The organism is Spirillospora sp. NPDC048824, from assembly GCF_043198455.1.
Taxonomy (GTDB): Bacteria; Actinomycetota; Actinomycetes; order Streptosporangiales; family Streptosporangiaceae; genus Spirillospora.
On record NZ_JBICUS010000003.1, the window covers coordinates 55486 to 110657 of the forward strand.

Genomic DNA, 55172 nt, shown 5'->3' on the forward strand with positions numbered 1-55172 from the left:
GAGCCCGTTGCGCCAGACGTCCGACATCGGTTGGCCGTCCATCGTTGCCCCCTCTAGGCGTCTCAGCCTCCCCGAAGGAAGGCCGCGATCTCGCCCCACCCCACACAATGGTACGAGATGCACGTGCATTCGTTCTTGCATTCGTTCATGCAGACGGTCTTGCATCTGCACGACTTGGGGAGCAAGATAGCGAACGCTCGCCGGTGACCGACCCCGCACGCCTCTGAGGTTTGACCATGACCGTTGACCAGGCAGACGAAGTCGCAGCTCCCGCCGCCATGGGAGGCGGCAGGCCGCGGCACGCCGCGGCCCTTCATCCCTGGCCGGACGCGCCTCCGGCGCCTGACGGCCCCGACGTCCCGCACGGCCCCGCGAACGGGCCCGCGACCGTCCCGGTGGTCGCACCGGGCCTGGCCGGGCTCTGGCCCGCGCCGCACGCCGGCACCCCGCGCATGGCGCGGCGCGTGTTCCCGGCGGAGATCACCACGCCCCGGTCGGCGCGTGAGTTCACCGAGGCCACGCTCGGCGGCTGGGGTCTGACCGGGGGCGTCGAGGACGTCGTGATCACGGTCTCGGAACTGGCCACGAACGCGCTCCGGCACGGCATGGAGGGACTCCCACAGCCACTGCCCCTGTGCCCGATCCAGCTCGTCCTCATCGGGCACCCCAGGCGCCTGGTCGTCTCGGTGACCGACCCGGGCGGACGGCCTCCCGAGGCCCTCCCGAGCGACCCGGACCGCTTCATCGAGGGCGGCCGCGGCCTCCTCGTCGTCGGCGCGGTCAGCGACGCGTGGGGCTGGGCGCGGCTCGCCACCGGCGGCAAGGCCGTCTGGGCGGCCTTCGACCGGCGGGTCAGCCCTCCGTCGCCGCGGGAACCGGCCGAACCTGGACCTGGCGCTCCGGACGCTCCAGCTCGCTGAGGAACGCGTGGGCCCAGCGGTCCACGTCGTTCTCGATCACGCGGCGGCGCATCGAGCGCATCCGCCGCGCCTGCTCGGCGGGCTCGGCGGCCAGCGCGGACAGCAGCGTGCCCTTCAGTCCGTCGATGTCGTAGGGGTTGACCTGGAACGCGCCCCGCTTGAGCTCTGCCGCGGCACCGGTGAACTCGCTGAGCACGAGCGCCCCGCGCAGGTCCTTGCGGCACGCCACGTACTCCTTGGCGACCAGGTTCATGCCGTCCCGCAGGGGGGTCACCACCATCACGTCCGCCGCCAGGTACAGCGCGGTCAGCTCGGGGCGGTCGTACGAACTGTGCAAATAGTGGACGACCGGAAATCCGATCTCGCCGTATTCCCCGTTGATCCGCCCAACCTGCTGCTCGATCTCCTCCCGGAGCAGCTGGTACTGCTCGACCCGCTCGCGGCTCGGCGTGGCGATCTGCACGAACACGGCCTGCCCCGGCTTGAGGTGCCCGTCCTCGAACAGCTCCCCGAAGGCCTGCAGCCGCTGCGTGATGCCCTTGGTGTAGTCGAGCCGGTCCACGCCCAGCAGGACGGTCGCGTCCCCGAGGTCGGTCCGGATCTCCTGTGCCCGCTCCTGGACCTCCGGACGCCCGACCAGATCGTTCAGCTCGCCCACGTCCACCGAGATCGGGAACGCGCGGGCCCGCACGGTCCGGTCGTCCCAGAAGACGTCCTGCTTGACGTAGCGGGCGTCCAGGAGCCGCCGGCAGAGCCGCACGAAGTTGGCCGCCGCGCCAGGGAGCTGGAAGCCGACCAGGTCGGCGCCGAGCAGCCCCTCCAGGATCTGCCGCCGCCACGGCAGCTGCCAGAACAGCTCCAGCGGCGGGAACGGGATGTGCAGGAAGAAGCCGATGCGCAGGTCGGGGCGCAGCTCGCGCAGCATCCGCGGAACGAGCTGGAGCTGGTAGTCCTGCACCCAGACGATCGCGCCCTCGGCCGCGACCTTCGCCGCGGCCTGCGCGAACCGCCTGTTCACGCGGACGTAGGCGTCCCACATCGCGCGGTCGTAGACGGGCGGGGCGATGACGTCGTGGTAGAGGGGCCAGAGCGTGGCGTTCGAGAAGCCCTCGTAGTAGAGCTCCACCTCCTGCGCGGACTGCGCGATGGGGTGGAGCGACATGCCGTCCTCCTCGAACGGCTCCAGTTCCTCGTCGGGCGCGCCGGTCCAGCCGATCCAGGTGCCCTTCCTGCGCCGCATCACCGGGGCGATGGCGCTGACCAGGCCGCCCGGACTGCGTCGCCAGCGCGGAACCCCGTCCGCTCCGACGGTCCGGTCGACCGGAAGCCGATTGGCCACCACAACGAACTCACTACCGCGCGACACCTGCGACCCGCCTCTCCAGGAACCCTCAGCGATCACTCATGCCCAGAAACGGTCATCGGGAACATCTTGTCACTTCGACGTTAAGGCGGGTGACCCGCAAAGGGCGATGTCAGGGGTGCGGGGCGGCATCTCACGGGGATTGGAGCGGGCCATATTCCTTTCCGGGCAGGTAACCGATGTTTACCCGGCGGTCACGAGGGGCGGGGCCGGGCCGGGAAATGTTGCCCAGATCACATCTCGCCGTCCGCGTGGCGGGGTCAGGCGGGTGCGGAGCCCCGCTCGGGGGCCTCCGCGCGGCGGCTGCGGAGGACGGCGTCCAGCGAGAAGCGACCGGCGCCCACGAGGGCGAAGAGCAGGGTGGTGGCGCCGAGGACGAGCACGTACTCGTAGCCGCCGTCGCGGGAGAACAGGCCGTTGTCCATATGGACGTACCAGAACGCGCCCGCCATGTTCAGCGCGATCAGCACACCCGCGATCGGGACGAGGACGCCGGCGATGAGCGCGGCGCCCCCGAGCAGTTCGACCCAGGTGGTGAAGTGGGCGGCCAGGCCCGGCAGCGGAATGCCCAGTTCCCCGAAGGACCTGGCGACCCCGGCGTGCCCGGTGCCGGTGAGCTTCTGCCAGCCGTGCGCGATGAAGATCACGCCCACGGCGAGCCGGCCGATCAGCAGCCCGGCGTCGGGCAGGGCGGGGTGGCGGCGGGGTGGGAGCATTGCCTCGACTCCTCCGGTTGAGCGTTCGATTTCGAACCGGCGGAACGCGGACGCCGGCAGAAATGATTCAAATTCAGACCATCTAGAAAATTCAAGCCATCTTTCACGCCAACTAGAATCACCGCCATGAGCGACGTGGGCGACGCCCTGGAACCACGGGAACTGCGCGCCTGGATGGCCTTCCTGGCCGCCGGCCACCTGATCGACCACGAGATCGAACAGCAGCTCAAACGGGACGGCGGGCTCTCCCACCCCGAGTTCGAGGTGCTGGTCAAGCTGCGCGGCGCGGAGGGCAACCGGCTGCGCATGTCGGACCTGGCGCGCGAGGTGATGGTGTCCAAGAGCCGGCTCACCTACCAGGTCACCCAGCTCGAACGGGCCGGCTTCGTCAAGCGGACCGCCTGCGAGTCGGACCGCCGGTCGGTGTGGGCGGAACTGACCGACGAGGGCGCCGCCGCGCTCGCCAGGGTCCGGCCGGGGCACCGCCGCGTCGTCCGGCGGGCACTGATCGAGGTGCTGACCCCGGAGGAGATCGACCTGCTCGGCGACGCGCTCAGCCGCGTGGCCGGCCGGCTGCGCGGGCGGTAGCCGGCGGGCATGCGGGAAGCTGGTGGCATGCGCGACTTCGGCGGGATCGTGGAACGCTCGCCCGTCCGCGTGGTCCGCCCAGGGTCGGCGGGCGCGGTCGCGGACGCCGTCCGCGAGGCCGCCGCGCAGGGCTTGGACGCGGTGCCGCGCGGCCTCGGGCATTCGACGTACGGCCAGTCGCTGACCGCCGGTGTGTCCCTCGATCTGCGCGGGCTCACCGGCGTCGAGGTGGGGGCGCGGCAGGCGTCCGCCGCCGCGGGGACGAGCTGGCGGGACGTCCTCGCCGCGACGCTGCCGCACGGCCTGACCCCGCCCGTGCTCACCGACTACCTCGACGTGACGGTCGGCGGGACGATCTCGGCGGGCGGCGTCGGCGGGACGTCGCACGTCCACGGGACGCAGGCGGACAACGTCCTGGCCCTGGACGTCGTCGCCGGCGGGGAGCCCGTGACCTGCTCCCCCGCCGTCCGGCCCGATCTCTTCGACGCCGTCCGCGGCGGGCTCGGCCGGCACGGCGTCATCACGGGGGCCGTCCTGCGGCTCGTCCCCGCTCCGGAGCGCGTGCTGTGCTGCACCATTCCGTGCCGCGACGCCGAGGACGTGCTCCGCGTCCAGCGCGAGGTGCGGGCCGACGATGTCTCGGCCCAGGCCAAGCCGTCGGAGGACGGGTGGGTCTTCGAGGTGAAGGCCGTCCTGCACGGGGACGGCGGCGAGCCGCCGCCCGGGACGGCGGAGACCGAGGAACTCCCCTATCTCGACTTCTGCGACCGCATGCGTCCCGACGTGGAGGAACTGATCGCGCTCGGCGAGTGGGCGCGGCCGCATCCGTGGGGGATGGTCTTCCTGCCCGCGTCCCGCGCCGCCGCCGTGATCGAGTCGACGCTCGCGACCCTGACCGCGGACGGCCTCGGGCTCAGCGGCGTCATCCTGATCAAGGCCCTGCGGATCGGCCGCGTCCCGGTGCTGGCCGCCCCGGAAGACCCCGTCCTGTTCAGCGTGCTGCGGACCGCCTCACCGGGCTGCGCGTCCGTGCCGGAGATGCTCGCCGGCAACCGCGCCCTTCTCGACCGCGCCCGCGCCGTGGGCGGCACCCCCTACGCCGCCGGCTCGATCCCTGCCTGAACGGCCGCCGGTCAGAGCGTCGCCGTGTTCCCTTCCCCACCCCTGCCACAGGGTCTTGACGTCGACGGACCGGACGTGGTCCAGTGGCTCATCCACTAGTCCACAGAGGAGTTCCGATGACGTCCTCGCCGATCCCCCGCGACACCGTGGTGGACTCCCTCGTCGACCGGCTGCGCGACGACGTGCTGGGCGGCCGCTATCCGCCCGGCACCTACCTGCCGCCCGAGCGGGAGCTGGCCGCCGGCTACGAGGTCACCCGGACGTCGCTGAAGCACGCGATCGTCCGGCTCGCCCAGGCGGGGCTGCTGGAGACGCGGCACGGCGTCGGGACCCGGGTCCGCGACTACGAGCGGCTCGGCGGCCCCGAACTGCTGCCGATGCTGGTCAGCACGGTCGGACCGGCCTGGATGCGGGAGATCTTCGAGGCGCGGCGGGAGGTGGGCGCGCAGGTGGCGGCCAAGGCGGCGGCGAACGCCACACCCGGGCAGCGCGACCGGCTGCGGGAGCTGGCGGCCCAGCTGCGGGACGCGGGCGGCGCCGACGCGGCGCAGCTGGTGGAGTGCGAGATCCACCGCGTCATCGGCCGCGCGACCGGCAACCGCGTGTACGGGTTCATGGTCAACGCCCTGCTGAACGCCTACATGGCCGTCCGGGAGGGGTTCACGCACGCGTTCGCCGACCCCGCCGCGGCGGCGGACCGCATGGCGCCGCTGATCGACGCGGTGTGCGCCGGCGACGCCGCACGGGCGCACGCGGTGGCGGCCGCGTACTTCGCCGAGACCGAGGCGATCATGCTCGCGGAGCCGGGGAGGACGCGATGAGCGCGCGGCGCACGGTGTTCGACGAGGTCATGGAGGGCGCGTTCCGGCTCGCCGGGGAGGACGGCGAACGCCGGCTGCGGCTGGAGCTGTCGGTCGACCTGCCGGAGGTGCTGCGGCCGTGGCGCGACACCGAGGGCGATCTGGCCGGGCGGGTGCACGTGCCCGGCTGGGCGGACGACCGGGCGGCGACGGGACGGCTCCGGGTCGCGCCGCTCACCGCCCGCCGCATCCGCTACACCATGGACTTCACCGCCCTCGACGGGCGGCGGCTGCGGCTGGACGGCTGGAAGTCGGTCGATCCGCGCCGGCCCGTCCGCTCGATGACGACCCTCCCGGTCACGGTGACCGACGAGGACGGGACCGTGGCCGGCGAAGGTGTGCTGCGCTTCGACCTGCGCCGCGACCTGGTCCGCTTCGTCGCGGGCGCCCGGTTCCCGGGGCCCGGTCCGATGCGGTCGCGGTGGCGGGGCCGACCGGGCCGGCTCGAAGTCTGGTACACGACGCTGACCGACCCGGCGACGGGCACGGGCGTCTGGATCCACCATGAACTGGTCGCACCGGAAGGGGGCGGGGCGCGCACGCACGGCTGGGCCGCCGTCTTCCCGCCGGGCGAGACCCCGGTGTTCGCACGCTTCGGCCCCTTCGGGTGGAGCCGTCCTGAGGACGCCGCGTTCGCGGCCGGTCCGGTCGCGCAGACCGATGACAGGCTCACCGGCACCGCGGGGAACATCACGTGGGATCTGCGTGAGACGGGCGGCGGACGGCCGATTCACACGTTCCCGCGCTGGGCGTGGGAATCGGAGTTGCTGCCCGCGGCGCAGATCGTCCCGAAGCCGGTCGCGACGTATGACGGAGAGGTCCGGTTCGGTGACCGGGTCCTCGCACTGGACGGCGCCTCCGGCGGTTCCGCCCGCATCTACGGGCACGGCAACGCGCGCCGCTGGGCGTGGCTGCACGCCGATCTCGGCGGCGGCGACGTGTGCGAGATCGTCGCGGCGGTCTCGACCCGGCCCGGCATGAACCGGCTGCCTCCGCTGCCGTTCGTCCGGCTGCGGGTGGACGGCGCCGACCTGCCGTCCGGGGATCCGCTCCTGGCGGCCCTCCGGCTGCGGGCCGACATCGGCCTGCCGACCTGGACGGTGCACGGCCGCCTCGGTGACCGGGGCATCCGGGTCGAGGTGACGCAGCGCCCGGAGGAGACCGTCGCCGTGGACTACGCCGACCCGGACGGCGCCCCGGCCGTGTGCCACAACTCCGAGCGCGCCGACGTCCGCATCGTCCTGGCCCGGCGGGCGGGGCGCGGCTGGGAGACCGAACGGGAATGGCGGCTGGACGGAACCGGGCACGCCGAGGTGGGGCTGCGATGAGCGCCCTGACGGGGACGGTCGCGGCGCTGCTCGGCATCGAGGACGCCGGGGACCTCGCCCGCGTCACCGCCGGCGCCGAGACCATCGCGGGGTCGCTGCCCGCGTCCGCGCGGCTCGGCCTGCGCACCGGCGCGGGGACGCTGGACGTGCTGGCGCGTCTCACCACCGGGCACGCCCTCGACGGCCTGGACGCCGACGGCCGCGACGCGTTCTGCGCACGGGTGGCCGCACGGCCGTCCACGGCCAGGATCGCCGAGTTGATGAAGATCCCGCTGCTGCTGGCCGCCGGGACCGAGTTGCTGCCCGCGCCGCCGCCCCCGCACGGCCTGGCCCGCCCCGATCCCGCGCTGGACTGCGCGCCCTCGGCGCAGTGGCCCGGCTGCACGACCGCCGACGCCGTCGTGATCGGGTCGGGCGCGGGCGGCGCGATGGCGGCCAGGACCCTCGCCCGGCGCGGCATGTCGGTGATCGTCCTGGAGGAGGGGCGGCGGTTCACCTCCCGCGAGTTCCGGGAGCGCCCGCCGCTCGAACGCTTCCTCGGCCTGTACCGGGACGGCGGCGCCACCGTCGCGCTCGGCCGGCCGCCCGTGCTGCTGCCCGAGGGCAGGGCGGTCGGCGGCTCGACCGTGGTGAACAGCGGCACCTGCTACCGGACGCCGGGGCACGTCCTGCGGCGGTGGGCGGACGCCGGTGCCCCCGTGGACGGGTTCGGCGCGCGTCTCGACGAGGTGGAGGCCACGCTGCGGGTCGCACCGCAGCCGATGGGACCGCTCGGCCGCAACGGGCTGCTCGCGCTCGCCGGCGCGGAACGGCTCGGCTGGCGCGCCGCGCCGCTGCGCCGCAACGCGCCGGGCTGCGTGGGCAGCGCGCAGTGCGCCGTCGGATGCCCGCACAACGCCAAGTACGGCGTGCACCTGAACGCGCTGCCGCAGGCGTGCGAAGCGGGTGCCCGCATCGTCGCCGAGGCCAGAGCCGAACGGATTCTGGTCGAACGCGGCAAGGCGACCGGTGTGCGCGCGCGCCGCCCCGACGGCACGTTCTTCGAGATCCTCACACCGCGGGTCGTCGTCGCCGCGGGCGCCACCCAGACGCCCCTGCTCCTGCGGCGCTCCGGCCTCGGCGGGCATCCGGAGCTGGGGCGCGGCATGGCCGTCCACCCTGCGACGAACATCGCCGGCCGTTTCGCCGAACCGGTCGTGTCGTGGTCCGGCGTCATGCAGAGCGTCGGCATCGAGGAACTGCACGCCGACGGCATCCTCATCGAGGCGACCGCCACCCCGCCCGGCATGAGCTCGTTCCCGCTGCCCGGCCTCGGCCGGAACCTGCGGCGCGAACTGGCGGGCGCCGACCGGCTCGCCGTCCTCGGGGCGATGATCGCGGACGCCCCGTCCGGCCGCGTGCACGGCTCCCGGCACCGGGCGGTGCTCCGCTACGACCTGGCCCGCGAGGACGCGGCCCGCCTGCGCCGCGCGCTCGTCGCCATGGGCCGGGTGCTGTTCGCCGCCGGCGCCGAGGAGGTGCTCACCGGCCTGGCCCGCCGCCCCGTCGCCCGGGACGAGGCGGAGCTGACCCGGGCCGTCGCCATGGCGTCCGCCGCGGACCTGCACCTCGCCGCGTTCCATCCCACCGGCACGGCGAAACTCGGCGCGGACGAGGACAGGGCGCCGGTCGCCCCGTCCGGGCGGCTCCGCGGGGTACGCGGCGTGCATGTCGCGGACGCGTCCGTCCTGCCGAGCTGCCCCGAGGTGAACCCGCAGCTCACCATCATGGCGATGGCCCTCGGCATCGCCGAGGGGATCCGGTAAAGGCGGCGGGCCCGCGGGCACGCCCGTCCGCGGGCTCGCCGCGCCGGGGATCAGACCCCGGCTCCCACCAGGCCGTGCGGGTCGAGGATGTACTTCTCCGCCGCGCCGCGGTCGAACTCGGCGTAGCCCTCGGGCGCCTGGTCGAGCGGGAGGACCGACGCGTTGACGTTCCGCGCGATCTCCACCCGGCCGTGCAGGATGGCCATCATCAGCTGCCGGTTGTACTTCATCACCGGGCACTGGCCTGTGACGAAGTAGTGCGACTTGGCCCAGCCGGTGCCGAAGTCCAAGCCCAGCCGGCCCGCCTTGGCGTTCTCGTCCGCCGCGCCCGGGTCGCCCGTGACGTACAGGCCGGGGATGCCGAGCCCGCCGGCGGCGCGGGTGATGTCCATCAGCGTGTTGAGGACGGTCGCGGGCTGCTCCCCCGCGGATCCCTCGGGGCCGTGGCCGCGCGCCTCGAACCCGACGCAGTCGACGGCCGCGTCCACCTCCGGGGTGCCGAGGATCTGCTCGATCTGCTCGGGCACGTCGCCGTGCCGGGACAGGTCGATCGTCTCGCACCCGAAGCCGCGGGCCTGCTGCAGCCGCCGCGGGTTCATGTCGCCGACGATCACGACGGCGGCGCCGAGCAGCAGGCCGGCGGTGGCGCACGCGAGGCCGACCGGGCCCGCGCCCGCCACGTACACGGTGGAGCCGGTGGTGACGCCCGCGGTGTAGGCGCCGTGGTAGCCGGTCGGGAAGATGTCCGACAGCATCGCGAGGTCGGGCAGCTTCGCCATCACGGTGTCCCGGTCGCCGGGGAACTTCAGCAGGTTGAAGTCGGCGTACGGGACGACGGCGTACCGGGCCTGGCCGCCGTGCCAGCCGCCCATGTCGACGTACCCGTACGCCGCGCCCGGACGGTCCCGGTTGACGTTCTCGCACACGCCGGTGTGGCGCTCCTTGCAGTTGCGGCAGCGGCCGCAGGCGATGTTGAACGGGACGCTGACCAGGTCGCCCGTCTTGACGAACTCGACGTCCCTGCCGGTTTCGATCACCTCGCCTGTGATCTCGTGGCCGAGCGTCAGCCCGGCGGGTGCGGTGGTCCGGCCGCGCACCATGTGCTGGTCGGAACCGCAGATATTGGTCGCGAGTACCTTCAGGATGACGCCGTGCTCCAGCTTGCGGCCGTTCTGCTCGGCCAGTTCGAGCCTGGGGAAGTCCAGTTCCTCGACCGTGACCTTGCCCGGTGCCTGGTATACGACGCCTCGGTTGGTGTCCGCCACGACCCCTCCCTCCACGTTGAGAGTCGGCTTGTGACTCCCATACCCCGTCCGTGCCCGTTAGTCCGATTTCACGGCGGCGGCTGTCGGGCTCAGCGGGTCGCCGACCCCAGGTACCGCAGGACGGCGAGGACCCGGCGGCTGTACCCGGCCGTGTGCGACAGGTCGAGCTTGTCGAAGATCGCGTTGACGTGCTTCTCCACGGCGCTCTGTGAGATGAACAGGTTCGCGCCGATCGCGGCGTTGGTATGCCCCTGAGCCATGTTGTCCAGGACGTCACGCTCGCGGGGGGTGAGCCGGGACAGCGGGTCGGTCCGCGTACCGTGCGCGGCCAGCAGCCGGCGCACCACCTCGGGGTCGAACGCGGCGCCTCCCGAACCGACCCGGTCGAGGGCGTCGAGGAACTCGTCCACCTGCGCCACCCGGTCCTTCAGCAGGTAGCCGACCCCGGTCGTGTCCGCGCTGATCAGCTCGGTGGCGTAGCGCCGCTCCACGTACTGGGACAGGACGAGGACGCCGACGTCCGGCCACCGCCGCCGGATCTCCAGCGCGGCGCGCAGCCCCTCGTCGGTGTGGGTCGGCGGCATCCGCACGTCCACGACCACGACGTCCGGCGGGCCGCCGGCGACCGCCTCGATCAGCGCGTCGCCGTCGCCGACGGCGGCGGCGACCTCGTGGCCCTCCTCGGCCAGCAACCGGACCAGGCCCTCGCGGAGCAGCGTCGAGTCCTCCGCCAGCATCACCCGCACGGCAGCTCCGCGGTGATCACGGTCGGGCCGCCGGACGGGCTGTGGACGGCGAACGTCCCGTCCAGCGCGGCGACCCTGCGGGCCAGCCCGGCCAGCCCGCCGCCGCCCGGATCGGCTCCCCCGGCCCCGTCGTCCTCGATGCGCACGCGGATCATTGTCGCGGACGCGGCGACGCCCACCAGCACGCGCCCGGCACCGGAGTGCTTCGCCGCGTTGGTGACGGCCTCGCAGACGACGAAGTAGGCCGCGGTCTCCACCGCGTGCGGAGGCCGCCCGGGCACGTCGTAGCGGATCGTCACCGGCAGCGCGGACCGTTCCGCGACCGTCTCCAGGGCCGCCCGCAGCCCCTCGCCGTCCAGCGCGGCCGGGTACACCCGCCAGGTGACCTCCCGGAGGTCCGCGAGGGCCCGCTGCGACTCCTCGTGCGCCTGCTTCAGCAGCTCGGCCGCCCTGCCCTCCGCGCCGGCCCGGCGGGCCCGGCCGATCAGCATCCCGAGCGCCACGAGCCGCTGCTGGACGCCGTCGTGCAGATCGCGTTCTATGCGGCGGCGTTCGTCGTCCACCGCGTCCACCACCTGCGCCCGGGTGACCGACAGCTGCGCGATCCGGCGCTCGTACTCCTCCAGCGGGCTCGGGCCCAGGCAGCGCCGCGCCACGCCCCTCTCCAGCACCACGACCCCGACCAGGCCCTGCACGGCCAGGAACAGCAGCACCAGGCCGGCGACGGCGGTGTAGAGGACGATCCACCGGCTCGGCGGGATGCCGTCCATGTACTCGCCCGTGACCCACCAGCCGAGGGCCAGCCGCACCCCGGCCGCCGCACCGTAGACGATCAGGAGCAGGATCACACCGCCGAGCAGCCCGACCGGGACGCGCAGGACGAGGTAGGCCAGCGCCTTCAGCGGACCGTACTCGGCGGGCCCGTCCTCGCCCAGGAACCTCCTGAGCCTCCACCGCTCCAGCTCGGTCACGGCCTGCGCGGCGGCGGCGACGACCGCCGGGACCGTCCGCTGCCCGCGGGAGAAGGCGAGCGAGTAGGCCATCAGGAGCGCCGCCACCGCCAGCAGGGCCAGCTCCGCACCGGCGGTGAACGCGCCCAGCAGGAGCCCCGCCGCGGCCCGCGCGAGGGCGCGCGGGACGCGGGCGTCAGTAGATGCGATCACGTTCGAATTCTCTTGTCCCCGTCTGCGGATGCGCCCCGGACCTGTGCGTCCCCGGCCGGTGTGCGCCCGCCTGCCGCTCCCGGCCGCCCTGCCGCGCCTTCGTGCCCCTGCGCGCCTTCACGATACGCGCGGCGGCGAACGCCGCGGCGGCCAGCGCGACGAGCGCCAGCACCGCCTTGGAGTACATGCCCGCGTACTCCCCGACCGTCCGCCAGTTGTCGCCGAGCCCGTACCCGGCCAGGACGAACGCCGTGTTCCAGAGCAGGCTGCCGAGCGTCGTGTAGACCAGGAACACCGCCGGCCGCATGCGCTCCACCCCCGCAGGGATGGAGATCAGGCTGCGGAAGATCGGGATCATCCGGCCGAAGAACACCGCCTTGCCGCCGTGCCGCGCGAACCACGCCTCCGTCCGGTCCAGATCGTCGAGCTTGACCAGCGGCAGCCGCGCCACGAGCGCGCGGATCCGGTCCCGTCCGATCAGCGCCCCGATCCCGTAGAGGACCAGCGCCCCGGCGACGCTCCCGATCGTCGTCCACACGAGCGCGGCCGTCAGGCTCATCCGTCCCTGCGCGGCCGTGAACCCGGCCAGCGGCAGGATCACCTCGCTCGGCAGCGGGGGGAACAGGTTCTCCAGCGCGATCGCCAGCCCCGCGCCGGGAGCGCCGAGCTCGTCCATCAGGTCGGTCGCCCATCCGGCGACACCGCCGGTGGGCCCTTCGCCGGACGCCGCCCGGTAAGTCATTTCGATCATGTCCGCAACGCTAGGAATCGGCCGGCCTCGTCACCATGGAGGACACCACCTGCCCGTACGGCCGGATCCCACACTCCGACCCTGCGGAAAACCACACCCGGGCCGGGCGAGATTGGGGGGAATGTACTGTCCGCCAGGGCGAACGGGCCTAACCTTGGAGATCCCCGCAAGGAGCTTCGCTCGACGCCAAGAAGGAGCCGCACGCGTGGCCGACGACCTCCCCGAGAGCGCGCCTCCCGGCATCGACCCCTCCATCCCCACCTTCGCGCGCGTCTACGACTACTTCCTCGGCGGCAAGGACAACTTCGCCGCCGACCGCGAGGTGGCCGACATGGTGATGCAGCTCGTGCCCGAAGCTCCCGTGGTGGCGAAGGGCAACCGCGTCGCCATCGAGCGGGCCGTGACGTACATGGCCGCGGAACTCGGCATCGACCAGTTCGTCGACATCGGGTCCGGGCTGCCCACGTCGTCCAACGTGCACCAGTTCGCGCGGGCCGCGAACCCGGAAGCGCGGGTCGTCTACGTCGACAACGACCCGATCGTGCTGGCGCACGGGCGGGCACTGCTCACCGAGACCGGCGTCGCGACGTTCATCGAGGGCGACCTGTACGAGCCGGAGAAGATCTTCACCGATCCGGCGCTGACCCGGCTGCTCGACCTGTCGCGCCCGGTGGGGGTCGTGCTGGCCGCGATCATCCACCACGTGCCGGACGAACGGGACCCCGCGGGCGTCGTCCGGGCGCTGCTGCCGTTCCTGCCGCCCGGCAGCCACGTCATGCTCACGCACCTGCACGACGCCGGGAACGATCCCCGTGTCGAGGAGGCCAAGCAGATCCTCCAGTCGGGGCTGGGCGGCTCCTACTTCCGCCACTCCTCGGAGATCGAGCGCTTCATGGACGGGTTCACCGTCCTCGAACCCGGTGTGGCGCACGTGACCGAGTGGCGGCCGGACGGCCCGGCGGGTCCGCTGGAGCATCCCCTGCACACCCAGATGGTGGCCGTACTGGGCCGCAAGGACTGATCGGCCGATTCAGCGCAGAGTGAAACCCGCACCGGCGGGGCGCGCCGGTCCAGGAAGCTCGGAAGCTCCGATTCCGCAGGCAGCACCGGTTCTGGACGATGTCCGACCCGGTTTCGGACATGAGGGTCCACCTGATCCGGGTAAAGAATCTTTTGAATCGACTTTTCCGTTGTTGGGCGTTTCTTGTAGCGTTCGCAGCGTTTTGTGAAGTGAATTCATGATCGGATTTCCCGCCACAAGATCATGTGAGGACGCCGCGATGCCCATGGCGACAGGCCTGGCCGCGGCCGCGCTCCTCGGCCTGCTGACGCTCCTGGCCACCGCGCGGCACGGCAGGCACCGACAATCCCCTGAACAGAGGCACCCCGAGTCCCTGACGGCCGTCCTGGGGCCGGGGGACGAGGAGTACCTCGCCTGGCTGGCCGACCATCATTGGCCGGGCGACGAGTACCTCGAACTCGAGTACGAGTGGGCGGGTGAACCGGAGCTCACCGACCCGGGCGGGCACTACGTCTCCCCGCTGTGTCCCCAGTGCAACCTGCGCCGGGAGGACGTCTGGCCGTGTCCCACCTGCGGCCGGCTCCTGCACTCGTCCTGCGGGCACGGCATGCGGCGCAGGAGGGTCGATCGCCCGTACCGCACCCACGGCACCAACTCCGAGGCGGTCATCGGCGAGTGGGTCTGCGAGGGCTGCGCCTGCGTCGTCGGCCTGGACGTGGACCACGGCGACGAGCCGGACGGCGGTCTCTTGCACTGAATGTAACGACTTGCCCGGACTTGTCCGGCTTCACACGTACTAAAGAGTAAAGAATTCCCCATCCACTTGCATATTTCGGACGAGCGGCGGCAGGCTGCATCTATGTCCTTAAACACAGGGGACACCGTGGAGGAAACCCGTGACCGCTCAACACGACTTGATCTGCACGCACGAGCCGCACTGTCCGACGCCGGACGACGTGGACCGCGAGGCCGCGCGCACCGTCGCCAGCCACCCCGAGCAGGGGTGGAGCCTCCTCTGCAACGGCATCGTCGTCTTCGAGGACACGGGCGAGCTGCTGCCCGACGGCAGGGTGATCGATCCGCACCGTCCCACGACGGCCGTCTGAACCCCGTCACCCGAACCGTGGTCACCTGATCACGTGCCGGCCGGACCCCGGCCGCGCAAGCTCCCCGTACGCCACCCGGGCCGCTCGCTCCGCGCCGCCACCGCCGCGCCGTGGCCGGCGCCCCGGGCCTCACGCGACCCGGCGGCGAGGACCCCGCTCCCCCACCGCGAGCCCCTTTCCTCCAGCGGCGGACACCCCCTCCTCCGCCTCGTCCCAGACGAGGTGATCTTCCAGCGCCGTTCCGAGACGACCACCGGCGGCGCCCGTCCCTCATGCCGAAGCCCGGCCGGCATGCACCGCACCCGCGTGTCGTGGCACCCCGGCGCAAGGATCACGTCAGCCTGGGAGAGGGGCCGTTGTCGCCGGCGGTCAGCATGTCGGCCTCCCATCCGATCGGTCGTCCCGATAACGTTCAACTGTTTTGCTACTTACGCAAGAATCATGTGGAACTCGACCGCGAAAGGACGGTGTGGTGTGATCGCGGTGCTGGTCCTCGTGTCACTGGTCGCCCTGTTCGGCCTCTGCCTGCCGAACCTGCTCCGTCCCATGCCGGCGAGACCCGACCGTGACCCGCCCCCCGAGCCGCCCCCGCAGGACGCCTCCCCCGTCGTCCACCCGGAGTCGATGACCGCCGAACTCGAACCCGGCGACGAGGAGTACCTCGCCTTCCTCGCCGACACCCTCTGGCCCGAGGACGAGTACGCCGAACTGGAACACACCACGGACGGCGAAGAGGAATCCGGCGGCAGCGACATGCTCCTCTGACCGCTCACGTCCGCGCGTCCGGCGACGCCGGCGGTTGCCGGACGGACGCCATGGGTTGCGGGACGGAGGTCAGCCGGCAGGGGCGGGGAGCGGCTCGCCGGTCTCCAAAAGGGTCTTGACGCCGGACATGATGGACGGCCAGCCGTGCCGGGACATGCCGAGCAGGACGTCGCCCGCCTCGTGGACGACGGTCAGTTTGACCGTCTCACCCGCCGGCTCGATCTCGAAGGTCACTGTGGAGCGGGGCTCGGCGAGGAGCATGGCGCGGGTCTCCTCGTCCACGCCGACGGACGCGGCCCACTCCGGCGTGAACGTGTGCCAGGTGTAGGAGAGGCGGCGGCCGGGCTCGGCTTCGAGGACGACCTGCTCAGGATCGGCCGTCGTCGTGCCCTCCTCATGCCAGGTGATCGTGGATCCGGGCTTCCAGTCCGTCTCGAAGGCCACGCCCCAGTACCGGCGGGTGAAGCCCGGGTCGGTCAGCGCCTGCCAGAGGCGTTCCGGCGTGGTCTTGATGTAGGTCGTGTAGACGAAGTCGTTCATGGCCATCGGGGTCTGCTCCAATGCGGTCTGCAGGTCGGCGAGCGCACGGGCCCGCTGCCGGTCGTACCGGCTCATCCAGCGGTCGGCGATGGCGTTGATCGGGGCGGCGTTGAGGTAGTGGAGCTTCTCGCGTCCCCGGCGCGCGGTCGTCACCAGATCCGCGGCCTCCAGTACCGCGAGGTGCTTGCTGACCGACTGCCGGGTCATGTCCAGCTCGGCGCACAACTCCCGGAGGGTCTGCCCGTTGTGCGCGTTCAGGCTGTCCAGCAGGCGGCGCCGGCTCGTGTCGGCCAGCGCCCTGAAGACCTCGTTCATACACCGTCCCGATATGCAGCCATCCGGTTGCCTGTAAAATAGGCAACCGGATGGCTGCATGTCAAGGACGGCGCAGGAGGCTAAGGCTTCCGGCCCACGGCGCCGAACGCGTCCACCATGCTCGGCTCGTCTCCGCCGGCTTCCGGACGCCAGTGCGTCACGGGGACCACACCGGGTTCCAGGATTTCCAGGCCGTCGAAGAACCGCTCGATCTGCTCGGGCGTCCGCAGGACGAGCCGCGCGTTGCCCGTGGCGTTCCAGACCTCGACTATCCGGTCGGACGACGCGCCGTGAACGACGTTCGTCCCGTCGTACATGGCGAGGTAGCTGCCCGAGGGCAGCGCGTCCAGCAGCCGCCTCACGATCGCGTACGCCTCATCGTCATCGGTGATGAACTCCAGGATGCCCATCATCGTCACCGCGATCGGCCTGCCGAAGTCCAGAATCTCGGCGGCGGACTCCAGAATCCGGCCGGGGTCGCGCAGGTCGGCGTGGACATAGGTCGTCATGCCCTCGGGGGTGCTGGTGAGGAGCATTTTCGCATGCTCCAGGACGAGCGGGTCGTTGTCGACGTAGACGATCCTCGACTCGGGCGCCACCCGCTGGGCGACCTCGTGCGTGTTGTCCACCGTGGGCAGGCCCGTTCCGATGTCGATGAACTGGCGGACGCCCGCCTCGGCGGCCAGATGCCAGACGACGCGGTTGAGGAACAGCCGGCTGGCACGCGCCAGCCGCGCCACGTCGGGCAGCATCCCGAGGATCTGGTCGCCGACCTCCCGGTCCACCGGATAGTTGTCCTTGCCGCCCAGCCAGTAGTTCCAGATGCGCGCCACATGGGGGACGCTCGTGTCGATCTCGGGGCGGGGCCTGTCCTCGTCCATACGCACCTCCCTCACGCCGGTTCCTGCCCATCCCGGGGATGGTCAGTCGTCGTCGCGGGAGCCCTCACCGTCGGCGAGGCCCCCGAGGGCGCGCGCTGTCCGAGGTGCGGCTGCCGTTATTTGAGGAGCTGGCGGGCCATGACCATGCGCTGGACCTGGTTGGTGCCCTCGTAGATCTGGGTGATCTTGGCGTCGCGCATCATCCGCTCCACCGGGAACTCCCGCGTGTACCCGTACCCGCCGAGCAACTGCACCGCATCGGTGGTCACGTCCATCGCCACATCCGAAGCCAGCGCCTTGCACGCCGACGACACGAACGTCAGATCCGCGACCTTCTCCCCCCGCATCGCACGCTCGGACTTGATCGCCGCGTGATAGGTCAACTGCCGGGCACCCTCCAGCCGCATCGCCATATCGGCCAGCATGAACTGCACACCCTGGAAATCACCGATCGGCCTGCCGAACTGGCGGCGGTCCTTCACATACCCCAACGCGAAGTCCAGCGCACCCTGCGCGATCCCCAGAGCCTGCGCCGCGATCGTGATCCGGGTGTGGTCCAACGTCGCCAGCGCCGTCTTGAAACCCGTGCCCTCGGCACCGATGATCCGATCCGCCGGAATCCGCACATCCTCCAGAATCACCTGCCGCGTCGGAGACCCCTTGATCCCCAGCTTGCGCTCCTTGGGCCCGAACGACACCCCCGCATCCGACCTCTCCACCACGAACGCCGAAATCCCCCGCGCCCCCGCGGACGGATCGGTGACCGCCATCACCGTGTAGAACTCCGACACCCCCGCATTGGTGATCCACATCTTGGTGCCGTTCAGCACCCAGGCGTCACCCTCACGCACCGCACGCGTCTTCATCGCCGCCGCATCCGACCCCGCATCCGCCTCCGACAACGCATAGGAGAACATCGCCTCACCCCGCGCCACCGGACCCAGATACCGCTTCTTGACCTCCTCCGACCCCGCCAGCAGCACCGGAACCGTACCCAGCTTGTTCACCGCCGGGATCAGCGACGACGACGCACACGCCCGCGCCACCTCCTCGATCACGATCACCGTCGCCAGCGCATCCGCACCCGCACCCCCGTACGATTCGGGCACATGCACCGCATGCAGATCATTGGCCGCCAGCGCGTCCAGGGCCTCCTGCGGGAACCGCGACTCCTCGTCCACCTCCGCCGCGAAAGGAGCGATCTTGGCATCGGCCAGCTCACGCACCGTACGCCGCAGCAGCTCATGCTCCTCGGACGGCGCGTACGTGGGAAAGTCGCTCATCGGTCCTCCGCGGTGTTCCGGCCGGGTCGGCGGCCTTTGTCGTGACAATTTATTTTGATGACCAATATTTTGGCGCCAAAGTAAGTGACGGCACCGCACCGAGTCAAGGCGACGCCGGTCACACGTGCCGCAGGAGCTTGGCGAGCGCGGGGTTGTCGTTGCTTCGCCGCCACGCCAGGCTCAGCTCGACGGGCGCCGGGTCGGCGAGGTCGAGAGGCCGGAACGTCAGGCCCGCGTAACGCAACTGGGCCGCGGCCGCGGGCACCAGTGCGACGCCCCAGCCGGAGTTGACCAGCGCCAGGATGCTGTGCACCTGGCTGAGATACTGCGCGTACACGGGAGTGACGCCGGCCTGCCGGAACAGGCTGATCAGCAGTTCGTGGAAGTAGCGCGCCTCGACCGGCGAGTACATGATGAACCGCTGCCCGTCGAGAGCGGCGAGCGGGATCGGGCCGTCCCCGTCCGCCAGGGGGTGGTCGTTGGGGACCGCCGCCAGCAGGGCCTCGCGGTCGGCGCCACGCTCCTCCAGGTCCGGATCGGTGACCGGCGGGCGGACCAGGCCGAGGTCCAGGCCGCCCTCCGCCAGGGCACGCACCTGGTCCCTGGTCACCATCTCCCGCAGGACGACGCCGACATCGGGCAACGCCGCCCGCGTCACCTCCAGCAGCCGGCCGAGCGTCGCATAGGCGCCGGCCGCGGTGAATCCGATCGCGATGCTCCCGGCCTCCCCCGCCGAGACCTGCCGCACCGACATCGCGGCATGGTCGGCCTGGTGGAGCAGCCGGCGGGCCTCGATCAGGAACGCGCGTCCCGCCGGGGTGAGACGCACCGAGCGGTTCGTCCGGTCGAACAGCCGCACCTTCAGTTCGTTCTCCAGCAGCTGGATCTGGCGGCTCAGCGGCGGCTGCGTCATCCGCAGGCGCTCGGCGGCCCGGCCGAAGTGCAGCTCCTCGGCGACGGCCACGAAGTTCGCGAGCTGGTTGAGCGTGAACATCGATTCCCTACGGGTATCAGTGGATGCCTTTTTCGTGTTGGACCTGGATCAATCCGTCATCCTAGCCTCGGGTCATGAAGCAGACCGCGCCCGACGAGATCGCCCGCCGGCTCGGCTCCGGCCTCCTGTCGTTCCCGATCACCCACTTCCGCGACGACCTCTCGTTCGACGAGCCCGCCTACCGCGAGAACATCGCGGGGCTCGGCCGCGAGGGTCTCGCGGGCCTGTTCGCGGCGGGCGGGACGGGCGAGTTCTTCTCCCTGACGGCCGACGAGGTCCGGCGGGTCGTCCGCGCGGCGGTGCGGGACGCACCGGACGGCGTCCCGGTCGTCGCGCCCGCCGGATACGGCACGGCGACGGCCGCCGAGATGGCCCGCGACGCCGAACGCGCCGGCGCGGACGGGATCCTGCTCTTCCCGCCGTACCTGACCGAGGCGTCGCAGGAGGGACTGGCCGCCCACGTGCGCGCCGTCTGCGCCGCGACGAGCCTCGGCGTGACGATCTACAGCCGCGCGAACGCCGTCTACCAGGACACGACCGTCGCGGAGATCGCCGACGCGTGCCCCAACCTCGTCGGGTTCAAGGACGGTGTCGGGAACCTGGAGCTGATGACGCGGATCCGGGCCCGGCTGGGCGAGCGCCTCGTCTACATCGGCGGGCTCCCCACCGCCGAGACGTTCGCGCAGCCCTACCTGGAGATGGGCGTGACGACCTACTCCTCGGCCATCTTCAACTTCGTCCCGGACTTCGCGATCGGGTTCTACGACGCCGTCCGCGCCCGCGACCGGGACGAGGTGCGGCGCCGCCTGGAGAGCTTCGTCCTGCCGTACTGCGAGATCCGCAACCGCCGCGCCGGATACGCCGTGAGCATCGTGAAGGCCGGGATGAGGGCCGTCGGGCGCCCGGCGGGGCCCGTCCGCCCGCCGCTGACGGACCTGACCGGCGAAGAGTTCGACGCGCTCGCCGAACTCGTGAAGAAGGCGACGTGACGGACGCCGCCGGCGAGGCGACCCTCGACCGCGTCGCCCGGATCGAGCTGTCCTCGGTCACGCTGCCGCTCGCCGCCCCGGTCAGCGACGCCAAGGTCCTGACGGGACGGCAGCGCCCGATGACCGAGGTCGTGTTCCTGTTCGCCGAGATCGGCACCGAGGACGGCCACGAGGGCATCGGGTTCGGCTACTCCAAACGCGCCGGCGGCCCCGGACAGTTCGCCCACGCCGCCGAGATCGCGCCCGGCCTCCTCGGCGAGGACCCGAGCGACATCGGCAGGATCTGGACGAAGCTGGCCTGGGCGGGCGCGTCCGCCGGCCGCAGCGGCCTGGCCACCCAGGCCATCGCCGCCATCGACATCGCGCTGTGGGACCTGAAGGCCAAGCGCGCCGGGCTGCCGCTGGCCAAGCTTCTCGGCGCACACCGCGACTCGGTCCGCTGCTACGACACCTCGGGCGGGTTCCTGAACACGCCCCTGGAGGAGGTGCTGGACAACGCGGCGGCGTCCGCCGACGCGGGGATCGGCGGCGTCAAGATCAAGGTGGGGCATCCCGACCACGCCGCGGACATGCGCCGCGTCACCGCCGTCCGCGAGCGTCTCGGCGACGCGTTCCCGCTGATGGTCGACGCTAACCAGCAATGGGACCGCGCGTCCGCGCTTCGCATGGGCCGAGCGCTGGACGCGTTCGACCTCACCTGGATCGAGGAACCCCTGGACGCCTACGACGCCGAGGGGCACGCGGCGCTGGCGCGCACGCTCGACACGCCCATCGCGACCGGCGAGATGCTGACCAGCGTCGCCGAGCACTGCGAACTCATCGACAGGGGCGCCGCCGACATCCTCCAGCCGGACGCGCCGCGCATCGGCGGAATCACGAACTTCCTCAGACTCGCCGCGCTCGCCGACCACCGCCATTTGCAGCTCGCACCGCATTTCGCGATGGAGATCCATCTGCATCTGGCCGCCGCCTATCCGCGCGAGCCGTGGGTCGAGCATTTCGACTGGCTCGAACCGCTCTTCAACGAACGCCTGGCCATCCGGGACGGCCGCATGCAGGTCCCGTCCCGGCCCGGCCTCGGAATCACGCTCAGCGATCAGGCGCGCGCCTGGACGGGGGAACGAGCCGTCATCGGAAAAAGTCGTTGACCGGACAGGACTCGAACCTGCGACCCGCTGTTCGTAAGACAGCCGCTCTGCCGACTGAGCTACCGGTCATCGCCGCCCGGACGACCATTCCGGGACGCGCTGCTGGAGCAGGGCTCGAACCTGCATGACGTGATCCAGAATCACGCATCCTTCCCCTTGGATGATCCAGCACAGGTGCCCTCCGGCGGGCGGTGGCGTCCGCCCGCCTGGGCACAGGAGGACCAGCCGGGGGTCGTTACTCCCGCCGGTCCAGTCCAGAGCCGCACCCGGGACTCGAACCCGATTCTCCTGGGTGGAAGCCAGGCGCCTCACCATTTCGGCTTGTGCGGCGTGCAACACGGAGCATTCCATTCCTGCTCCGCAGCACCTCTGCCAGGACTCGAACCTGGGGCCTTCGCATTCGTAGTGCGACGCTCTGTTCCACTGAGCTACAGAGGTTCGGGTGACCTTCCGGTCATGAAAAAACCGCCGGGGACATGTCTCCCTGGCGGTCTCCGGTCAAGCCTTTCGGCCCTATCCAGAGGCGCCCACGGGCACGACGGAACCGCCCTGCGGTCGAACCCCGAAGGGTCGCCGCTGCCGTCGGCGGAAAATCGCGGTCATCGTGCGGCTCCCTTCTCTGCTCGCCGGTTCGGTTCGTTGCTCATATGATCCGGCACAGGCCGGGCAATGCGCAATCGTTTTTCACGCGGCCTTTTCGCGCGGGCCGCGCCGGGGCCCTGCGCGGCTCACGCGCGCAGGGCCCCGATGCGGCGGTCATCCGCGTCAGACGGCCCTGCGGCGGGAACGCCCCGGGCGGCCACGCGCGGGGGTCAGCAGCCGCTGGAGAACCCTGAACGGCAGTGTCACGATACTGATGATCGTTCCGATGATGGCGCTGAGCGCTGCGCTGATGCGGCGCATGTGGTTTCACTCCTTTGGGTCGTCCTAGAGCGCCACATACCCGTGCACAGCGTTTTACACGGGATTTGCCCCGATAACGACGGTTGCGTGCCACTCATCGGACACGGTCACGGTGGCGGCCAGCCCGCCTCGTTCGACCGCCGCGACCGCGTCCGGGACCTGCCGTTCGCTCGTCTCGAACAGCAGGTGGCCGCCGGGAACGAGCCACCGTGACGCCTCCGCGGTCACCCGGCGCAGGACGTCGAGGCCGTCGGCGCCGCCGTCGAGCGCCACGCGCGGCTCGTGCTCACGCGCCTCCGGCGGCATCAGCGGGAGATCGTCCGTCGGGACGTAGGGCACGTTGGTGAGCAGGACGTCGACGCGCCCGCGCAGCGCGTCCGGGAGCGGTTCGAAGAGGTCGCCCTCATGGGCCTGGCCGCCGAACGGCGCGATGTTGCGCCGGGCGCATCCCACCGCCGCCGGTTCGATGTCGGCGGCGTGCAGGGCGAACTCGTCCAAGCCCGCCACGAGCGCGGCCCCCAGCGCGCCGGTACCGCAGCACAGGTCGACGACGACGGGACGCGGCGGGATCAGGGCGGCGGCCTCCCGGACGAGGAACTCGGTGCGGCGGCGTGGGACGAAGACCCCGGGGTCGACGGCGATCCGCAGGCCACAGAACTCGGCCCAGCCGAGGACGTGCTCGAGGGGCAGCCCGGCGGCGCGCCGCTCCACCATGGCGGACGCGTCGTCCGGTGTGCGGGCCGTGGAAAGGATCAGCCTCGCCTCGTCCTCGGCGAAGACGCAGCCGGCGGCGCGCAGCCTGGAGACGATGGCGGACTCGGTGAGGGGTGTCGACATGGGCGACGGCAACACTATCCCAGGCATGCCGCGAACCGTCCGGAGCACGGGCCGGACGGCGGGACAATGGTGTGTCGTCCAGGGACGGGGGATCACGGGTTGCCGGAGAGGCCGGGCCTGCGGGCCGACTGCGCGAACTGCTTCGGGCTGTGCTGTGTCGCGCTGCCTTTCGCCGAGTCGGCGGATTTCGCGGTGGACAAGGAGGCGGGCGAACCGTGCCGGAACCTTCTGGCCGACTTCCGCTGCGGCATCCACGCGAACCTCCGCGAGCGGGGGTTCCAGGGCTGCACGGTCTTCGACTGCTTCGGGGCGGGGCAGAAGGTGTCGCAGGGAACCTTCGGCGGGCGCGACTGGAGGCGGGGCCCGGACGTCGCGCGTCAGATGTTCCAGGTGTTCCCGGTGATGCGGCAGCTCCACGAGCTGCTCTACTACCTCGACGAGGCGCTCGCACTCCCGCCCGCCGAACCGCTTCGCGGCGGCCTTCGTGAGGCCCTGGACGGAATCGTCCGCCTCACCGAGGGCGGCCCCGGAGAACTCGCCGACGTAGACGTCCCGGCGGCTCGGGAGAGGGTGAACGTCCTGCTGCTGCGGGTCAGCGAACTCGTCCGGGCCGGTGTCCCGGGGCGCGGGAAGAGCCGGCGGGGAGCCGACCTCATCGGGGCGAGGCTGAAGGGCGCCGACCTCCGGGGCGCGGACCTGCGCGGCGCATACCTGATCGCGGCCGACCTGCGCGGCGCCGATCTGCGGAAGGCGGACCTGATCGGCGCCGACCTGAGGGACGCCGACCTGCGCGGCGCCGACCTCACCGGGGCCATCTTCGTGACGCGCTCACAACTCGACTCGGCCCGGGGCGACGCGACCACGCGGCCGCCGGAGGCGCTGGGACGGCCCGCACACTGGTGACACACGCCCCGGGAGGGCGGTCCTTGATCTTGTTTAGGGCCGTCACCAGGGGGCATTTCCGCAGCGCACGTCATCGGGGGGCTGCGTGACGCGGGTGAGATGGTGGGGCACGGGCGTCGTGGCGCTCGTGCTCCTGATCCTCTGCGCGGGGCTGCCCCTGCTGAACGGGGCGCTGGGAGGCGGCGGCGCGCCACTGGCGCCCGGGACGGTCCTTTCCGCCGGAACGGAACGCGAAGGCGCCCGCCCGGTGACGTTCGTCGTCCCGTCCGCCCGCTGGATGCTCAGCAAGGCGGACACCTCCCTGGCGAACAGCGTCGAGTTGTTCAGCGGCGACGTCGTGTTCCACCTGAACGTGGTGGTCCCGCTGGGCCCGATGGACGCGCGGAGGCTGTGGGACGGACTCGGGCGGATCGTCGCGGTGGGCGGGCAGACGCGGCTGGGCGCGCGGCCCGCTCCGATCATGACGGCGCACGGGCTGACAGGCCTGACCGGCAGGCTCATGGGGCGGGACCACGCGGGCATGGCCGCCGTGTTCGCCACCGACACGCTCGGGGCCACGGTGACGGCCGCCGGGCCGCCGCGCGCGTTCCGCAAGGTGGCCGCGGAGGCCGAGGCCATGGCGCAGAGCGTGCGGATCAGGGCGTCGTGGCCATGACACGCCGCCCCGCGTTCTGGCTGTGGGCAGCGGTGTGCCTGCTCGGGGCCTGGCTCGCGTGGCGGGGCCTGGACGCGGCGGTCCGGGCGTTCCCGGCCGGTTCGATCGCCGGTGTCGCGCTGCTCGCGCCGGCGCTGGCGGCGGGGGTGTGGGGGCTGCGGCGCCTGCATCCGGTCCGGTCGCGCCCGGCCGGGTACGCACTCATCGCGGTGGCGTGGGGCGGGCTGGCCGCGTTCGGGCTGGCGCTGCCCACCAACGCGGCGTTCCAGGCGGTCATCGGGAAGACGGCCGGGCCGGGGTTCAACTCCGCGTGGGGCGCGTCGATCGCCGCGCCGGTCGACGAGGAGGTCCTGAAGCTGCTCGGCGTCGCGACGCTGGCGCTGATGGCGCCGTCGGCGATCCGCGGGCCGCTGGACGGGTGGGGCTACGGCGCGCTGACCGGGCTGGGGTTCCAGGCGTCCGAGAACTTTCTGTACGTCCTCAACACCATCGTCCTGACGGGGGCGACGCAGGACGTGAACGCGGCGTTGTTCTCTTTCGGCAGCCGGGTGGTCGGCGGCGCGTGGTGGAGCCACTGGGCGATGACGGCGGTCGGCGGGGCGGGCCTCGGGTGCCTGCTCGGCAGGGCGTCCCGGGCGAGCCTGGCCGTCGCGGCCGGCGGTTTCGTCCTGGCGATGGCCCTGCATTCCTGGTGGGATTCGCCCGTTCTGCCCGGTGTGCTGCTGCTGCCGGTGAAGGGCGCCCCGATCCTGCTCGCGGCGATCGTCACCTACCGGATCTCCAGGCGCCGCTACCTGTCGCATTTCCGGCGGACGGCGCACGCCGAGACCGCAAGCGGCGTCCTCGTTCCGGGCGAGGGCCATGTCCTCGCCTACCGCAAGTGGCGCAGGAAGGAGCGGTGGGACGTGCCTGCCGGGGAGCCGCGCCGGCTGCTCGCGCGGCTGCGCGCCACCGAACTCGACCTGATCGAGGACGGTCTCGGCGGACTCGAACACGATCCCCGGTCCGCCGACCGGCTGCGGGCCGACGTCCGGGACCTGCGCCGGGACCTCAACGCGTCCGCCGGGCGCCCCCGCGTGGCCTGACCAGCACGACGGCACCGCAGACGCCGCGCTCTTCCGGGATGCGCGAAATCCCCCCGCTCGGCGAGCGCCTGAGCCCCCGCGGGGGCGACCGTTTGCCCTACCCGGCCCCGGGTACCGGCCCTCCGGAGATCACAGCTCTGCCAGGGGAGATGCGCGATGGCGGGACGGAAGGGCAGGTCGAGGGCCGAGAGGCTGGAGAAGGTCGCCTGGGGTGTCAACGACCGGCTCGGCTCGACGCAGTTCCTTCACAGGAACATCGGCAAGGCGTTCCCCAAGCACTGGTCGTTCCTGCTCGGCGAGATCGCGCTGTACTCGTTCATCATCCTGCTCATCACCGGCGTCTACCTGACGCTGTTCTTCAAGCCGAGCGGCGCGCACGTCGTCTACGACGGCTCGTACACGTCGTTGAAGGGCGTCGAGATGAGCGAGGCGTACGCGTCCACGCTGCACATCTCCTTCGACGTGCGGGGCGGCCTGCTGATGCGGCAGATCCACCACTGGGCGGCGATCGTCTTCCTCGCCGCGATCAGCGTCCACCTGATGCGCATCTTCTTCACCGGGGCGTTCCGCAAGCCGCGCGAGATCAACTGGCTGATCGGCGTGACGCTGTTCGTGCTGGCGCTGACCGAGGGGTTCGCCGGGTACTCGCTCCCCGACGACCTGCTGTCCGGCACCGGCCTGCGGATCATGCAGGGCATCGTGATGTCGATCCCCGTCGCCGGCACCTATCTGAGCCTGTGGGTCTTCGGCGGCGAGTTCCCCGCCAGCGAGAGCTTCATCCCGCGGCTGTTCACCCTGCACATCCTGCTCATCCCCGGGCTCCTGCTCGCGCTCATCACCGCGCACCTGATGATCCTCTGGCACCAGACGCACACGATCTGGCCGGGCAGGGGACGGCGGGAGCGGGCGGTGTCAGGCGAGCCGACGTTCCCGCACTTCGCCGCGCAGAGCGCCGCGTACTTCCTGTTCACGTTCGGTGTGCTGGCCGGTATGGGGGCGTTCCTGCAGACCAACCCCGTGTGGCTCTACGGCCCGTACGAGCCGGACCAGATTTCGTTCGGCTCGCAGCCCGACTGGTATGTCGGGTTCCTCGAAGGCTCCCTGCGCATCATGCCGCCCCTGGAGACGACCCTGTTCGGGCACAACATCTCGTGGAACGTGCTGCTGCCCGCCGTCGTCCTGCCGGGGGTCTTCTTCACGCTCATCGCGATGTACCCGTTCGTGGAACGCTGGGCCACGGGAGACGAACGCCTCCATCACCTGCTCGACCGCCCGCGCAACGCCGCGACCAGGACCGCGATCGGCATGGCCGCCGTCGCCTGGTACGGAAACCTGTGGGCGGCGGGAGGCAACGACGTCATCTCGTACGTCTTCGGCATCCCGCTGTACTGGACGACGTGGTTCTTCCGCATCGGGTTCTTCGCCGCGCCGATCCTGGCGTTCGCCATCACCCGGCGGATCTGCCTCAGCCTGCAGCGGCGGGACCTGCGGGAGCGCCGCGAAGGCGTGGAGAGCGGCCTGATCTCGCTGAGCCCGGACGGCGGTTACAGCGAACGGCACGAGCAGGCGTCGGAGGAGCAGGAGGCGCTCCTGCGGACCCGGCGGCCGGGGGAACTCGTCGCCCCCTACCCGAACCACCTCGTCCCGCTGCCGACGCCGGACCGCGCCCGCACCCAGGTGCGGACCCGCGTCAACCGCTTCTACATGAACTACCAGACCGAGTCGTACGGCGGCGGCCAGGGCGACCTGGACCACGACCACGACGCGCAGAAGGACGGCGGCTGAGCCCCCCGGGCCGCCTACTCCCTGGGCCGGTCCGAGGGCTCGGGGAGGGCCGGCTCGGCCTCCTGCGGCGGCTCCAGGGGCGGGTAGTGCAGGTCGAACGCGGGACGGACGGAGCGGATCCGCGGCATCGACGTGAAGTTGTGCCGCGGCGGGGGGCAGGACGTGGCCCACTCCAGCGAAGCGCCGGCGCCCCACGGGTCGTTCCTCCCGACCGTCTCGCCGCGCCTGTGCGTCCGCCAGATGTTCCACAGGAAGGCGAACGTCGAGGCGCCGAGGACGAACGAGCCGATCGACGAGACGAGGTTCAGCGCGGCGAACTCCTCGGGATAGTCGGCGTACCGGCGGGGCATGCCCTCGGCGCCGAGCCAGTGCTGGACGAGGAACGTCGTGTGGAAGCCGGCGAACAGCGACCAGAAATGGACCTTCCCCCAGGCCTCGTTCAGCTTCTTGCCGGTCATCTTCGGCCACCAGAAGTAGAAGCCGCCGAACATGGCGAACACGACGGTGCCGAAGACGACGTAGTGGAAGTGGCCGACGACGAAGTAGGAGTCGGTGAGGTGGAAGTCCATGGGCGGGGACGCGAGGATCACCCCGGTCAGGCCGCCGAACAGGAACGTGGCGAGGAACCCCAGCGCGAACAGCATGGGCGCCTCGAACGTCAGCTGCCCCTTCCACAGGGTCCCGACCCAGTTGAAGAACTTGATGCCGGTCGGAACGGCGATCATGAAGGAGGTCAGGGAGAAGAACGGCAGCAGGACCTGGCCGGTGGCGAACATGTGGTGCGCCCACACCGTCATCGACAGCCCGGTGATCGCGATGGTGGCGCCCACCATGCCGAGGTAGCCGAAGATGGGCTTGCGGGCGAACACCGGGATGATCTCGGTGATGATCCCGAAGAACGGCAGCGCGATGATGTAGACCTCGGGATGCCCGAAGAACCAGAACAGGTGCTGCCAGATCATCGCGCCGCCGTGCGAGGGATCGTAGATGTGCGCGCCGAGCTTGCGGTCGGCCTCCAGGGCCAGCAGCGCGGCGGCGAGGACGGGGAAGGCGATCAGCACCATCACGCTGGTGAGCAGGGTGTTCCAGCAGAAGATCGGCATCCGGAACATCACCATGCCGGGGGCGCGCATCGCGATGATCGTGGTGATCAGGTTGACCGAGGTGAAGATCGTCCCGAACCCGGACAGCACCAGGCCCATCACCCACAGGTCGCCGCCGAGGCCCGGCGAGTAGGTCGCCGACGACAGCGGCGAGTAGGAGAACCAGCCGAAGGACGCCGCGCCGCCCGGCACGACGAACCCCGCCAGCACCATGAGCGCGCCGAACAGGAACAGCCAGTAGCTGAGCGTGTTCAGGCGGGGGAACGCCACGTCCGGGGCGCCGATCTGCAGCGGGACGATCACGTTGGCGAACCCGGCGAACAGCGGGGTCGCGAACAGCAGCAGCATGATCGTGCCGTGGATGGTGAACATCTGGTTGTACTGCGTCTTGTCCACCACCTGCAGCCCGGGCTCCAGCAGCTCCGCCCGGATGACCATGGCCATCAGCCCGGCGATCAGGAAGAGCGTGAACGAGGTGCCGAGATACAGGTAGCCGACGACCTTGTGGTCCGTCGTCGCCAGCACGTTCCCGATCCTGGTGCCGCGGCGGTGCCGCGCGAGCGCGTCGGCGACGCTCGCCTCGTCCCTCCCCTGGACCGCCGTCATCCGGCCTCCCCTCCCTCGTCCGAACCCACCGGGGCACTTGCCGCGCAGTCCCGTTTCAAACGCGGGGACGGGGCATCGACGGCCCTCCCGCGGGCACCACGGCACCATGGAGCAGATGACACTGACGAGCCCGGCGTTCACCGCCGACGGGCCGATCCCGGTGGCCCACTCCCGCGAGTCGGGGGACGTCTCCCCGGAGCTGAGATGGTCCGGTGTACCCGCCGCCTGCCTCGATCTCCTGCTGACCTGCGAGGACCCGGACGCGCCCGGCGGGACGTTCGTCCACTGGATGCTGGGCGGGATTCCGCCGGAGCGCGACGGGCTCGCGGCCGGGGAGGACCGTCCCCGCATCGCCAAGGGCCGCAACGACTTCGGCGACGTCGGCTACGGCGGCCCGCAGCCGCCCGCCGGGGACCCGCCGCACCGCTACGTGTTCACCCTGTACGCGCTGCGCCGGCCGTCCGGCCTGACCTCCGGGTTCTCGGTGGACGACCTGCGCGCCGCCATGAAGGACAACGTGCTCGCCACCGCCACCCTCGTCGGCACCTACGCCCGCTGACCGCCCCGGCCCGCGGTCAGGGGACGGCGCGCAGGTGCATGTCCCGCATGGTCACGGGACCGTGCTCGGGGAACGCGCCGGGGCGGCGGCCCTCGACGAGGGCGTCCAGCCGGTGCAGGAAGAGGCCCTCGCGGAGCGCCCACGGGCAGACGGCGAGCCGGTCGAGGGAGAGGACGTCCATCACGGCCTCGGCCACGATGGCGCCGGCGAGGATCTGGCGGGCCCGCGACGCCTTCACCCCGCGCAGCGCGGCCCGCTCCGCGTCGGTTCGCGCCGCCAGCCTCGGGATCCAGCGGTGCAGCTCGCGCCGGTCGAGGTACCGCTCCCGGTAGGGCCCGGCCTTCGCCTTCGCGGCGCCGCACAGCCGTGCGAGCTGGGTGAACGTCTTGGACGTCGCCACGGCGGTGACCGGCGGCGGCAGCTGCGCCATCCCCCGCGTCGCCTCTTCCAGGACGGATCTGGCATGGGCGCGCAGCGCCTTGCGGGTGCGTTTCGGCACGGGCCGGCGCGGCGGAAGGTGGTGGCGGGTGAGGCGGCCGGCACCGAGCGGCAGCGACAGTGCGATCTCCGGTTCCAGGCCCGCGCCGCAGGCCAGTTCCATGGAGCCGCCGCCGATGTCGGCCAGCAGCATCGGGCCCGCGGACCATCCGCACCACCGCCGGGCGGCGAGGAACGTCAGCCGCGCCTCCTGCTCGCCGGTGAGGAATCCGAGGCCGACGCCCGTGGCGGCGCGGACCTCGGCGGCGACGTCGTCGCGGTTGGCGGCGTCCCGCAGCGCGGACGTCGCGAAAGGGATCAGCTCGTCGACGTCGAGCGCGGCCGCGGCGGCGACCGACTCCCGCACCGCGTGGATCAGCCGCTCGACGGCGGGCCGGTGGATGACGCCGTGCTTGTCGGTCGCCTCGGCGAGGCGGACCGCGGTCTTCACCGACCGGACGGGCAGGGGCGGATGCCCGGAATCGAGGTCGGCGACCCGCAGGTGAGCCGAGTTGGAGCCGATGTCGAGTACACCGAGACGCAGGGGGGCGACTTCCATGGGCGTGCTCTACCCCGCTGAGGCCGCCTCAGTCGGCGCGGCGGCACGGCCGGCCGCCCCGCGACGTTTCGCCCCGGTCGACCGGGTAGGGCGGCAGCGACGGTCCCTGCCGCTCGCCGCCGGGCGGCCCCTGTGCTTGGAGGAACGACGATGAAGGCTGTCACCTGGCATGGCAAGCGCGACGTGCGGGTCGAGGACGTGCCCGATCCGGAGATCAAGGAGCCGGACGACGCGATCATCAGGGTGACCTCGTCCGGGATCTGCGGGTCGGACCTGCACCTGTACGAGGTGCTCGGCCCGTTCCTCAGTGAGGGCGACGTTCTCGGCCACGAGCCGATGGGCATCGTCGAGGAGACCGGTCCGGACGTCGCGCACATCCGGCCCGGCGACCGCGTCGTCATCCCGTTCAACATCTCCTGCGGCCGCTGCCACATGTGCGACATGCAGCTGTACGCCCAGTGCGAGACCACGCAGGTCCGCGAGCAGGGAATGGGCGCGGCGCTGTTCGGCTACACCAAGCTGTACGGGCAGGTGCCGGGCGGGCAGGCCGAGTACCTGCGGGTGCCGCAGGCGCATTTCGGGCCGATCAAGGTGCCGGAGGGCCCGCCGGACGAGCGGTTCGTGTACCTGTCGGACGTGCTGCCCACCGCGCGGCAGGCCGTGGACTGGGCCGCCATCCCGGAGGGCGGGACGGTCACCGTGCTCGGCCTCGGCCCGATCGGGCAGATGGCCGCCCGGATCGCCCGTCATCTGGGGCACCGGGTGATCGCCGTGGACTTCGTGCCCGAGCGGCTGGAGATGGCGCGGCGGCACGGCATCGAGGTGATCGACTCCGACGACGCCGACGACGTCCCCGACGCGGTCCGCCAGATCACCGGGGGCCGCGGCACCGACTCGGTGATCGACGCGGTCGGGATGGAGGCGCACGGCTCGCCGGGCGCCAAGTTCGCGCAGACCCTCACCGGGCTGATGCCCGGCAACACCGCGGCGCCACTGATGTCGCGCGTCGGGGTGGACCGGCTCGCCGCGCTCGGCACCGCGATCGAGGTCGTCCGGCGGAGCGGGACGATCGCCCTCATCGGCGTGTACGGGGGCATGACGGACCCGCTGCCGATGTTGCGGATGTTCGACAAGGGCGTGACGCTGCGGATGGGCCAGGCGCACGTCCGCCGCTGGGTCGACGAGCTGATGCCGCTGGTCACCGACGACTCCGACCCGCTCGGCGTGATGGACCTCGCGACGCACCGCTGGCCGCTGGCCGAGGCGCCGCGGGCGTACGAGATGTTCCAGAAGAAGCAGGACGGCGCGATCAAGGTGCTGCTCCGGCCGGCGGGCTGACGCGCCGCCCCGGTGATCGCGGACGGGACCCTCCCCCCTAGGATTTCCGGCACCCCGGGACGTCGCGGGGCCGATGATCCGACCCTGGAGGTGGGCCCGATGCACCCGTTCCGCGCGGCCATTGAGAAGGGCGACGTCGACGCCCTCCCGGCGCTGCTGGCCGAGGACGTCACGTTCCTCAGCCCGGTGGCGTTCGCGCCGTACGAGGGGCGCGCGATGGTGTCGGCGATCCTGCGCGCGGTGACCCGGGTGTTCGCGGACTTCCGGTACGTCAACGAGATCGGCGACGGCCGCGACCACGCGCTGATCTTCAAGGCGCGGGTCGGTGACCGGGAGGTGCACGGCTGCGACTTCCTGCACCACGACGACGACGGCCTCATCGACGAGTTCTGCGTCATGGTCCGGCCGCTGTCGGGGGCCAAGGCGCTCTCCGACGCGATGGCGGTGGAGTTCGAGGCCGTCAAGCGGGACATGGGCCTGGCCTGAGGGCGGTCCGCCCCTTCCGTCATCGGGCCAGCCCGAGGACGATGTAGCCCGCGAAGGACAGCGGCAGATACAGGGCCGGTGCGGTGCGCGGCCATCGCCGGTCCCGCCCGCGCCCGAATCTCCAGGCGGCCGCGGGCACGGCGAGCGGGGCCAGCGCGGCGAGGGTCCACCCGGCCGGCGCCCGCGACCAGGCCAGGAGCAGGCCCGCCGACAGCACCGGGACGGCAGGGGGAAGTCCATGGTGCCGCCTCAGGCGCTCAGCGGCGGGGGCAGGGACGTGTCCCCGGCGCGGCCTCCCCCATCACCGGCGCCGTCACCACCCGCGCCATCAACACCGGCGCCGTCACCACCGGCGCCGCCGTCGCCGCCGCTGCCGCCGTCCAGGCTCGTCAGGCGCGCCGAGGTGAGCGCCGCCCGGAACAGCTGGATGCCGCGCGCCGAACTCGGGTCGATGCCGGACAGGTCCCTGATGCGGTCCAGGCGGTAGTGGAGGGTGCGGCGGTGGATCCACAGCTCCCGCGCGGCCCGTTCCCGGTCGAGGTTGCAGGCGAGCAGGACCTCCAGGGTGCGGCGGAGGTCGGTGCCGGCGTCGAGCGGGGACAGCGCGGCGGCGAGCCGGCCGCGGATGCCGGGCTGCCCGAGGATGGCGAGCTCGACCAGCAGCTCGTCCGCCCGGTAGGGGCGGTCCTCGGCGTCGGGGATGGCCTTGACGAGCGTCAGCACCTGCGACGCCTCCTCCAGCGCCGCGGGGATGTCCTCAAGGCCGCCGAGGAGGGACGCGGCTGCGTGCACCGGTCCGCGCGTCCAGCCCGTGAGGACGGCCGTGAACTCGGCGGCACGGTCCTCGGCGCGCAGCGGGTCGGCGGCCGGCAACAACACCACGAGCCTGGACAGGTCACCGGAGTACAGGACGCCGTCCCATGCCTCCAGGCGTTCGCTCGTCCGCTCCCAGTGCGCGGCCGACGCGAGCGCCGGGGCCTCGCACAGCAGGACGAGGTAGGCGGGCGCCAGACGGACCCCGGCCGCGTCGGCGATGACGTCCGCGGGCGCGCCGTCGATCAGGGTCTCGGCCAGGAGGCGCCGCAGCGGCCGCGACCTGCTCCCCTCGCTGGGCGCCTCGGCGTAGCCGCGGATGCATCCCTCCCGCGCCCGCCCGGCGAGCCGCGCCGCACACGCCGTCAGCTCCGCCATCTCGGCGAAGCACCCGGCGGGCACGACCGTCCAGCAGCTCCGCGCCGCCGCGGCGAGCGCCAGGTCCCACGCCTCCGACAGCACCGGCAGCGGGATCGCCTGCCGCGCCGCCATGGCACCGAGGTCGCGGAAGCGCGCCAGATCGTCCTCGGGGAGCGGGTCGCCCGCCAGGACGAGGTCCAGCAGGCGGGCGCACGTCTCGCGGCGGCGGCCGAACATCGGGCCCGCCGCCCGCCTGATCGGCTGGTAGGCGGGATGGCCGTTCAGGGCCTCGCCGATCGCCGCGTCGAGCAGCGGGCAGTGCGCCGTGAGGATCTCCGGTAGTCCGCCGGAAGCGGTCATCGACGGTCCTTCCTACGCGACGGCCAGACGGAACCCGGGCATGTGGCCGACGGTCTCGTCGACCAGCCGGTGCAGTTCCCGGACACAGCCCGGCTCCCCGCCCAGCCGGTCGAGGTGGCCGTGGGCCCGCTCGATCAGGGGCGCGACGGAGCCCGCGTAGGAGTCGATGACCTCGTCGTCCAGCATCCAGGCGGTCAGCTCCGCGCGCGCGGAGCCGGAGTGGCGGGCCGCGGCGTGCAGGGCGAGCGCCGCCCGGCGCCGCCCGGCCGGCAGCGAGGCCAGCAGGTGGACGAGCAGGTACGTCGCCGTCCCGTTGGCGAGGTCCTCGTGCCGTCCGGAGGCGAGGTCGCGCTGGTCGTTCACGAGCTGGCGCAGCACGCCGAGCGCCCGGCCGAACGAGCGCCAGCCGGTGACGCGGCGGCCGTCCGCCCCGGCCAGGCACGCCGCCGACGCCGCGGCCATCGCGTACGGGGAGCCGGTCTTGCCCTCGTAACCGCGCAGGACCGACTCCGGGGTCGCCGCCGACACCGGTTCGGTGAGGTCGCGGAGCTGGCCGTCCACGGCGTCCAGCCAGCACCGCGACAGCTCGTCGCCGAGCGCGGCGCGGACTCCGCCGGTGACGGGCAGGTCCGCGACGAGCCGGCCGGGCAGGTGGCTTCCCACGGCCAGCGCGGTGAGCACCTTCTTGCCGACGGCGACGTTACCCGGGGACGGCGCGCCGGGCGTGTCGGTGAGGTCGTCGAGATAGCGGGCCGCCGCCCACCAGAGCAGGTGCACCACGGCGGCGAGGCGGGCCGGCCTCTGCTCCTCCAGCACCCACCCGCCGCCGATCAGCGGACGGGCATCGCCCTGATGACCGGTCTCGGCGGTGTGCACCAGCAGCGGCAGCGTGATCATGCCGTCCGTCCCGGCGCGCGATCCCTTGGCCCGGACGAGGTCGAAGAACTCCGTGAGGAACTCCGACATGGCGCCGCCGACCATCTCCCGGCCCTCGTCCAGGCCCATCGCGAGGCCCTCGGCGAGCACCTCGCACAGCCGCGCCATCTCCGCCTCGACCTCGGCGATCGCCCGTTCCTGGGCGGCCTTGCCGAACACTCCTTCGTCCACGTGCCAACTCCTCTGCTACTGCGGGGTGTGCCGGGCCGTGCCGGGGCCCGGTGGTTCGGGGGTACCGGTGATTCAGGGGTGCCGGTCCTCGCGCGCGCCGGTCACCGCACCGGACGCTCGTCCAGGATCCGGACCGTGCCGGCGCGCCCGTCCGGCTCGATCCAGGCACCGTCCGGGATACGGCCGGCGGCGCCGCCGACCGCGACGGCGGCGGGCACGCCCAGCAGCCGTCCCATGGAAGGGGCGCGAGCGATGCCGACGCGATGAGGAGGAGGCGGGCCAGGGCGTACGGGAGCAGGGTCCGCGCGTCGGCGGGTGCCGCGGCGGCGCTGCGGAAGGTCACCGGGGCCTCCAGGAGGAGCCGGCCCAGGTGGGCCGCCAGCAGGCCCACCGCGGCGAGAGGAGGCCGCCGTGTCCTCTCCCCCGGCGTGGCGGACGATCCCCGCGGTCAGCGCGCCCGCGCCCGCCGCGAACAGCAGGCGCGGCGCGAGCACCAGGAGCTTGTCGGTCATCGTCTCGTCACCGCGTCCTGGTCCGCGCGTACTGCTCCGGGTCCGCCGCGTACGCCTCGTAGGTCAGCGACCCCAGGTCGGCGCCGGTCACGGCGTCCGCCAGCGTCGCCCTGCAGTGGGAGCGGCGCCCCGGGACGTGCGCGATCGGCCAGCGCAGCAGGAGCGGGACGCCGCGGTCGATACGGCAGGGGATCTCCAGCCGCAGCGCCACCCACAGCAGCGTCGTGTCCATGGGCCTGCCGTGCTCCTCGTGCTCCAGCATCGCGGCGAACTGCCGTCCGGCCTCGACGATCTCCACGGGGCCGCGAACCGCGCATGCCCGCCGGGGCGCCGGGGGCGTCGTCGGCGAACGCGATGGAACCCGCGCACACCTCCTCGCCCGCCTGGCGCGCGGCGGCCGTCCACGCCCGGTTCGGGCCGGGGATGGCGCGGCAGGACAGCGTCGTGGCGCCGCGCAGCTCGCAGAAGCGGGTGAAGTCGAGTCCGGCGACCACCCGGCCGGGCGGCCGCCCGCGCGAACGGAGCGCGTCGGCGCGGACGGCCAGGTCGAGCAGGCCGCTGAACAGCAGCATCCCGGGAACGTGGTCGAGCGGATGGTCGAAGTAGAAGGGATCGGACTCGTCGACGACCAGCTCGCGGAATCGATCGATGACGGACGCGGCCATGCGCCCTCCCTCCATTTACTGACCCCTGGCTCCCCGCCGGCATGTGCCGAAAACGGCACCGGAAGCCCTTCTCGGTAAAGGCCGGAAAACCGGCGAGACGGCCGTCATCTTGCTACAGAAATGAGCACAGCTGAACTGCACTCCTGGGCAGTCCGGGCGGCGGGAGTCTTCCCAGACCGGCAACCCGGCGTCTCCCGGACACGCTCCGTGCAAGGGGGTCCCGCGCGAAAAGCGCATGTCAGCGTCCGCTTGCGGGAGGGGCCGGCCCGGCGGCACGGCGGCCCGGCGGCCGAAGCGCGCACGTCATCAGGCCGCAATGCGGGTCGTTACGCGAGCGTTTGTCCGCACCCGACGCGGCATTTTAGCCCGCCGGTCGCACAAGATATATTTTCAAACTATTGTTCCGTCACCCAGAAAACGGCGGATGCTGTGACCTTGCCCACAATTAATTGGCAGAATGCGGTCATGCGGCGGGGCGCGGCGCGGTGGCTCGCCGCACCGGGGGCCGTCCCCGGTCCGCCCCTTACTCACGATCACGCCGTCCGGGACGCGGGCTTGTCAGACGGCTGACAAATTCGGGCCCGCGGGATGAACGCCGGTGAGTGTCGCGACTCACTCTGCGTGCCTAGGTTGAGACGACCGAGCGTTAGGCCGGTTGCCAGGCCGAGGAGGTGCCCCGTGACGACGGCATACGAGGACGCGCACGCCGGATCGTCCGAACTGGACGGCCTGACGGAGGAGCCGTGGCGCGAAGTGCCCGCGGAGGAGGCCCGGTGGATGCGGCCCCATCTCCCCGACCTTCTCGGCCCCATGGTGCACGGCGTGCTGAGGCACGTCCCCGAGTACGACCGGCCGGGCGACACGGCCTACTCGCGGGTGGCCGAGGCTGCGGTCGCGCACGCCATGGAGCACTTCGTGCACATGATCGCCGACCCGGACGCCTCCTGGAAGGAGGTGTACCAGGTCTTCTTCGACGTGGGTTACGGCGAGGCCGTCGAGGGCCGCAGCCTGGAGCATCTGCAGAACGCGATGCGGGTCGGGTCGCGGCTCGCCTGGCGGCACCTGGCGGTGGAGGCCGAGCGGCTCGGCCGCCCCCGCGCGCTGATCAGCCTGCTCGCCGAGGCCAACTTCGCGTATCTGGACGCGCTGGCGTCCGCCGCGGCGCACGGCTACGCGCGGGCCAGGGAGAAGGCGGCCGGGGAGCGCGAGCAGCGCCGCGGCCGGCTGCTGACCCTGCTGCTGTCGGACCCGCCCGCGCCGCCCGAGGTCGCCCGCGAGCAGTCGGCCCGCGCGGGCTGGCCGCTGCCGAAACGGCTCGCGGTGATCGTGCTGCGGCCGCGTCCGGGCAGCGGCGGCGAGGGCCCGGCGGGGCTGCCGCCGTCGCTGCTGACGGGACTCGACCACGGCCGCCCCTGCCTGATCATGCCCGACCCCGACGGGCCGGGCAGGATCGACGAGCTGGCCGCGACGCTCGCGGGCTGGACCGGCGCGATCGGCCCGTCGGTCCCGGTGGACCAGGCCGGGACATCGCTGCTGTGGGCACGGCGCGCGCTGGAACTCGCGTCCGCCGCCGCCCCGGGCCGGGCCGGCGTGCGGCCGGGCACCCGGGGCGCCGGCCGGGGCGCGCGGCGCGGCGGGGTGCTCGTCCGGGCGGAGGAGCACCTGCCGGAACTCCTGCTGCGGGAGGGCGGGACGCTCGCCGCGATCGTGGCCTCGCGGCGGCTGGCGCCGCTGGACGAGGCCGGGCCCCGGCAGGGCCTGCGGCTCGCCGTGACCCTGCTGGAGTGCATGAAGCACGGATTCAACGCCACGGGCGCCGCCGACGTCCTGTGCGTGCACCCGCAGACCGTCCGCTACCGGCTGGCGCAGCTGCACGGCATGTTCGGGTTCGACATCGAGGACCCGGCGATCCGGCTGGAGATGATGCTGCTCCTGCACACCTGGATCGAGCGGCACGGCGCCTGATCCGCCCGCCATTCCCCTCGCCACTTCACGGCCACTTCCCCGCCGGGCGCGTCTTGACGTCATGCGGGGTCCCGGAATCCGCTACGGTCGGGATCGCCGCGCAGGCCAGGGGAAGGAAGACTGAAGACACATGGCCGAGAAGGTCATTAGGGTGGACGACATGGACGGCTCCGAAGGGGCCGATGTCGCAAAGCGGGACTTCGAAGTCCTGGACCGTACGTTCACGATCGACTTGAGCGATGACAACTTCAAGCGGCTGAACGAGACGCTGGACGCGCTCGCGCCCTTCATCGAGAACGCCGCCGAGGTGAAGCCCGCCGGGAAGGGACGCAAGTCCCGCACCGCGAAGATCAAGGGCTACACGAACGGCGATGTCCGCGAGTGGGCATTGCGAAGTGACATCGAAGTCTCTGAACGTGGCAAGATATCGGATGAGGTCTATGCTGCATTCATCGACGCACATCCGGACGCCAAGCCGGACGCATAGCTAGGGAGTCCCCGCATGGCACAGAAGGTCGAAGTCCTTCTCGTGGACGACATCGACGGCGGAGAGGCTGACGAGACCGTCAGCTTTTCCCTCGATGGGACCACTTACGAGATCGACCTGAGCAAGAAGAACGCCGCCAAGCTGCGCAACGGCCTGGAGCCGTTCGTGGCCGGTGCGCGCAAGGCGCGCAAGCCGACCGGCCGCGGTGGCCGCGCCGCCCGGACCGCGGGCAGCCGTGAGCGCTCCGCGGAGATTCGCGAGTGGGCGAAGAGCCGCGGCATCAAGGTCAATGAGCGGGGCCGTATCCCCGCCAATGTGATCGAGCAGTACGAGGCCGCGCACTAGCGGTCCTCCGCGTGGCCGGCGGCGTTCCGGCACGGCGCCAGGGGCCGGGGTGATGGAATTCTCATCACCCCGGCCTCTTGCGTGCGCAACGGGCAAATCGCCTTTCCGGCACGGCATTCGCCGGGGGCGCCTCACCCGGAAGCGGCCTGGCCCCCGAACGATCCTGATCCGGGGAGAATGCCGGAAATAGTACAAGGCAACACAATAGGCTGATCCCCGGGGAACGGCCGAGGGGGCAGATCCCGGGTAACGGCCGAGGGGGCAGACCGTTGAGACGCGCGACGCGATGGGACCGGGTCCGGTACTGGTTCGACAGGACCATGTCGAAGGGGACGCCCGCGCTCATCGGCTGGCTCGGTCTCGCCTCGGCCGGGCTGGTGCTCGTGGTGGCGACCACGGCGGTCGTCCTCACGCCGCGCGACAGCGACCACAACGGGAACTGGCCCGGCATGGTCTGGCGCAGCCTGCTGCGGACGCTGGACCCCGGCACGATGGGCGACGACACCGGCACCGGCCCGTTCCTGGCCCTGATGCTGGTCGCCACGATCGGCGGCATCTTCATCGTCAGCTCGCTGATCGGCGTGATCACCACCGGCCTCGAAGGCAAGATCGCCGAGCTGCGCAAGGGCCGGTCGCGGATCGTCGAGCACGGGCACACCGTGCTGCTCGGCTGGTCCGAGCAGGTCTTCACCGTGGTCGCCGAACTGGTGGAGGCCAACCAAAGCAAGCGCAGGTCGTGCGTGGCGATCCTCGCCGACCGCGACAAGGTGGAGATGGAGGACGCGATCCGGGACCGGGTGGGCGACCTCGGCCGCACCCGCATCGTGTGCCGCACCGGCGACCCGCTGAAGCTCGCCGACGTGGAGCTGGTCAGTCCCGGCACCGCCCGCTCCATCATGATCGTCACCCCGGAGGCCGACGACGCCGACACCCGGGTCATCAAGGTGCTGCTGTCGCTCGGCTCCCGGCCGTGGGGGCGGAGCCGCCCGCACGTGGTCGCCGCCGTCCACGACTCGGCGAACCTGCCCGCCGCCCGGCTCGCGGGCGGCGGCTCCGCACACGTGATCGACGCCGACGACGTCGCGATCCGGCTGATCGTCCAGTCGCACCGGCAGTCGGGCCTGTCGCAGGTCTGCACCGACCTGCTCGACTTCGCCGGCCACGAGTTCTACATGCGCCGCGAGCCGGACCTGGACGGGCGGACGTTCGGCGCGTCGCTGTCGGCCTACGACCTGGGCATCCCGTCGGGGCTGCGGCGCGCGGACGGGACCGTCCTGCTCAACCCGCCGATGGACACCGTCATCCGCGCCGACGACGAGATCATCGTGCTGGCCGAGGACGACCTGCTGATCCGGCTCGCGTCCGCGCCCCCGCCGCCGGTCCGGGAAGCGGCGATCACCACGGCGACCCCGCGCGAGCCGATCCCCGAGCGCACGCTGATGCTCGGCTGGAACCACCGCGCACCGAAGATCATCGAGCTGCTGGACGAGTTCCTCGCCTCGGGTTCGGCCCTGATGGTGGCCGCGCCGCGCGAGGACCCGACCGGGCGGCTGCGCCCGTGCACCGGCCTCAAGATCGGCTTCGTCCGGGCCGAGCCGACCGAGCGGCCGTCCCTGGAGTCCCTCGACGTCGGCTCCTACCAGCACGTCATCGTGCTGTCGGCGGAGGGGTTCGACCGCGAGCACGCCGACGCCCGCACGCTGGTCACGTTGCTGCACCTGCGCGACATGGAGGACGCCCTCGGTGACCCGTTCGCCATCGTCAGCGAGATCAACGACGACGCCAACCGGGAGATCGCGCAGGTCACCAAGGCCGACGACTTCGTGGTCAGCGAGAAGCTGATCAGCCTGATGCTGACGCAGCTCAGCGAGAACCGGCACCTGTACGACGTGTTCGTCGACCTGCTCGACCCGGCCGGCTCGGAGATCTACCTCAAGCCCGCCTGCGACTATCTGGCGCCGGGCGAGGAGGCCGACTTCGCGACGCTCATCGAGGCGGCGCGGCGGCGCGGCGAGATCGCGCTCGGCTACCGGCTGACCGCGCGGTTCCACGAGCCGCCCGCCTACGGGGTGGTGCTCAACCCGGACAAGACGGCGCCGCTCACGCTGTCGGCCGACGACCGCGTCATCGTGCTGGCCGAGAACTGATCCGCCGCCGCACGGGGACGCTCAGTCCTGCAGCCGTGCCCAGACCTCGCGGTCGCGGTCGGCCGTCCAGATCCTGGGGCGTTCGACGCCGTCCAGTTCGTCCCACAGGCGGGACACGTCGAACGGCAGGCAGTGCTCGAAGATCGGCCAGCGGCCGTAGGCGGGCGCCAGCGCGGCGTGGACGGCGGCGAAGGCCTCCTTGAGCGTGCCGCCGCCGTCGCGGACCCGGCCGGTCTCGCGCAGCATCGTGTCGAGGAAGTCGCGGGTCTGCCCGACGGCGGCGTGCGCGGCGTCCCGGCCGTGCGCGACGGCGCCGCGTCCGCCGACGAGCGTCTCGGCGCCGAACGAGTTCACGTGGTCGAGCGTGCCCGAAGCCCATTCGCGGTGGAACGCGTCACCGGTGTAGAGGGCGGCCTGCGTCTCCACGAGGTCGCCGGCGAACAGGATCCGGTGCCGGGGCAGCCACGCCACGATGTCGCCCTCGGTGTGGCCGCGCCCGCAGTACGCCAGGTCGAGGTCGCCGCGGTCGCCGCCGAGGTCGATGGTGAGCGTGCTGGAGAACGTCACGGACGGCCAGGTGAGCCCGGGGATGCCGTCCGGCTCCCTGAAGAGCCGGGGCATCCGCCCGTACTCCGACTCCCAGTCCTGCCTGCCGCGTTCGGCGATCAGCGAGCGGGTCAGGTCGTGCGCGATGACCACCGGGGCGCCGAACGCGCTTGCGCCCAGCGTCCGGACGGCGTGGTAGTGCGACAGGACGAGGTAGCGAATCGGCTTGTCGGTGTGCGCGCGCAGGACGGTGAGCCAGTCGCGGGCCGCCGCGGGTGTGGCGAGGGCCTCGAAGCAGACGAGGAAGTCCTCGCCCTCGATGGCGCCGACGTTGGGGTCCCCCTCGGCCGTGAGCGCGTACACCCCGTCGGCCAGGACCTCCAGCGTCTGCGTCTTGTCGCCCAGATCCGCGGACGACGCGAACGGTCTGGGCATCGGCGCCCCCTCGCATCCGTGTCCGCGGCATCCGCGCGGGCAGTTTCCACTCGTCCAGGGTTCATTCCACACAGTGCGGTCGATAACCGCCCCGGAATCGCGGGGAAGACCGCGCGGGCGGGGTAAGGAGATCTTGGACGTGTCGGGCGGCGGAGGGAGGGCGGGGTGGACGCCGCGCTCGGGCTGCTGGCCGTCCTGCTGCTGACCGTCGCCACCGGGTACTTCGTGGCGCAGGAGTTCGCGTTCGTCACCGCGGACCGCCCGGTCCTCGACCAGCGCGCCGCGGAGGGCGACCGGTCGGCCGCGCGGGCGCTGCGGGTGATGGGGCGGCTGTCGTTCATGCTGTCGGGCGCCCAGCTGGGCATCACGGTCACCGCACTGGTGGTGGGGTTCATCGCCAAGCCGGCGCTCGCCGACCTGATCGCCCCGGCGCTGGGCGCGGGCGGGGTACCGGACGCGGCGACCGGCACCGTCGCGGTGGCGCTCGGGTTCGCGCTGGCCACCGTGATCCAGATGGTGCTGGGCGAGCTGTTCCCCAAGAACCTGGCGCTCGCGAGGGCGGAGCGGCTGGCCCGCGCGCTGGCCGCGTCCACCGCCGTCTACCTGATGGTGGCCGGGCCGCTGATCCGGCTGTTCGACGCGTCCGCGAACCGGCTCGTCCGCGCGGTGGGCATCGAGCCCGTGGAGGAGCTGCACCACGGCGCGACGCTGGAGGAGCTCGGGCGCATGATCGGCGAGTCCGGCGAGAAGCTCCAGGAGGGGCACGCCGACCTGCTGGAGCGTGCGCTGGCGTTCTCCGACCTGGACGCGGAGGAGGTCATGGTCCCGCGCGTCGACGTGGTGACCGTGTCCGCGTCGGCGTCCGCCGCCGAGCTGGACGACGTCATCTCCGCGAGCGGGCACTCCCGCTACCCGGTCGTCGGTGAGAGCGTCGACGACGTCGTCGGGGTGGTCGGGCTGGAGGAGCTGATCCTGCTCGGCCCGGAGGACACCGGCCGGACCGCGGTCCGCGACATCGTCAGGGCGCCGCTGCTGCTGCCGTCGTCGCTGCCGCTGCCGGAGGTGGTGCTGCGGCTGCAGAGCGCCGCCGCGTCGCTGGCCTGCGTGGTCGACGAGTACGGCGGCTTCGCCGGAATCCTCACCTGGGAGGACGTCGCGGAGGAGCTGGTCGGGGAGATCGCCGACGAGAACGAGCCCGACGACGACCTCGTGATCCGGACCGGCGAATGGTGGACGACCGACGCCGGGCTGCGGATGGACGAGGTCGCCCACGAGACCGGCATCGAGCTGCCCGAGGGCGACTACGAGACCGTCGCGGGCCTGCTGCTGAAGCGGCTCGGCCGGGTGGCCGAGCCCGGGGACGTGGTCACCGTGGACCTTCCGCCGACGCGGCTGGACGAGCCGCCCCGCACCGCGGTGGTCGAGGTCCTGACCGTCCACCGGCACGTGCCGGAGCTGATCCGTGTCCGCACCGTCGAGGAGGGCCGGTGAGCCTCGCCCTCGGCGCGCTCGTCACCCTGGCGCTGCTTGCCGGCAACGGCTTCTTCGTCGCCACCGAGTTCGCGCTGGTGGCGGCCAGGCGGCCCCGCCTGGAACGGGCGGCCGCGCGCGGCGGCCGGGGCGCGTCCGCCGCGATCGCCGGGATCGACGAACTGTCGCTGACCCTCGCCGGGGCGCAGCTCGGCATCACGATGTGCTCGCTCGGTCTCGGCCTGGTCTCCGAGCCGGTGTTCGCCGCGACCCTCACACCGCTGGTCCACGCCGCGGGACTGCCGGACGGGGCGGCGCACGCGGTCGCGTTCGTCATCGCCCTGGCGGTGGTGACGTTCCTGCACATGGTGGTCGGCGAGATGGCGCCGAAGTCGTGGGCGATCACCGACCCGGAACGCTCGGCGGTCCTGCTGGGCCTGCCGTTCCGCGCGTTCACCGCGGCCGCCCGCCCCGTCCTGGCCGCCCTGAACGGCGCGACGAACCTGATGCTGCGCATGATCGGCATCGAGCCGGCCGATTCGCGGGAGGTGTCGCGGACGCCGGAGCAGCTGCGCAGCATCGCGCAGGACTCGCGGCGGCTCGGACTGATCGAGGAGACCGAGCTGGCGCTCCTCACCAACGCGCTGGACGCGCCTCGCGCTCCGCTGACCGGTCTGGTCGTGCCGATCTCGGACATCGTGTCCGTCCCCGCCGCGGCGACACCGCAGGAGGTCATCGACACCGCCGTCCGGACCGGAAGCCTCCGGATCATGCTGCGGGGCTCGGGGCGGCAGGCCGCCCGCATGGTGCACGTCCGCGACGCCTACCTGGCCCGTGCGCGCGGCCGCGGCACCCCCGCCCGCGAGCTCGCGCACCCGGTGCCGGCGGTGCCGGTCGACACGCCGGTCGGCGAGGCCGTCGCCATGCTGAAGGCGCACCACAGCCACCTCGGCCTGGCCGTGGCCCCGGACGGCCGCATCGCCGGCCTGATCACCCTCGACGACCTCCTCACCACCTTGTTGACCGTCCGCTGACACACACTCGGCGTCAACGTTGGTTGACATGCACCCGATGCCAACCTACATTGACAGTATGAGCGATGGAGTGAAGCTCGCCCAGGAGGCGAGCAGCCGGGACCCCGCGGTCGGGCTGCGGGCCGTGCGCGCGCTGCGCGAACTGGCCGAACGGCTGGAGGCCCTCCAGGTCGCCGGCGCCCGCGACCAGGGCTGGTCCTGGCAGGAGATCGCGGTCTGCCTCGGTGTGAGCAGGCAGGCCGTCCACAAGAAGCACGGCGGCGGCCGCCGCCTTCTCAAGAAGGAGCAGTGACACGATGTTCGAGCGTTTCACCGAGGACGCGCGGGCGGCCGTCATCGGCGCCCAGGCCGAGGCGCGGAACCTGGGCGACCACCACATCGGCACGGAGCACGTCCTGCTCTCGGTGCTGCGCGGCGACGACGCCGTGGCCCGCGCGCTCCGCGAGCACGGGCTGTCCGCGGACGACCTGCGGACCCGGATCACCCGCGTCAACGCCACCGGAGGAGACGTGCTCGACGCCGATGCCCTGAAGAGCATCGGCGTCGACCTCGACGCCATCCGGGAGGCGACCGAGGAGACCTTCGGCGAGGGCGCCCTCGACGTCCCCGCCGGGAAGCTCTCACGCCTGCGCGGCGGGCACATCCCCTTCACACCGAAGGCGAAGAAGGCCCTGGAGCTGAGCCTGCGGCACGCGATCCGGCTCAAGCAGAAGCAGATCCGCGGCGGGCACATCCTGCTCGGCCTCCTGCACGACGACGACTTCCTGTCGGTACGGCTCACGACCGAGGCCGGGGCGGACGTCCAGGAGCTGCGCTCCCACATCGAACGCCTGGTGACCTCCGCGGCGGCCTGACCCCGCCCGGCTCGCCCGGCCCGGCCGGTGCCGCGTCACGTCAGCGGCGCGCGGCCTCCCAGCCCCGGACCAGCTCCGCGGTGGCCTCCCCGGCGACGCTGACCTTCAGGCCCTCCTCGCCCTGCTCGACCTGGACCCCGACCAGCCGCAGGTCGGGCACGCGGCCCCCGTGGAGGGCCTCGCGCTCGGGCATCGCCTCGTAGTCCCCCGGCCGCCACCAGTACACGCGCGGGCTGATCGGCTTCTCCCCCGTGGCCGCGAACGTGCCCGCCGTGTCCTGGAGGGTCTTCATTGCCACGACGACATGGCGGTCCATGCCGATCTCGTGGACCATCACGTACTCCGGGAGCGGGAACGTCACGAGCGCCCCGAACGGGAGCGGGCCGGGAACGTACCGGCGCAGGACGTGCACGTGCGCGGCGACGTAGCGGTGCTGCCCGCCGATCGTGACGATCTTGAGCCCCTGCACGTCGTTCGCCTGGACGTAGTGCGGCTCCCGCTCGATCGAGTGCGTCAGCGCGGCGCCGAACGCCTCGGCCTCCCCGAGGCCGCCGAGTTCGGTCCTGTTGAGCGGCGACATCGAGTCGGGACGGTCGACGACGACGGTCTGGAGGAGCCCCTCGGCGAGGGGCCGCGTCAGGAGGGCCGCACGCATCCGCTCGTCCAGCGCGTTCTCGTGGTAGAGGCGGACGCGCAGGTCACCGGTGTCCGGGCCGCCGCCTCCGGGCGCGGGGGCCGGACGTCCTTCGAACGCCCCCACCGCCTGGTCGGCGTACTGGGCCGCGATGCCGGGCAGCGCGGAACGCGCGTTCCGCCCGGCGTGACTCCGCCACTCGGCGATGTCCGCCTGCACCCGGGTACCGTCCCTGAGCGTGACGGCGACGGTGCCGGGGGTGGGCAGCTCGGCCCGGTATCCGCGCTGCGCGAAAGCATCTATGAGGGCCATGCCGACGATGTCGGGATTCGAGTTCATGGTCATTTACGACGCCCGGCGAACCACCCGAGTTCCCGCGAGTTCCCGCCGTTCCCGATCAGCTCCCGATCAGCTTCCGATCAGCTTCCGAACGCGTCGGTGAGGGCCGCGGCGCAGGCCGACCTGCGGCGCGGGTCGTCCGGGAAGCGGCGGCGGCACTCCGCGGCGATCCAGGACGGAACCGCGGTCCCGTCCCGCGGAGTGGCCCGGGGGCGGGGATCCGGCCGGGAACGAGGCGGCAGCCGGCCGCGCGAGGGGACCGCATGCCCGCGGCGGGACGGCCGGCTCCGCGTCGCCGGGAGGGTCCCGGACGACACGTCACCCGGTTCCGGCGCCGCCCGTCCGGGCGAAGGTGCCCGGCCGGACGGCGGCGGCCGGGTGGCGGCCGGCGTGGCCGCGCCCTCCGTCAGCGTGCCGCCCGGGGTCGGGCGCGTCGTCCCGTGGCCGACGCCGAGGGCCAGCCCGGCACCCAGCACGAGCACGACGGCGACGAACGGACGCGGCGACCGGAACGGGCGCGGACGCCCGGGGGGACTGGGCTCGGCGCGGGTGAACCCGGCGGGCGGGAGGTCGGAGGAAAGACGCACCGTCCGATCGTCACGCTACGCGCCCGCTCCGACACGGAGACGCACGGAACGTTGCCACCTCGATACAACCGCTACGCCGGGGCGACCGTGAAGCGGCGGAGGCCGAGCGCCGGGTTCTTCGCGCGGACGGCGGCGATGCGCTCCGGCGACACCTCCCCCGCCACGACACCGGGGCTCTCCCCCAGCCCGGCGGCGACCACGCCCATCGGGTCCACGATCATGCTGTTGCCGGCGCCGGTCGGGGCGCACTGCCCGGCCGCGGCCACGTAGATCGTGTTCTCGATGGCGCGGGCGCGGGCCAGCGTCCGCCAGTGGTCCTCCTTCAAAGGCCCCGGCACCCACGCGGCGGGCAGCGCGAGCACGTCGGCGCCCGCGTCCACGATCCGCCGCGTCACCTCGGGGAACCGGACGTCGTAGCAGGTCTGCATGCCGAACGTGACGCCCTCGACGGTGAACGTCTCCGGGTTCGCGATGTCGCCGTGCCGGACCAGCGACGACTCCTTGTACCCGAACGCGTCGTACAGGTGGATCTTGCGGTACTCGGCGACGATGTCGCCACCAGGCCCCACGGCGACGAGCGTGTTGGATATGCGGCGCGTCGGCTCGTCCAAACGCTCGTTCATCCCCGCGACGACGTGCACGCCGTGCCGCCGGGCGAGTTCCCCTAGCCCGCCGGCGAACGGGCCGTCCAGCGGTTCGGCCGAGTCGACGAACCGCTCGTCCATCTTCGGCGCGGTGAACATGGCGAACTCGGGGAACACGACGACCTTCGCCCCGCGTCCGGCCGCCTCATCCGCGAGCTCGCCGATCGCCGCCAGGTTCTCGCCCTTGTCGACCCCCGGCGCGAACTGCGCCACCGCGACCTGCACCATGCCCTGCCTCCTCAGTTCTCCGACCGGTGCCGCGTCACATCCGGTCGACGCCCGTCACGCGGATGACGGCCTCGCCCTCCTGGTCCGAGCCCGCCAGGTCGACCTCGGCGCTGATGCCCCAGTCGTGATGCCCTTCGGGGTCGTCGAACACCTGCCGGACGCGCCACAGCGCGTCCTGCGGGACCTCCTCGATCTGCAGCAGCTTCGGCCCCCGCGCGTCCGGGCCGGTGAACAGCTCGTCGTGCTCGGCGAAATAGCCGTCCATGGCCTCGGCCCACGCGTCGGAGCCGAAGTCCGGATCCAGCTCGCCCAGGTCGCGGAACCGCTCCAGCGCGGCCAGCTCCACCCGGCGGAACAACGCGTTGCGCACCAGCACCCGGAACGCCCGCGTGTTCGCGGTCACCTTCGTGACCCGCTCCTCGATCGGCTCGTCCAGGTCCTCGTCGGCCGGGTTCGCGAGCTGCTCCCACTCGTCCAGCAGGCTGGAGTCGACCTGCCGCACCAGCTCCCCCAGCCACTCGATCAGGTCGATCAGGTCATCCGTCTTGATCGACTCCGGGACGGTCTGCTGCAGCGCCTTGTAGGCCCCCGACAGGTACCGCAGGACGAGACCCTCGCCCCTGGCCAGCTCGTAGAACCCGATGTACTCGGTGAACGTCATCGCCCGCTCGTACATGTCCCGGACGACCGACTTGGGGCGCAGCGGATGGTCGCCCACCCACGGGTGCCCGGCCCGGTAGATCTCGTACGCGGCGTCGAGCTCCTCCTCCAGCGGCTTCGGATGGTCGACGTCCTGGAGCAGCTCCATCCGCTCCTCGTACTCGATGCCCTCCGCCTTCATCTCCGCGACGGCCTCGCCCCGCGCCTTGTTGATCTGCGCCGCGATGATCTGCCGCGGGTCCTCCAGCGTCGCCTCGATGACCGACAGCACGTCCAGCGCGTAGGAGGGCGACGCCGGATCCAGGATCTCGAACGTGGCCAGCGCGAACGTCGACAGCGCCTGGTTGAGCGCGAAGTCCTCCTGGAGGTCGACGGTGACCCGCGCGTACCTGCCCAGATCATCGGGCTCGGGCAGCACCTCGACCACACCGCCCGCCAGCAGCGACCGGTAGATCGCGATGGCCCGCGAGATGTGCCTGCGCCGCGCCGCCGGCTCCTCGTGGTTGTCGGTCAGCAGCCGCTTCATCGCCTGGTACGCGTTGCCCGGACGCGCGATCACCGACAGCAGCATCGCGTGGCTGACCTGGAACCGCGACCGGAGCATCTCCGGCTCGGCCTCCTGCAGCTTCTTGAAGACGTCCTCGTCCCACCCGACGAACCCCTCGGGCGCCTTCTTGCGCTGCACCTTCCGCCGCTTCTTCGGGTCGTCCCCCGCCTTCGCCAGTGCCTTCTCGTTCTCCACCACATGCTCGGGCGCCTGCGCGACGACGAACCCGACCGTGTCGAACCCGGCCCGCCCGGCGCGCCCGGCGATCTGGTGGAACTCCCTCGCCCGCAGGCGCCGCACCCGGTGCCCGTCGTACTTGCTCAGCGCGGTGAACACCACGGTCCTGATCGGCACGTTGACGCCCACGCCCAGTGTGTCGGTCCCGCAGATGACCTTCAGCAGCCCGGCCTGCGCGAGCCGCTCCACCAGCCGCCGGTACTTCGGCAGCATCCCCGCGTGGTGCACCCCGATCCCGTGCCGCACGAACCGCGACAGGTTCCGCCCGAACTTCGTCGTGAACCGGAAGTTGCCGATCAGCTCCGCGATCCGGGCCTTCTCCGCCTTCGTGCACACGTTGATGCTCATCAGCGACTGCGCCCGCTCGATCGCCGCCGCCTGCGTGAAATGCACCAGATACACCGGTGCCTTCTGCTCGGCCAGCAGCTCCTCGATCGTCTCGTGCAGCGGCGTGACCCGGTAGTCGTAGATCAGCGGGACGGGCCGCTCCGCGGACGTCACCCAGGCCGTCTGCCGCCCCGTCCGCCGCGTGATGTCCTTCTGGAAGAACGCGACGTCCCCCAGCGTCGCCGACATCAGCAGGAACTGCGCCTGCGGCAGCTCCAGCAGCGGGATCTGCCACGCCCACCCCCGCTCGGGCTCGGCGTAGAAATGGAACTCGTCCATCACCACGACACCGATGTCGGCCTCGGCGCCGTCCCTGAGCGCGATGTTGGCCAGCACCTCCGCCGTACAGCACACGATCGGCGCGTCCGCGTTGACGCTGGCGTCGCCCGTCATCATCCCGACGTTGTCGCGCCCGAACATCTCGCAGAGGTCGAAGAACTTCTCCGACACCAGCGCCTTGATCGGCGCGGTGTAGAACCCCACCTGCCCCCGGCCCAGCGCCGCGAACAGCGCCCCCGCCGCCACCAGGCTCTTCCCCGACCCCGTCGGCGTCGACAGGATCACGTTCGCGCCCGACACCACCTCGATGAGCGCCTCCTCCTGCGCGGGATACAACGTGATCCCGCGCCCCGACACCCACCGCTCGAACGCCTCGAACAACGAATCGGCGTCGGCGTCGTTTCCAGAAGGAAGCTCATCAAGAAGACTCACCCCTCCATCCTGCCCCCGAACGACCACTGCCCGCGTCACGGCCGCCCATGGGAATCCGCCGCGACGCTCTACACGAGGGCGTGGCCGTATTCGTCCACGAGCGGCTTGAGGTCGGGATCGCCGAAGAACGCGCGCATCGCATCGAAGACCGCGACCTTCTCCTCCCCGTACCGGCGCACGTGAACGGAGTACGAGCCGGCGGACACGAACGTCGGCGGGCGCGTCTTGCTGTGGAACTTGTCGGCGTACATGACCAGCCGTTCCTCGCCGGTCTCGGCCACGTAGTCGCCGGGCGGCACCGGAAGCCCCTGCCGCGCGATGTCGTCGCGCGTCAGGCCCATGCCGGTGTGCCGGGAGCAGAACCGGCAGATCTCCTCGGGGAACCCCTCGTCGCGCAGCAGCTCGTGTCCCAGCACCCCGTGCCGCACGTACTGCCCCGGAACAAGGCCACCGTCGTGCAGCCGGTAGACCCCGACGTCGTGGAGCAGGCAACCGGCCCGCACGAGCCCGGCGTCGACGTCGAGCCCCGCGGCCTCGATGATCCGCTCGGCGATCCGCCACACGACCACGCAGTGCGTGTAGACGACCTCGAACGCCTCCCGGCTGGGCGCGTGCCTCTCGTGCAGCGCCCGAATCTCCGCTTCCCCTGGAATCCGCACGGACCGACCCTAATCCAGACCGGCGGTTAGGAATTGCCTCTGCGGCAACAACGTGCGGGATGCCTCACGGCGTCGCCTGAACCTCGCGAACCATCCGCTTGTGCTCCAATCGGACGGCAGACTCCCGGTCAGGAGAGCGGTTGCCGTCGGGTGGCCGGGGGTCAATGGTCCGCGATGGGTTCAGGGGCCTGCTGCCTGTCGTGGGCCGCGGGTCGGGTGGGGGCGCAGCCGGTGGGGCCGTGGCTGGACCCGGTGGTGTGCGGCCGGATTCCACTGGTCCGTGGCGCGCGGGGCCGGTGGCGCCGGGTGGGAGGGGGTGCCGGGTGGCCGGAGGCGGTAGGTGTATCGGCCGTCCGGTCCCCTGGTGATGTGGATCTGCGCGGGGTTGGCCGCCTTCCAGCGATTGTGGAACCCGCAGGCCAGGGCAAGCCGGTCGATGTCGGTGGGGCTGTGGCCCAGGGCCCAGCCCTCGACGTGGTCGGCCTCGCACAGCGTCCCGGGAACTTCGCAGCCGTCGACCGCGCAGGTCGCGTACAGGGTTTCCAGGATGCGGCGCTGGCCCGGGGAGGCGAACCGTTCCCGGTACCCCAGGTACAGCGGGATGTTGCCGCGTCCCAGGATGAGTGCGGACACTCCGGCGGCCAGGGCGATGCGGCGTGCCTGCTCGGCCGGGATCGGTGTCCCATCGGTCAGGCGCGCCGGGGCGGAGCCGCCCGTCAGGGTGTCCAGGTCGCAGATGACGGTGACCTTGGTGGCCTGGTGCCCGCCCGACAGGACGCTCATCAACGCCGCCGCCGTCCGCTCCGACAGATCCCGAGGATCATCCGTCCCGGCGGGCTTGGCCAGCGGCCCCAGCGTACCGTCCCAGACGGCGGCGTCCTCGGCGTTCAGCCATCCCTTCACGAACCTTCCGCCGTCCAGCGAACGCGTCGAATCGACCCATGAGCGTTCGTAGCCGCGGCGGGAGTCGGGGTCGGGGGTTGGGGTGCCGTCGCGTTCGGCGATGAGGTCAGTGATCCGGTCGCCGAACGCGGCGACTTTTCCGGCCGAGAGTCCCTGCCCGGTCAGGTCGAGGAGGATTTCCTCTGCCGCTGTGCAGTCGGGGTCGTCCAGGCGGGCGACCGCGGCGGCGATGGTGGCGGCGTAGCCGTAGGACAGTTCCCCGCGGGCGAGCCGCTCGGTGACGTCGGGGAGGCGGTGCCGCTGGCGGGCCAGGTGAATGCGTTCCTTGGCGCGCGCCTCGCGCATGCCCATGCGGCAGCGCAGCCAGCTGCGGGCGGAGGGGTAGCCCCAGCGGCGCATCTCCCCGGCGGCGTCCACCCGGCCGATCAGCCCGGCCAGGGCGCTCTCGTGCAGGTCGGTGGCGCGGGCGAGCATCTCGGCGTCCCGCATGCATGCGGGTGGGGAGTCGGGGGTCTGGCGCTGGGCGAGTTCGGCCGCGATCGCTGCCGCCGCGTCCACCAGCGCACTGGTGGACATCGACGCCACATCGATCACTTCACTCGAACACATGACTCTATGTTATCGAACATGGCCTAACTGTATCGCTGGTTCGCGGTGAGAGTATTCAGACCTTCCGGATAGTCAGAGAGCATGTGGAACGCCCTTGCCCGCGGTCAGTCCTCGACGGTGATGCCGAACTCTTCGGCCAGGACGTCCAGGAGCGCCATCGCGTCGGCCGCCGCGACGGTCGCGCCGGCGAACGATTGGATCCCGGCCACGCCGGACAGGTCGCAGCCGGAGAACCGGACGCCGCCCTTCATGGTCGCGCCGGAGAATTGTGCGGCGCTCAACCGGCAACCCTCGAAGCGGACGTCGTGCAGCTCGGCGTTCTGGAAGCTGGCCTCGGTGAGGTTGCAGTCGGTGAACACCACCGACCGCAGGTGCGCGAACCGGAAGGTGGCCATGTCGGCGCGGCACCCCTCGAACCGGACGTCGCGCATACCGCCCTCGACGAACTGCAGCCCGGTCATGCGGCAATTGCGGGCCGCGGCGTTGAACATCCGCGAGTTGTTCATCCGCGCGTTGGCCAGGTCGCAGCCGGACAGGTCCACGTCGGCGAACCCGACGCGGACCAGCCGGGCGCCGGCCAGGCGGGTCCGGTCGAACCGGCACCGCTCGAACTCGACGTCCTCAACGTCGTCGGTGTCGCCGGTGGTGACCGGGTCGGGCCCGTAGGCCAGCGACAGGTATTTGCCGTCGTGGCGCAGGGCCCGGTCGTGTTCCTCGGCGGGCGTTAACGTCTTGGGCAGCACCGGCGGGCGCGGGTCCCGCCGCGGTGCCCGGCGGGTGCGTGGGGTTGCGGGCATGTGCAGAAACTTAACTTCCGTAGCTTTCGCAGGGGTGGAGACGCGACGCGCTCCGCTGCCTGGCCTGTCGTTGGATCTGCCGCGGGCCCCGGTGGGGTTGTGCGGCGAACGCGGCGAGCCATTCGGCCTCGGCCGCGAAGTCGGCGCCGTCCCGCCCGACGTGCATGCTCGTGAGCGCCAGGCGGTGCGCGGCGACCATGAGCGGGTCGGTGGCGGTGGCGCCACCGGCGGCGTGGTCCATCCGGACGGTGATGGTGCCGAGGCGCCGCACGTGCCGCCGCAGCTCCCGCTCGGCGGCCGGGTGCCAGGATTGGCGCGGGTTGAACCCGTCCGCGTTCATGGCGATGTTCAGCAGCCGCAGGACGGGTTTGGAGTCGATGACGGCCTCGACGTCGGTGCCGTCGCGGTAGCGGCGCAGCCCGATCCGGAGCACCTGCAGTTCGGCGATGCAACTGGACATCTGCGGGGACCGGCCCATCATCCGCGGGTCGGCGCGGAACGTGCCGCCGACCGCTGCGCCGGCCCCGTCGATCGCGGCGAACCCGCCGACGGGTTGTTCGTGGCACACCGACCCGTCCACCGCCAGGACGTGCGGGGCGCCGATGTTCAGGGTGGGCAGGGCCAGGTCGACCCCCCGCCGACCGTCACCCGCGCCCGCCGCGGCAGTGAGGCGTTGCGCGCCGTCACCGCCGCGAACCTCACCGACGCCGGATACCAGCGCCTCATCGGCTCCATGACGGCCGAGGCGCCCGACGCCGTCCTGGCCGCGTTGGAGTCGGTCCGGAAGGCGGCGGAGGACGACCCGGCCAAGCGCGCCCGGCTGTTCATCGACGGCGGGGCTCGGTGATGGCCCGCCGCCGGGGCCTGGTCGACGTCACCGCCGTCCGCACCAGGACAAGAACCCAAATGCCGTCCACAGAAGATGGCGCCTCTTCTGCTCGCCGGCGAATTACGGACGCCCCGGCCGCCATCCGGCGCTTCGGCCGGCGGTTTGCCGTTGACCCGCACAGACCCGTCACGGGCCGCTTCTGCCGTCCACCCGCCTCCGGGCGTGTGCTCGCCACGCTGTTCTAGGACACGGCCGAGCAAGAACACGCACCGCACCGCACGAGGTCTGACCGCCCACAACGAAGGTGCGATTCGCCCGCTGTCACGGCTCCCGGCG

58 protein-coding genes, 4 tRNA genes and 1 pseudogene (1 of these 63 running past the window's edge) are annotated in these 55172 nt (G+C 72.0%); 29 read left to right on the forward strand and 34 right to left on the reverse strand.

What is annotated here, in order from left to right; translation table 11 throughout:
- On the reverse strand, positions 1-42 hold the beginning of the coding sequence (locus ACGFIS_RS06630) for a DUF397 domain-containing protein (protein ID WP_392913112.1). 189 nt of this gene lie to the left of the window's left edge; 42 of the gene's 231 nt are visible here — the first part of the coding sequence; its start codon is at positions 40-42; its stop codon lies off the left edge, out of view.
- A gap of 194 nt (positions 43-236) precedes the next feature.
- On the opposite strand from ACGFIS_RS06630, the gene ACGFIS_RS06635 reads away from it, so the two are divergent.
- The gene (locus ACGFIS_RS06635) at positions 237-920 is read left to right on the forward strand and encodes an ATP-binding protein (protein WP_392913113.1); all 684 of its coding nucleotides are present in this window, start codon (positions 237-239) and stop codon (positions 918-920) included.
- On the opposite strand, the gene ACGFIS_RS06640 is transcribed toward ACGFIS_RS06635, so the two are convergent.
- Together ACGFIS_RS06640 and ACGFIS_RS06645 are read right to left on the reverse strand one after the other, a co-directional pair.
- Positions 853-2286 carry a trehalose-6-phosphate synthase gene (locus ACGFIS_RS06640; RefSeq protein ID WP_392913114.1) on the reverse strand — a complete coding sequence of 478 codons (1434 nt, stop codon included), beginning with the start codon at positions 2284-2286 and terminating at the stop codon, positions 853-855. The genes ACGFIS_RS06635 and ACGFIS_RS06640 overlap by 68 nt on opposite strands.
- Before the next feature lie 257 nt (positions 2287-2543).
- Positions 2544-2999, reverse strand: coding sequence for a DoxX family protein (locus tag ACGFIS_RS06645; protein WP_392969881.1), 456 nt, complete (start codon positions 2997-2999; stop codon positions 2544-2546).
- A gap of 126 nt (positions 3000-3125) precedes the next feature.
- On the opposite strand from ACGFIS_RS06645, the gene ACGFIS_RS06650 reads away from it, so the two are divergent.
- From ACGFIS_RS06650 to ACGFIS_RS06670, 5 genes are all read left to right on the forward strand, one after another.
- Complete coding sequence (locus tag ACGFIS_RS06650) at positions 3126-3587, forward strand: MarR family winged helix-turn-helix transcriptional regulator (protein WP_392913116.1); 462 nt, start codon at positions 3126-3128, stop codon at positions 3585-3587.
- Between the two features lie 9 nt (positions 3588-3596).
- Positions 3597-4709, forward strand: coding sequence for an FAD-binding protein (locus ACGFIS_RS06655; protein ID WP_392913117.1), 1113 nt, complete (start codon positions 3597-3599; stop codon positions 4707-4709).
- A 116-nt stretch (positions 4710-4825) separates the two neighbouring features.
- Entirely contained in the window at positions 4826-5530 is a 705-nt protein-coding gene (locus tag ACGFIS_RS06660) for a FadR/GntR family transcriptional regulator (protein WP_392913118.1), read from the forward strand.
- Positions 5527-6897 (forward strand): hypothetical protein, encoded by a 1371-nt coding sequence (locus ACGFIS_RS06665; protein WP_392969887.1) that lies wholly within the window; start codon positions 5527-5529, stop codon positions 6895-6897. Before ACGFIS_RS06660 ends, ACGFIS_RS06665 begins: the two co-directional genes overlap by 4 nt.
- On the forward strand, positions 6894-8702 hold the full coding sequence (locus tag ACGFIS_RS06670) for a GMC family oxidoreductase N-terminal domain-containing protein (protein WP_392913121.1): 1809 nt from the start codon (positions 6894-6896) through the stop codon (positions 8700-8702). The genes ACGFIS_RS06665 and ACGFIS_RS06670 overlap by 4 nt, the downstream gene beginning before the upstream one ends.
- Before the next feature lie 50 nt (positions 8703-8752).
- Here the strand turns inward: ACGFIS_RS06670 and fdhA are convergent, their stop codons facing one another.
- From fdhA to ACGFIS_RS06690, 4 genes are all read right to left on the reverse strand, one after another.
- Positions 8753-9967 (reverse strand): formaldehyde dehydrogenase, glutathione-independent, encoded by a 1215-nt coding sequence (fdhA, locus tag ACGFIS_RS06675; protein WP_392913122.1) that lies wholly within the window; start codon positions 9965-9967, stop codon positions 8753-8755.
- Positions 9968-10056: 89 nt separating this feature from the next.
- Entirely contained in the window at positions 10057-10713 is a 657-nt protein-coding gene (locus ACGFIS_RS06680) for a response regulator (protein ID WP_392913123.1), read from the reverse strand.
- Positions 10704-11876 carry a sensor histidine kinase gene (locus ACGFIS_RS06685; RefSeq protein ID WP_392913124.1) on the reverse strand — a complete coding sequence of 391 codons (1173 nt, stop codon included), beginning with the start codon at positions 11874-11876 and terminating at the stop codon, positions 10704-10706. The genes ACGFIS_RS06680 and ACGFIS_RS06685 overlap by 10 nt, the downstream gene beginning before the upstream one ends.
- Complete coding sequence (locus ACGFIS_RS06690; protein ID WP_392913125.1) at positions 11860-12627, reverse strand: DedA family protein; 768 nt, start codon at positions 12625-12627, stop codon at positions 11860-11862. The genes ACGFIS_RS06685 and ACGFIS_RS06690 overlap by 17 nt, the downstream gene beginning before the upstream one ends.
- A gap of 205 nt (positions 12628-12832) precedes the next feature.
- Between ACGFIS_RS06690 and ACGFIS_RS06695 the strand changes: the two genes are divergently transcribed.
- From ACGFIS_RS06695 to ACGFIS_RS06710, 4 genes are all read left to right on the forward strand, one after another.
- Positions 12833-13648 (forward strand): SAM-dependent methyltransferase, encoded by an 816-nt coding sequence (locus tag ACGFIS_RS06695; protein ID WP_392913127.1) that lies wholly within the window; start codon positions 12833-12835, stop codon positions 13646-13648.
- Positions 13649-13907: 259 nt separating this feature from the next.
- Positions 13908-14405, forward strand: coding sequence for a hypothetical protein (locus ACGFIS_RS06700; RefSeq protein WP_392913128.1), 498 nt, complete (start codon positions 13908-13910; stop codon positions 14403-14405).
- Between the two features lie 160 nt (positions 14406-14565).
- A complete protein-coding gene (locus tag ACGFIS_RS06705) occupies positions 14566-14754 on the forward strand; it encodes a DUF5999 family protein (protein WP_392970097.1) in 189 nt (62 codons plus the stop codon).
- A 474-nt stretch (positions 14755-15228) separates the two neighbouring features.
- Complete coding sequence (locus ACGFIS_RS06710; RefSeq protein WP_392913129.1) at positions 15229-15519, forward strand: hypothetical protein; 291 nt, start codon at positions 15229-15231, stop codon at positions 15517-15519.
- A 69-nt stretch (positions 15520-15588) separates the two neighbouring features.
- Here the strand turns inward: ACGFIS_RS06710 and ACGFIS_RS06715 are convergent, their stop codons facing one another.
- The 4 genes from ACGFIS_RS06715 to ACGFIS_RS06730 all read right to left on the reverse strand — a co-directional run bounded on the left by ACGFIS_RS06715 (position 15589) and on the right by ACGFIS_RS06730 (position 19532).
- Entirely contained in the window at positions 15589-16374 is a 786-nt protein-coding gene (locus tag ACGFIS_RS06715) for an ArsR/SmtB family transcription factor (protein ID WP_392913131.1), read from the reverse strand.
- Between the two features lie 80 nt (positions 16375-16454).
- Complete coding sequence (locus tag ACGFIS_RS06720; protein WP_392969890.1) at positions 16455-17255, reverse strand: SAM-dependent methyltransferase; 801 nt, start codon at positions 17253-17255, stop codon at positions 16455-16457.
- A 116-nt stretch (positions 17256-17371) separates the two neighbouring features.
- Positions 17372-18538, reverse strand: coding sequence for an acyl-CoA dehydrogenase family protein (locus tag ACGFIS_RS06725; RefSeq protein ID WP_392969893.1), 1167 nt, complete (start codon positions 18536-18538; stop codon positions 17372-17374).
- 118 nt (positions 18539-18656) lie between these two features.
- Positions 18657-19532, reverse strand: coding sequence for a LysR substrate-binding domain-containing protein (locus tag ACGFIS_RS06730; protein ID WP_392969896.1), 876 nt, complete (start codon positions 19530-19532; stop codon positions 18657-18659).
- A gap of 74 nt (positions 19533-19606) precedes the next feature.
- Here ACGFIS_RS06730 and kdgD point away from each other — a divergent pair, with 74 nt between their 5' ends.
- Both kdgD and ACGFIS_RS06740 read left to right on the forward strand, forming a co-directional pair.
- The gene (kdgD, locus tag ACGFIS_RS06735) at positions 19607-20521 is read left to right on the forward strand and encodes a 5-dehydro-4-deoxyglucarate dehydratase (RefSeq protein WP_392908850.1); all 915 of its coding nucleotides are present in this window, start codon (positions 19607-19609) and stop codon (positions 20519-20521) included.
- Positions 20518-21669 (forward strand): mandelate racemase/muconate lactonizing enzyme family protein, encoded by a 1152-nt coding sequence (locus ACGFIS_RS06740; RefSeq protein ID WP_392908853.1) that lies wholly within the window; start codon positions 20518-20520, stop codon positions 21667-21669. The genes kdgD and ACGFIS_RS06740 overlap by 4 nt, the downstream gene beginning before the upstream one ends.
- Here ACGFIS_RS06740 and ACGFIS_RS06745 read toward each other — a convergent pair.
- The 6 genes from ACGFIS_RS06745 to ACGFIS_RS06770 all read right to left on the reverse strand — a co-directional run bounded on the left by ACGFIS_RS06745 (position 21666) and on the right by ACGFIS_RS06770 (position 23409).
- Positions 21666-21738, reverse strand: a tRNA-Val gene (locus tag ACGFIS_RS06745). The two genes, ACGFIS_RS06740 and ACGFIS_RS06745, sit on opposite strands and share 4 nt — an antisense overlap.
- 30 nt (positions 21739-21768) lie before the next feature.
- Positions 21769-21840: transfer RNA gene (locus ACGFIS_RS06750), tRNA-Gln, on the reverse strand.
- Between the two features lie 87 nt (positions 21841-21927).
- Positions 21928-21999, reverse strand: a tRNA-Gly gene (locus ACGFIS_RS06755).
- A 34-nt stretch (positions 22000-22033) separates the two neighbouring features.
- Positions 22034-22107: transfer RNA gene (locus ACGFIS_RS06760), tRNA-Arg, on the reverse strand.
- Between the two features lie 327 nt (positions 22108-22434).
- Positions 22435-22572, reverse strand: coding sequence for an LPFR motif small protein (locus tag ACGFIS_RS06765; RefSeq protein ID WP_392908855.1), 138 nt, complete (start codon positions 22570-22572; stop codon positions 22435-22437).
- A 54-nt stretch (positions 22573-22626) separates the two neighbouring features.
- A complete protein-coding gene (locus ACGFIS_RS06770) occupies positions 22627-23409 on the reverse strand; it encodes a putative protein N(5)-glutamine methyltransferase (protein WP_392908857.1) in 783 nt (260 codons plus the stop codon).
- Positions 23410-23475: 66 nt separating this feature from the next.
- Between ACGFIS_RS06770 and ACGFIS_RS06775 the strand changes: the two genes are divergently transcribed.
- The 4 genes from ACGFIS_RS06775 to ACGFIS_RS06790 all read left to right on the forward strand — a co-directional run bounded on the left by ACGFIS_RS06775 (position 23476) and on the right by ACGFIS_RS06790 (position 27837).
- Positions 23476-24312, forward strand: coding sequence for a pentapeptide repeat-containing protein (locus ACGFIS_RS06775; RefSeq protein WP_392908860.1), 837 nt, complete (start codon positions 23476-23478; stop codon positions 24310-24312).
- 85 nt (positions 24313-24397) lie between these two features.
- Positions 24398-24967: a hypothetical protein gene (locus ACGFIS_RS06780; RefSeq protein WP_392908862.1), complete on the forward strand. Its 570-nt coding sequence runs from the start codon at positions 24398-24400 to the stop codon at positions 24965-24967.
- A complete protein-coding gene (locus ACGFIS_RS06785) occupies positions 24964-26052 on the forward strand; it encodes a PrsW family intramembrane metalloprotease (protein ID WP_392909256.1) in 1089 nt (362 codons plus the stop codon). The genes ACGFIS_RS06780 and ACGFIS_RS06785 overlap by 4 nt, the downstream gene beginning before the upstream one ends.
- 156 nt (positions 26053-26208) lie before the next feature.
- Positions 26209-27837, forward strand: coding sequence for a cytochrome bc complex cytochrome b subunit (locus ACGFIS_RS06790; protein WP_392969899.1), 1629 nt, complete (start codon positions 26209-26211; stop codon positions 27835-27837).
- Between the two features lie 14 nt (positions 27838-27851).
- On the opposite strand, the gene ctaD is transcribed toward ACGFIS_RS06790, so the two are convergent.
- Entirely contained in the window at positions 27852-29546 is a 1695-nt protein-coding gene (gene ctaD / locus ACGFIS_RS06795) for a cytochrome c oxidase subunit I (RefSeq protein WP_392908870.1), read from the reverse strand.
- A gap of 115 nt (positions 29547-29661) precedes the next feature.
- On the opposite strand from ctaD, the gene ACGFIS_RS06800 reads away from it, so the two are divergent.
- Entirely contained in the window at positions 29662-30105 is a 444-nt protein-coding gene (locus ACGFIS_RS06800; RefSeq protein WP_392908872.1) for a YbhB/YbcL family Raf kinase inhibitor-like protein, read from the forward strand.
- A 16-nt stretch (positions 30106-30121) separates the two neighbouring features.
- Here the strand turns inward: ACGFIS_RS06800 and ACGFIS_RS06805 are convergent, their stop codons facing one another.
- On the reverse strand, positions 30122-31141 hold the full coding sequence (locus ACGFIS_RS06805) for a Ppx/GppA phosphatase family protein (RefSeq protein ID WP_392908874.1): 1020 nt from the start codon (positions 31139-31141) through the stop codon (positions 30122-30124).
- A 150-nt stretch (positions 31142-31291) separates the two neighbouring features.
- Here ACGFIS_RS06805 and ACGFIS_RS06810 point away from each other — a divergent pair, with 150 nt between their 5' ends.
- Together ACGFIS_RS06810 and ACGFIS_RS06815 are read left to right on the forward strand one after the other, a co-directional pair.
- Entirely contained in the window at positions 31292-32479 is a 1188-nt protein-coding gene (locus ACGFIS_RS06810; RefSeq protein WP_392908876.1) for a zinc-dependent alcohol dehydrogenase, read from the forward strand.
- 99 nt (positions 32480-32578) lie between these two features.
- On the forward strand, positions 32579-32965 hold the full coding sequence (locus ACGFIS_RS06815; RefSeq protein ID WP_392908878.1) for a nuclear transport factor 2 family protein: 387 nt from the start codon (positions 32579-32581) through the stop codon (positions 32963-32965).
- A gap of 19 nt (positions 32966-32984) precedes the next feature.
- Here the strand turns inward: ACGFIS_RS06815 and ACGFIS_RS06820 are convergent, their stop codons facing one another.
- From ACGFIS_RS06820 to ACGFIS_RS06840, 5 genes are all read right to left on the reverse strand, one after another.
- The gene (locus ACGFIS_RS06820; protein ID WP_392908880.1) at positions 32985-33182 is read right to left on the reverse strand and encodes a hypothetical protein; all 198 of its coding nucleotides are present in this window, start codon (positions 33180-33182) and stop codon (positions 32985-32987) included.
- Between the two features lie 32 nt (positions 33183-33214).
- Positions 33215-34498, reverse strand: coding sequence for a PucR family transcriptional regulator (locus tag ACGFIS_RS06825; protein WP_392908882.1), 1284 nt, complete (start codon positions 34496-34498; stop codon positions 33215-33217).
- 12 nt (positions 34499-34510) lie between these two features.
- Entirely contained in the window at positions 34511-35605 is a 1095-nt protein-coding gene (locus tag ACGFIS_RS06830; protein WP_392908884.1) for a polyprenyl synthetase family protein, read from the reverse strand.
- 101 nt (positions 35606-35706) lie between these two features.
- Positions 35707-36117 (reverse strand): hypothetical protein, encoded by a 411-nt coding sequence (locus ACGFIS_RS06835; protein WP_392908886.1) that lies wholly within the window; start codon positions 36115-36117, stop codon positions 35707-35709.
- Between the two features lie 7 nt (positions 36118-36124).
- Positions 36125-36415, reverse strand: coding sequence for a hypothetical protein (locus ACGFIS_RS06840; protein ID WP_392909279.1), 291 nt, complete (start codon positions 36413-36415; stop codon positions 36125-36127).
- A gap of 17 nt (positions 36416-36432) precedes the next feature.
- Between ACGFIS_RS06840 and ACGFIS_RS06845 the strand changes: the two genes are divergently transcribed.
- Complete coding sequence (locus ACGFIS_RS06845) at positions 36433-36723, forward strand: hypothetical protein (protein ID WP_392970109.1); 291 nt, start codon at positions 36433-36435, stop codon at positions 36721-36723.
- Here the strand turns inward: ACGFIS_RS06845 and ACGFIS_RS06850 are convergent.
- Positions 36711-36797: pseudogene (locus ACGFIS_RS06850) on the reverse strand (hypothetical protein); the annotation flags it as partial. The gene ACGFIS_RS06845 and the pseudogene ACGFIS_RS06850 overlap by 13 nt on opposite strands.
- A 663-nt stretch (positions 36798-37460) precedes the next feature.
- On the opposite strand from ACGFIS_RS06850, the gene ACGFIS_RS06855 reads away from it, so the two are divergent.
- From ACGFIS_RS06855 to ACGFIS_RS06870, 4 genes are all read left to right on the forward strand, one after another.
- On the forward strand, positions 37461-38747 hold the full coding sequence (locus tag ACGFIS_RS06855) for a PucR family transcriptional regulator (protein WP_392908888.1): 1287 nt from the start codon (positions 37461-37463) through the stop codon (positions 38745-38747).
- A gap of 130 nt (positions 38748-38877) precedes the next feature.
- A complete protein-coding gene (locus ACGFIS_RS06860) occupies positions 38878-39234 on the forward strand; it encodes a histone-like nucleoid-structuring protein Lsr2 (RefSeq protein ID WP_392908890.1) in 357 nt (118 codons plus the stop codon).
- A gap of 15 nt (positions 39235-39249) precedes the next feature.
- Positions 39250-39579, forward strand: a complete 330-nt coding sequence (locus ACGFIS_RS06865; protein WP_392908892.1) for an Lsr2 family protein — start codon at positions 39250-39252, stop codon at positions 39577-39579.
- A 269-nt stretch (positions 39580-39848) separates the two neighbouring features.
- Positions 39849-41726 carry a potassium transporter TrkA gene (locus ACGFIS_RS06870; RefSeq protein WP_392969902.1) on the forward strand — a complete coding sequence of 626 codons (1878 nt, stop codon included), beginning with the start codon at positions 39849-39851 and terminating at the stop codon, positions 41724-41726.
- A 21-nt stretch (positions 41727-41747) separates the two neighbouring features.
- Here the strand turns inward: ACGFIS_RS06870 and ACGFIS_RS06875 are convergent, their stop codons facing one another.
- Entirely contained in the window at positions 41748-42707 is a 960-nt protein-coding gene (locus tag ACGFIS_RS06875) for an MBL fold metallo-hydrolase (RefSeq protein ID WP_392908896.1), read from the reverse strand.
- Between the two features lie 165 nt (positions 42708-42872).
- Here ACGFIS_RS06875 and ACGFIS_RS06880 point away from each other — a divergent pair, with 165 nt between their 5' ends.
- The 4 genes from ACGFIS_RS06880 to ACGFIS_RS06895 are packed head-to-tail and all read left to right on the forward strand — an operon-like array spanning position 42873 to position 46065.
- Positions 42873-44198, forward strand: coding sequence for a hemolysin family protein (locus ACGFIS_RS06880; protein ID WP_392908898.1), 1326 nt, complete (start codon positions 42873-42875; stop codon positions 44196-44198).
- Positions 44195-45211: a hemolysin family protein gene (locus ACGFIS_RS06885; protein ID WP_392908900.1), complete on the forward strand. Its 1017-nt coding sequence runs from the start codon at positions 44195-44197 to the stop codon at positions 45209-45211. The genes ACGFIS_RS06880 and ACGFIS_RS06885 overlap by 4 nt, the downstream gene beginning before the upstream one ends.
- Before the next feature lie 58 nt (positions 45212-45269).
- Entirely contained in the window at positions 45270-45503 is a 234-nt protein-coding gene (locus tag ACGFIS_RS06890) for a helix-turn-helix domain-containing protein (protein WP_392908902.1), read from the forward strand.
- A 4-nt stretch (positions 45504-45507) separates the two neighbouring features.
- Positions 45508-46065 carry a Clp protease N-terminal domain-containing protein gene (locus ACGFIS_RS06895; RefSeq protein ID WP_392908904.1) on the forward strand — a complete coding sequence of 186 codons (558 nt, stop codon included), beginning with the start codon at positions 45508-45510 and terminating at the stop codon, positions 46063-46065.
- 40 nt (positions 46066-46105) lie between these two features.
- Here ACGFIS_RS06895 and ACGFIS_RS06900 read toward each other — a convergent pair whose 3' ends face one another.
- The 8 genes from ACGFIS_RS06900 to ACGFIS_RS06935 form a co-directional block, all read right to left on the reverse strand.
- Complete coding sequence (locus ACGFIS_RS06900; protein WP_392908906.1) at positions 46106-47038, reverse strand: hypothetical protein; 933 nt, start codon at positions 47036-47038, stop codon at positions 46106-46108.
- A gap of 80 nt (positions 47039-47118) precedes the next feature.
- The gene (locus tag ACGFIS_RS06905; protein WP_392908908.1) at positions 47119-47625 is read right to left on the reverse strand and encodes a hypothetical protein; all 507 of its coding nucleotides are present in this window, start codon (positions 47623-47625) and stop codon (positions 47119-47121) included.
- Between the two features lie 71 nt (positions 47626-47696).
- Positions 47697-48497 carry a carbon-nitrogen hydrolase family protein gene (locus ACGFIS_RS06910; RefSeq protein ID WP_392908910.1) on the reverse strand — a complete coding sequence of 267 codons (801 nt, stop codon included), beginning with the start codon at positions 48495-48497 and terminating at the stop codon, positions 47697-47699.
- 34 nt (positions 48498-48531) lie between these two features.
- A complete protein-coding gene (locus tag ACGFIS_RS06915) occupies positions 48532-51039 on the reverse strand; it encodes a DEAD/DEAH box helicase (protein WP_392908912.1) in 2508 nt (835 codons plus the stop codon).
- 68 nt (positions 51040-51107) lie between these two features.
- Positions 51108-51698, reverse strand: coding sequence for an HD domain-containing protein (locus tag ACGFIS_RS06920; RefSeq protein WP_392969906.1), 591 nt, complete (start codon positions 51696-51698; stop codon positions 51108-51110).
- Positions 51699-51878: 180 nt separating this feature from the next.
- A complete protein-coding gene (locus ACGFIS_RS06925) occupies positions 51879-53210 on the reverse strand; it encodes a DUF222 domain-containing protein (protein ID WP_392969909.1) in 1332 nt (443 codons plus the stop codon).
- Between the two features lie 104 nt (positions 53211-53314).
- Positions 53315-54007, reverse strand: coding sequence for a pentapeptide repeat-containing protein (locus tag ACGFIS_RS06930; protein WP_392969912.1), 693 nt, complete (start codon positions 54005-54007; stop codon positions 53315-53317).
- Positions 54008-54017: 10 nt separating this feature from the next.
- A complete protein-coding gene (locus ACGFIS_RS06935; protein ID WP_392908920.1) occupies positions 54018-54575 on the reverse strand; it encodes a hypothetical protein in 558 nt (185 codons plus the stop codon).
- Between ACGFIS_RS06935 and ACGFIS_RS06940 the strand changes: the two genes are divergently transcribed.
- Entirely contained in the window at positions 54567-54854 is a 288-nt protein-coding gene (locus ACGFIS_RS06940; protein WP_392908922.1) for a hypothetical protein, read from the forward strand. The two genes, ACGFIS_RS06935 and ACGFIS_RS06940, sit on opposite strands and share 9 nt — an antisense overlap.
- Positions 54855-55172 lie beyond the last annotated feature (318 nt).

What these genes read in the sequence shown, in the direction of transcription:
- ACGFIS_RS06635 (WP_392913113.1), top strand. Translation starts at nt 237, where the DNA reads ATGACCGTTGACCAGGCAGACGAAGTCGCAGCTCCCGCCGCCATGGGA.
- ACGFIS_RS06645 (WP_392969881.1), bottom strand. Translation starts at nt 2,999, where the DNA reads ATGCTCCCACCCCGCCGCCACCCCGCCCTGCCCGACGCCGGGCTGCTG.
- ACGFIS_RS06650 (WP_392913116.1), top strand. Translation starts at nt 3,126, where the DNA reads ATGAGCGACGTGGGCGACGCCCTGGAACCACGGGAACTGCGCGCCTGG.
- ACGFIS_RS06655 (WP_392913117.1), top strand. Translation starts at nt 3,597, where the DNA reads ATGCGGGAAGCTGGTGGCATGCGCGACTTCGGCGGGATCGTGGAACGC.
- ACGFIS_RS06660 (WP_392913118.1), top strand. Translation starts at nt 4,826, where the DNA reads ATGACGTCCTCGCCGATCCCCCGCGACACCGTGGTGGACTCCCTCGTC.
- ACGFIS_RS06665 (WP_392969887.1), top strand. Translation starts at nt 5,527, where the DNA reads ATGAGCGCGCGGCGCACGGTGTTCGACGAGGTCATGGAGGGCGCGTTC.
- ACGFIS_RS06670 (WP_392913121.1), top strand. Translation starts at nt 6,894, where the DNA reads ATGAGCGCCCTGACGGGGACGGTCGCGGCGCTGCTCGGCATCGAGGAC.
- ACGFIS_RS06690 (WP_392913125.1), bottom strand. Translation starts at nt 12,627, where the DNA reads ATGATCGAAATGACTTACCGGGCGGCGTCCGGCGAAGGGCCCACCGGC.
- ACGFIS_RS06700 (WP_392913128.1), top strand. Translation starts at nt 13,908, where the DNA reads ATGCCCATGGCGACAGGCCTGGCCGCGGCCGCGCTCCTCGGCCTGCTG.
- ACGFIS_RS06715 (WP_392913131.1), bottom strand. Translation starts at nt 16,374, where the DNA reads ATGAACGAGGTCTTCAGGGCGCTGGCCGACACGAGCCGGCGCCGCCTG.
- ACGFIS_RS06720 (WP_392969890.1), bottom strand. Translation starts at nt 17,255, where the DNA reads ATGGACGAGGACAGGCCCCGCCCCGAGATCGACACGAGCGTCCCCCAT.
- ACGFIS_RS06725 (WP_392969893.1), bottom strand. Translation starts at nt 18,538, where the DNA reads ATGAGCGACTTTCCCACGTACGCGCCGTCCGAGGAGCATGAGCTGCTG.
- ACGFIS_RS06730 (WP_392969896.1), bottom strand. Translation starts at nt 19,532, where the DNA reads ATGTTCACGCTCAACCAGCTCGCGAACTTCGTGGCCGTCGCCGAGGAG.
- kdgD (WP_392908850.1), top strand. Translation starts at nt 19,607, where the DNA reads ATGAAGCAGACCGCGCCCGACGAGATCGCCCGCCGGCTCGGCTCCGGC.
- ACGFIS_RS06765 (WP_392908855.1), bottom strand. Translation starts at nt 22,572, where the DNA reads ATGCGCCGCATCAGCGCAGCGCTCAGCGCCATCATCGGAACGATCATC.
- ACGFIS_RS06770 (WP_392908857.1), bottom strand. Translation starts at nt 23,409, where the DNA reads ATGTCGACACCCCTCACCGAGTCCGCCATCGTCTCCAGGCTGCGCGCC.
- ACGFIS_RS06775 (WP_392908860.1), top strand. Translation starts at nt 23,476, where the DNA reads ATGGTGTGTCGTCCAGGGACGGGGGATCACGGGTTGCCGGAGAGGCCG.
- ACGFIS_RS06785 (WP_392909256.1), top strand. Translation starts at nt 24,964, where the DNA reads ATGACACGCCGCCCCGCGTTCTGGCTGTGGGCAGCGGTGTGCCTGCTC.
- ACGFIS_RS06790 (WP_392969899.1), top strand. Translation starts at nt 26,209, where the DNA reads ATGGCGGGACGGAAGGGCAGGTCGAGGGCCGAGAGGCTGGAGAAGGTC.
- ctaD (WP_392908870.1), bottom strand. Translation starts at nt 29,546, where the DNA reads ATGACGGCGGTCCAGGGGAGGGACGAGGCGAGCGTCGCCGACGCGCTC.
- ACGFIS_RS06800 (WP_392908872.1), top strand. Translation starts at nt 29,662, where the DNA reads ATGACACTGACGAGCCCGGCGTTCACCGCCGACGGGCCGATCCCGGTG.
- ACGFIS_RS06805 (WP_392908874.1), bottom strand. Translation starts at nt 31,141, where the DNA reads ATGGAAGTCGCCCCCCTGCGTCTCGGTGTACTCGACATCGGCTCCAAC.
- ACGFIS_RS06810 (WP_392908876.1), top strand. Translation starts at nt 31,292, where the DNA reads ATGAAGGCTGTCACCTGGCATGGCAAGCGCGACGTGCGGGTCGAGGAC.
- ACGFIS_RS06815 (WP_392908878.1), top strand. Translation starts at nt 32,579, where the DNA reads ATGCACCCGTTCCGCGCGGCCATTGAGAAGGGCGACGTCGACGCCCTC.
- ACGFIS_RS06825 (WP_392908882.1), bottom strand. Translation starts at nt 34,498, where the DNA reads ATGACCGCTTCCGGCGGACTACCGGAGATCCTCACGGCGCACTGCCCG.
- ACGFIS_RS06835 (WP_392908886.1), bottom strand. Translation starts at nt 36,117, where the DNA reads ATGACCGACAAGCTCCTGGTGCTCGCGCCGCGCCTGCTGTTCGCGGCG.
- ACGFIS_RS06845 (WP_392970109.1), top strand. Translation starts at nt 36,433, where the DNA reads ATGCCCGCCGGGGCGCCGGGGGCGTCGTCGGCGAACGCGATGGAACCC.
- ACGFIS_RS06860 (WP_392908890.1), top strand. Translation starts at nt 38,878, where the DNA reads ATGGCCGAGAAGGTCATTAGGGTGGACGACATGGACGGCTCCGAAGGG.
- ACGFIS_RS06865 (WP_392908892.1), top strand. Translation starts at nt 39,250, where the DNA reads ATGGCACAGAAGGTCGAAGTCCTTCTCGTGGACGACATCGACGGCGGA.
- ACGFIS_RS06875 (WP_392908896.1), bottom strand. Translation starts at nt 42,707, where the DNA reads ATGCCCAGACCGTTCGCGTCGTCCGCGGATCTGGGCGACAAGACGCAG.
- ACGFIS_RS06890 (WP_392908902.1), top strand. Translation starts at nt 45,270, where the DNA reads ATGAGCGATGGAGTGAAGCTCGCCCAGGAGGCGAGCAGCCGGGACCCC.
- ACGFIS_RS06895 (WP_392908904.1), top strand. Translation starts at nt 45,508, where the DNA reads ATGTTCGAGCGTTTCACCGAGGACGCGCGGGCGGCCGTCATCGGCGCC.
- ACGFIS_RS06900 (WP_392908906.1), bottom strand. Translation starts at nt 47,038, where the DNA reads ATGAACTCGAATCCCGACATCGTCGGCATGGCCCTCATAGATGCTTTC.
- ACGFIS_RS06910 (WP_392908910.1), bottom strand. Translation starts at nt 48,497, where the DNA reads ATGGTGCAGGTCGCGGTGGCGCAGTTCGCGCCGGGGGTCGACAAGGGC.
- ACGFIS_RS06925 (WP_392969909.1), bottom strand. Translation starts at nt 53,210, where the DNA reads ATGTGTTCGAGTGAAGTGATCGATGTGGCGTCGATGTCCACCAGTGCG.
- ACGFIS_RS06930 (WP_392969912.1), bottom strand. Translation starts at nt 54,007, where the DNA reads ATGCCCGCAACCCCACGCACCCGCCGGGCACCGCGGCGGGACCCGCGC.